Below are 57,671 nucleotides of genomic sequence, written 5' to 3' on the forward strand. Positions count from 1 at the left end.
GAGCTCTTTGAAGGGTCGTTCGAGACCAGGACGTTGATAGGTCAGGTGTGGAAGTGCAGTAATGCATTAAGCTAACTGATACTAATTGCCCGTACGGCTTGTCCCTATAACCTTGCCGGTTATACGCATTTACTAAGATGGTGAGTGCTACCCCAAAACTTTACTTCTCCCAGATTCGCTGTGCAGCCCACCACGTGGCTGCAGAGCATACAAGTCAAAGCTTGATGACCATAGCAAGTCAGTCCCACCCCTTCCCATCCCGAACAGGACCGTGAAATGACTCTGCGCCGATGATAGTGCTGCAACCAGTGTGAAAGTAGGTTATCGTCAAGCTAGTTATATAGAAAAAGCCCCTTCCGGTTAAAAACTGGTTGGGGCTTTTTTGCGTTTACGCGATAGTTTTTATGTTCAAAGAATTGCATTAAATATATAATTATTTTATTTTTAATTTCTATTTGGCATGAAAATTACCCTGAATACCGTGGCAGTAGCTCTGCTCCCTTTATTGCTGGCCTCCTGTGGCGGCGAAAACAGTAGTGCGCCATCGGCACAGAGGATGGCAATGCATGCGCCAGTTCCCGCGCAACATGATGCAAGCGAGTATCGCCCTCTGATTGAACAGATTTTCCTCGTTTATTCCGGTCTCCCGCCTGCGGTGGCGGACATGGAAAGATTGTCGCAGGCATTTCAGAAACAAGGTTTGCCCGTGTCTGCACTGGAGTGGCTGACCGCCTATCCCCACAATGACGCGGTCAAGCAAGCGCTGGATGAGATATTCAACCGGCAAGACGTGCAACTGAACTTCCTGGGTAATGACAATACTTTTGTTAACTCCGTCTACCGCCGTGTTTTTGGCCGTAACGCTGAGGCCGCAGGCGCTGCCTACTGGGCCGGCTTTCTGAAGAGTGGCCAGCTAACCCGGCCTCAACTTGCATTATTGCTGAGTTTGTGTGGTCAGAACGATGATGCGCTGGCTGCTACCAACAAGCTGGCGGTACTTCACAAACTGTATACTTTGCTGGATGAAGGCGGTCTGATTCTGCAGTCCTCATACTGGGGCAACGACGAGCGGGCGGTACAGCTTATCGATGCAGTTGACGCCCACACCGATATCGCCAGTTACCAGGACAAGGTGCGCAATTATGTAGATTCTCTCGGTTTGATTGGCGGCGCTGTCACTGCTGTTCGTCGCTACTATGGATACAGCAATCAGGAAGATTCAATTGCCTATGGCGCCAAGTATCTCTACTCGGAACGTGCGGTGCCGATCACGCCGTCTGCAGGCACCGTGGTTTTTGGTGCTACGCCTCAGAGCGTTAGCTGGACTCGCAATCTCAGCACGGATATCTGGAACTACACGGCGCCGGTGAGCAACAGTGTGGCGATGATCATCATGGCGGCGCGTTTTCATGACTCACCTAAATTTGTCGGTTATGCGATACCGGACATTGCAATGTTGTGTCAAGGCACGGCAGACAAGCCGGCCAGCGATGTGCTGATACCTAGCCAGGCGACGCCGGTCATCAGTGCAATAGATCTGGCCGGTATTGTCACCGGTTCCCACTTTGAAAATTGCACGCAGCAAGGATCGCAGCAGCGTCTGGAGTTTGACGGTGCCGGCAACCTGTTCCTGTATGGAGCCGATGGCAGAACCAGCTACACCGCTGCTCAGGTCAGCGCCGCGTTGGCGGGCAAAAACCTTACCGACCCAAGTGATGGGAAAGGGCTGATGCTGCGCGCATACCGGCTGCCAAAAGTGAATACCAGCACGATGGTTTATGTGTTTGTCACACAGCATGCGGGAACGCTTGGACTATGGTCTTCCGAACCTGCTGAATAAGCCAGGGGCGAACGGGTTTGTTGCCGTTCTGAGTGCCGTTCGCGCGACGCCGAGTCGGGCGAGCGGACTTTTTTTGGTCAATTGCAAAAATGGGTTGTATTATTAGTGCTCGAAGTGACCAACTCCTAGAGGTGCATTCATGTCGGAAGAGAAGAAATATCGCCTGGTGACCCGTAGCGACTTTGATGGCCTGGTTTGCGCAGTACTGTTAAAACATCTGGATCTCATCGACGAAATCCTGTTCGTTCATCCCAAGGACATGCAGGATGGGAAAATTACGATTACCGGCCGTGATATCACGACCAATCTGCCTTATGTCGCGGGGGCGCATATCGCTTTCGACCATCACCTCTCCGAGACCATCCGTAACACGGGTGAGCGCCAGAATCACATTATTCACCCTGAGGCGCCGTCCGCAGCGCGCGTGGTGTATGACTACTATGGTGGCCTGAAAGCCTTCCCGGCGTCGTGGGATGACATGATGGCTGCGGTGGACAAGGGCGATGCGGCCCGCTTCAACGAGCAGGAAGTGCTGCATCCGGAGGGCTGGGATTTGCTGAACTTCCTGATGGACGCGCGCACCGGCCTGGGGCGCTTCCGCGAGTTCCGCATCTCGAACTACAACCTCATGATGGACCTGATCGATTACTGCAAGAACCACACGATCGCACAGATCATGGAGCTGCCGGACGTACGTGAACGCAAGGACCTGTACTTCGAGCACGCCGAGAAATGCAAGGACCAGATCCGGCGCTGCGCCACGGTGCACCAGAACCTGCTGGTGCTGGACTTGCGCAATGAAGAGATCATCTTTGCCGGCAACCGTTTCGTGGTCTATGCGCTGTTCCCGCAGACGAATATCTCGATCCACGTGCTGTGGGGGCTGAAGAACCAGAACACGGTGTTCGCGACCGGCAAGTCGATTCTGAACCGGACCTCGAAGACCAATATCGGCGCATTGATGCTGGAGTATGGCGGCGGCGGCCACGAGAATGCGGGCACCTGCCAGGTGGAGAACGAGATGGCGGAAGATGTGCTTGGCGCCTTGATCCACCGGATCAACAAAGACGGATAAATGAACAACGGCGCCCAGGGCGCCGTTTTTTTTATGCTGTCAAGACTGATTAGAACTCTTTTTCAGGCATAGCTATCTGATTGTCCGTGCTGAACTGGTAGTCCTTGAACACGTGTTCCGCGCTCAGCAGCTGGTACTCGCCGTCTGGTTTCCTGAACGTGGTGTCCTTGAGCTTGTAGGTGTAGTGGCCGCAGGTCCAGCAGTTGAAGTTGCGCATGTGGGTGCACAGGCAGGTCTTGTCCATCACCGAGATGTTCTTGTCATTCGGATGGGCCGCCACTTCACGGTTGTACGAGTTGATGTAGGCGCAGTTGCCGGTTGCATCCAGCAGATAGCCGTACGATTCGCAGCCTGGACGGATGCCGGCGCCGATCGCCGGCGTGTTCTTCAGCATACGCATCGGGTAGCCGGTCGGCGACACGCCATTGACGATGATGTCGTCTTCCTGTGCCTTGAAGTATTCCTGCTTGACCTTGTCCGGCAGGCCGCATTCCTTGGTGACGGTAAAGCGTGTCGCCACCTGCACGCCAGCCGCGCCCGCTTCCAGGAAGTTCACGGCGTCGGAACCGGTGAAGATGCCGCCCGCAGCGATGAGTGGAATCTCCAGCTTCTCTTGCTTCAGATACGCCAGCAGTTCCTTGGTAATCGTCATCAGGTCGTAGTCTTTCCAGTCCTCGAGGCCAAAGCCCAGGTGGCCGCCGGCCAGCGGACCTTCGACAATGATGTAGTCCGGCAGACGGTTCAGCTTGGCGTTCTTGCGCAGGAAGATCTGCAGCGCGCGCACCGACGACACGATGATGCCCAGCTTGGCTTCGCGGAAGCGTGGATGGTCGGCCATCAGCGCGAACGAACCAAAGTGCAGGCCGGCCGACAGCGTGATGCCGTCAATGCCGGCATCCAGCGCCGCGTTCAGGCGCGTGCGCAGGGTTTCACGCGGGCCGTTCATGGTCAGCTTTTCCATGCAGTTCACGAAGATCAGGCCCGGGCCCTGCTTCTGCTCCATGGTCTTGCCGATGTGCAGGCGCTGCGCCTGTGCCAGGCGCTCCAGGTCGAACTGCACCATGGACTTGTCCATGTTGTTGATGTTGTGCTTGTAGAGCTTGGTTTTGTCTTTCACGAAGCTGGTGTCGAACTTGCGGTCGGACACGTCTTCCACCATGGCATCGGAAATGTGGCCGATACCGCCCAGGCGGGCTGCTTCCAGCGCCAGTTCAGAGGTCGAAATATCGACACCCATTCCGCCGATCATGATGGGCACGTACTCTTCATTGCCAAATCGCAGGCGGAAATCATCAACACGTTTCATTGCTATCCTTAGACTACCGAGGTTAAATGCGGTCGCGCGGTAGTACGCATACACGGAGGCTCCGATTCATTCTACTCCATGTGTACTACAGCTTTGTGACGGCGCGACAGCGCGTGGCCTGCCGCGCGCGCAGGCGGGGGATCAGTCGCGGAAGTTATTGAATTCCAGCGGCAGGTCGGTCACATCCTTGCGCAGCAGCGCCATGGCGGCCTGCAGATCGTCGCGCTTGGCGCCGGTGACGCGCACCGATTCGCCCTGGATGGCTGCCTGCACCTTCATCTTGCTGTCCTTGATGACGCGCACGATCTTCTTGGCGTCTTCGGACTCGATGCCGTTCTTGACCTTGATGACCTGGCGCACCTTGTCGCCGCCGATTTTCTTGATGTCGCCATCTTCGAGGAAGCGCACGTCCACTTTGCGCTTGGCCAGTTTGTTGGTCAGCACGTCACGCACCTGCTGCAACTGGAAGTCGGAATCAGCGGTGACAGTCAGCTCGCGGTCCTTTTGTTCGACGGCGGCGCCGGTACCCTTGAAGTCAAAGCGCGTGGCGATCTCTTTTTGAGATTGCTCAACGGCATTCTTTACTTCGATCATATCGGCTTCCAAAACTACATCAAACGACGGCATAACTATTTCCTTTATCTTGCTGCATCAAAGACTGCCATTTTAACGGACAACCTGCATTTCGCGCCCATATCGGCACTGGTTTTTTGCTTGTTTCGCTCTATAATCGACTAAATTTATTGGTTATTTCCCATATGTCCGCATCATCTTCCATTCAATATCAGTTTCCCCTGCAATTTCTGAATACCTTTGGCATTGCCGCCGCTGCCCACGCCTATTTGCGTGTCACAAAAAAAGAGCAACTGCTCGGCGTTTATGCTGATGGCGCCTGGGTTTCTTTGCCGAAGCTGATTTTAGGCGGCGGCAGCAATGTACTATTGACGCGTGATTTTGATGGCCTGGTGTTGCACATTGCGCTGGAAGGGAAAGAGATTATTGGCGGCGATGCGCAATATCATTTTGTGCGCGCAGCGGCCGGTGAAAACTGGCACCAGTTTGTGCAATGGACATTGGCGCAAGGCATGGGTGGATTAGAAAATCTGTCGCTGATTCCCGGCACGGTGGGCGCGGCGCCGATTCAAAATATCGGCGCGTATGGACTGGAAATTAAAGACGTATTCCACAGCGTGACCGTATTCGATCCAGCCACGGCGGAAACGCGTGTGATGGACGCGGCCACATGCCGCTTCGGCTACCGCGACAGCGTGTTCAAGCACGAAGGCCGCACGCTGATTATCCTGGATGTGACGTTTGCGTTACCCAGGCAGTGGCAGCCGAATCTGCGCTATGCGGAACTGGCCAACGAGCCGGGCCTGGGCGCTGCGCCGACGCCGCAGCAGGTGGCCGATGCGGTGATCGCGATACGCCGCCGCAAGCTGCCCGATCCGGCCGTGATCGGCAACGCCGGCAGCTTCTTCAAGAATCCCGTGGTGCCGGGCGCGCAGTGCGCCGCGCTGCTGGAGCGCTTCCCGAACCTGGTGCACCACGCGCAAGCGGATGGCACGGAGAAGCTGGCCGCCGGCTGGCTTATCGATCAATGCGGTTGGAAGGGCAAGCACCTCGGTGCGGCAGGCGTCTATCCAAAGCAGGCGCTGGTGCTGGTGAATAACGGCGGCGCCACCGGCGCCGAGGTGGTGGCGCTGGCCAGGGCGATTCAGGCCGACGTGCAGGCCCGCTACGGCGTGCTGCTGGAGCCGGAGCCGGTGTTTATTTAAGGCCGCGCCGCCTGTACCAGCTCAATCGCAGTGCGGGCATCTTCCGGATACAGCGAACTGCCGGTGTGGCAGGCCTGGCGCAGTGCGGCGTCGCTGAGGCCGGGCAGGGACTCGCCTGTCACCGAAAGACTGATGCGATGCAGCTGGCTGGTGACGATCGAGCGGCGCGAAGCCATGTTGAGGATCACGCCGAATTCATCGTGGCCGATGCGCGCCACCAGATCGCCCGGACGGCATTCGCGCTCGATGCGGCGCGAGATATCGGCCAGTGCATCCGGCAGTTTCTCGATGCCGTCGATGCGGACCACCGCCACGCCCAGATGGGCATGGCCGTTTTGCGCACTGGTCAGCTTGGCCTGCAGCTGCTCGTAGAAGAAGGAGCGGTTGGCGGTGCCGGTGGCTTCGTCCAGCGTCATCCGCTGCTTGAGCACATTCGGGCCTTCGCGGGTGGCGCGCTGCATCAGCATGGCCGTCATATTCGCCAGCAGCTGGGCGATCTCCGCCTCGTTCTGATTGAATTCGCGCGGCTCCTTCCACACCAGCTTCATGACGGCGACCGCTTCATCATCGGCGATCAGGGGCACGATGACCATGGCGCGCAGGCCGACCTTGCGGCAGGCGTCGCGGTTGACGCGGTCATCGATTTCGCTGTCGGTGCACAGCGCGGCCGTGCGGCTGGTGAGCACGCGGCCGGACAGGCTGTTCGCCACCGGCATGCGCAACCCCAGCTGCGCTTCGGCGAGGCCGCTGGCGGAACGGTAGACGATGGAATCCTCTTCCAGCAGCTCCACCACGGCGCCATCGGCATCGGTCAGCTCAACCGCCTTGGCGGACGCCGTGTCCATGACCGCGCTGAGGTCATTCCCCAGGCCGACCAGGTGCACCTGGGCTTCGATGATGGCCAACAGTTTGTTTGCAGGTATGGTAGTCATAGTCGTAAAAAAAGCAGACCCTGGTCTGCTTTTAGTGTAGTCCTTGTTCAGCCGAAGTGGCAAACGTAATCGAGGGTTTCCACCGTTTCGATATCGAATTTGCTGTTGCCCGCTACCTTGAACTCCTGTCCCGCGGAATAAGTGTGCCAGTCGCTGGCGCCATCCAGGCGCACCTTGCAGACGCCGCCCACCACTTCCATGATTTCCGGCGCGCCGGTATTGAAGGTCAGGCTGGAGGGGAAGATGACGCCGACGGTTTTCTTGCTGCCATCGGCGAGGATGACCGTGTGCGACACGCACTTGCCGTCAAAGTAGATATTGGATTTTTTGACGACGCTGACTTGATCGATTTGAGTACTCATGCTGCTGCGTTTCCTTGGTTCGATGGAGTGGGGCCGGGCGGCTCGTCCGCGTGCACGACGCGGTTACGGCCGGCGTTCTTGGCCGCATACAAGGCCCGGTCGGCTTGCTGGATCAGCTCGTCGATGCTGGACGCAGGCGAGGGCACCACGCTGGCCACGCCGATCGACATGGTCACGCATGAAAACTCGGTGCTTGCCTGCGGATTTTCAATCGCGAGCTGCTCCAGGTGGCGGCGGCACGACTCGGCCACGATCATGGCCCCAGTCAGTGGTGTCTCCGGCAGGATAATGGCGAATTCCTCGCCGCCGTAGCGCGCGGCCAGGTCGGCCGGGCGCTTCAGGTGTTCAGTGAGGACAGCGGCGACCTTCTTCAGGCACAAGTCACCTGCCAGATGGCCAAAGCTGTCGTTATACAGTTTGAAGAAATCGACGTCGCACAGCAGCAGCGTCAACGGCTTCTTGTCGCGCTGGCCGCGCTGCCATTCGATGTGCATGGTGTCGTCGAAGCGGCGGCGGTTGGCGATGCCGGTCAGGCCATCGAGTGCGGCCAGTTTTTGCAGTTCGATGTTGGCGTCGGCCAGCTGCTTCTGGCTCTCGCGCAGGAAGCGGAAGGCCTGGTCGCGCTGCAGGCGGCTGATGTGCGCGCCCGAGTGATAACGCACGCGCGCCAGCAGTTCCAGCTTGTCCGGCAGCTTGACCATGTAGTCGTTGGCGCCGGTGGAAAAGCTGTGCGCCTTGAGTTTCGGATCTTCCTTGGCCGAGAGGACGATCACCGGCACATGGCGCAGGCCTTCTTCCGCGCGGTATTGAACGATCTGGCCAAAGCCGTCGATGGTCGGCATCACCAGATCCTGCAGGATCACGGTCGGCTGCAATTGCAGCGCCGTCTCCAGCGATTTGGTGGCGTCGGTCACGTAATGGAATTCGATATCCGGCTGGTCGCTTAGCATGCGCCGCACGGCTTCGACGATGATGAGCTGGTCGTCTACCAGCAGCACGCGCACTTTAAAGGTCGTGAGGACCGGTTCTTGATCTGCTGCTGATACTAATGCTTCGGACATCAGGATTCTCTTCGGTTATTGGCTACGACTGCCCAAGGTGCCACGCAAGACCGGGCCTATCTTCGCCAGCGGTAAAACCATCTGCGCCGCATCCAGCTCCGCGGCTGCACGCGGCATGCCATACACTGCGCTGCTGGCCTGGTCCTGGGCGATGGTGGTCTGGCCGGCACGGCGCATGGACAGCAAGCCTTCTGCGCCATCGCGGCCCATGCCGGTCAACAGCACGCCGATCGCCTCGCCCTTCCAGTGTTGCGCTACGCAGTGAAAGAACACGTCCACCGACGGCCGGTAGGCGTAGTCCTTTGGGTGACTATCGTAACGCAAGCGTAGGTTTTGATCCAGCGTGAGATGATCGTTGCTCTTGGCGATAAGCACCGTGCCGGCCACCAGTTCGTCGCCTTCCTCGGCAGCGCGCACCGGCATATCCAGCTGTTCGCCCAGCCAGCGCGCGAAGTTGTCGGCAAAATGTTCGTCGATATGCTGCACCACCACGATGGCGCAACCGCGCGGCGGCTTCCAGCCGGCCAGCATTTTGGAGACCGCCACCGGGCCGCCGGTGGACGCGCCTATCGCCAGCAGCGCCGTGACCTTTTCGGCTTCATGCTCGGCATGCCCGCCATTGCCATTGCCGATCGCGCTGCGCGGCAGCATGGCCTGGCTGCCGCCACTGTGGCGTATCAGCTTGTCCATGGTGCGTATTTTTGCGAGCAGCTCGGCATCACCGCCTGGCTGGCCTTGCAGCACCGGCGTGGCCGTGACGTCCAGCGCGCCGGCGCCCAGTGCGCGGAATACCTGGTTGACGTTATCCTGCGGCCGCCCCGTCACCACCAGGATGGCGCACGGGCTTTGCTCCATGATCTGGCGCGTGGCTTCCACGCCATCCAGCTCCGGCATGTTCAGATCCATCAGGATCAGGTCGGGGCGCTTTTCGGCCGACATGCGTACCGCCTCGGCGCCGGTGCGGGCGATCCATAGCACCTGGTGTTCGGCGGTGCTGGCGACCACGCGCCGCAGCGCTTCGGCTGCCATGGCGACATCGTTGGCGATGGCAATTTTCATCGGTGGGCGTCTCCAATCAGGTCATTGACCGCATCCAGCAGCGTCTCGTCGTGGAAGCTGCCCTTGGTCAGGTAGTAATCGGCGCCGGCCGACAGGCCGCGTGCCCGGTCTTCAGGCCGATCTTTGTAAGAGACTATCATGACTGGCAGCTTGTGCAGGTGTATATCTTTTTTAATTAATGTAACCAATTCGATACCGTCCATGCGTGGCATATCGACGTCGGTGATGACCAAGTCATAGTCGCCGCTGCGCACCACATTCCAGCCGTCGATGCCGTCAATGGCAATGTCGACAAGATAGCCGCGAGCGAGCAGCAGCTTGCGCTCCATCTCGCGCACCGTGAGCGAATCGTCCACCACCAGCACGCGCTTGGTCTTGCGGCGTTCGGCGGCGTCGGACTTGGCCAGTTGATGCAGGCCGCCTTCGTGCAGCAGTTTGTCGATGGACAGCAGCAGGTCCGGCACATCGAGGATCAGCACGGGCTCGCCATCGTCCAGCAGCGCCGCTGCCGAGATGTCGCGCATCTTGCCGAACACCGGATCGATGGCTTGCACCGCCAGGCTTTGTTCCCCGCTGATGGCATCGACCACCAGCGCATAGCGGCGCGCGCCGGTGCCGATGACCACCACGGCCAGTTCGGCGCTGCCTGCTTCGGTGGCGCCCAGCTCCAGCACCTGCGCCGCCGAGACCAGCCCCAGATGCTCGCCGCCGAAATCGAAGAACTGTTTGTTCTCCAGCGTGTGGATGGTCGATTGCGGCACCTTGAGTACGCGCTCCACCTGCACGATAGGCACAGCGTAGGCCTCGCCCTTGACGTCCACCACCAGCGCGCGCACGATGGATTGCGTCAGCGGCAGCGTGATGTAGGTGTGGAAGCCGACGCCCAGTTCCGACTCGATGCGCACCGTGCCGTTTTGCGAGCGGATGGTTTCGTGGACGATGTCCAGGCCGACGCCGCGGCCGGAAATCTCGGTGATGCCTTCCTTCAGGCTGAACGCCGGCAGGAACAGGAACTCCAACAGCTCCGCGCCGGACATGGAACTGGCCATCTGCGCCGGCGCCATCTTGCGCTCGATAACGCGGGCGCGGATTTTTTCAAGATTCACGCCTTTGCCGTCGTCGCTGATTTCGATACTCAGCATGCCGGCGCGGTGCTTGGCTTCGAGCACGATGGTGCCGGTGCCAGGTTTGCCGACGGCGATGCGGTCGGCCGCCGGGTCCATGCCATGGTCGATGGCGTTGCGCAGCATGTGGTTCAGCGGGCTTTCGATCTTGGCCAGGATGTCACGGTCGACCAGCGTGTCCTCGCCGATGATTTGCAGCTGCACGTCCTTGCCGAGACTACGCGCCAGATCGCGCACCATGCGCGGGAAGTGCTGCACGCCGTCGCGGAACTGGCGCATACGCATGGTCAGCACTTCGTCCACCATGCTTTGCGAGACGCCGAGCAGGCGGCGTTCGTAGGCTTCGATATCGGCGATGTGCTCCAGCACGAACTGTTTGAGCGGGTGGGTCTTTTGCAGCGCCAGCAGCGACTTTTCCTTGAGGCTGGCGTCGGTGCTGTTGGAGATGGCTTCGTGCAGTTGTTCGATCACCGCAAACAGGCTGCTTTGATTGCGCTTGAAGCGCTGCAGGTTCTGGATGAACGGATGCATCTGGTGTGCGTTGATGCGCGACTCGCTGGCCAGCGACAGCAGCTTGTCGAAGTTCTGCGCGTGCTTCATCGGCGCGGGATGGCGCGCAGCAGCGGCGGGTGCTTCTTCGGCGGCGCCGGCGGCAGGCGCGGGCGGCGGTGGTGCGATCGGCAGTTCGCCTATCGGGAATTCGGGCGCGGCCTTTGCAGCGGGTGGCTGCGCCACGGCGGGCGGCGGCGGTGGCGGGACCAGCGGCACCGGCTCCGGCAGGAAAGCGATGGTGGTGATTGCATGCATGGTGCGCTTGATCTGCTCCCCGTTGGCGCCCAGCCAGGCGTCGACCTGGCTGTCCTGCAGGCGCGAGAGCTGCAGGATCAGATCCACGCCCGCCAGCAGGACGTCGACGCGGTTTGGCGTCAGCGCCAGCTTGCCGTTTTGCGCGGCGATGAATGCATCTTCCATGCCGTGCGCGAGCTGCACCACCACTTCCAGCCCGACGATGGCGGCGGCGCCCTTGATCGAGTGCGCGGCGCGCATCATCGACTCGACGGCGCTGGCGTCATCCTTCAGGCGCTCCATAGCCAGCAGGCCATCGGTCAGGATTTGCGTCTGGCTGTCGGCCTCCATGCGGAACAGGTCCAGCATGGAGAACTGGCTCAGGTCTCCGTTGTTATCCTGGCTCATCGTAAGGTTCTCGCGAGTTGGTAGCCGATCAGCGTTTCGTCCAGCACGCCGATACGCATGTCGTCATGCGTAATCACGCCAGTCAGGAAGCGCGACAGGCCTTTGTTGATGGTGGCCGCAGGAGCCTGCATTTGGCTGCTGGCGTAGCGCAGCAGGCCATGCAGATCGGCGACCGGCAGCGCGTACGCCTGATCCTCCCATTGCGTCAGCAATAGCCTGGCGAAGGTATGGCGATGGGTTGCCGCTTCGCCCTCGCTGTCATCGATGCCCAGCAGATCGGCCAGCGACATGCAGGGATACAGCGTGCCGCCGACGTTGACGATGCCGCTTAAGCCGCGCGAGCTGCGGTGCGGCAGGCGGTGCGGCTTGGCGATGGGCGCGACCGAGACGAACATGCGGGTCGGCAGCGACAGCCATTCACGGCCAACACGGAACACCAGGCAGGACGCATCCTGCTGCTGGTTGTCCGTCGCCACCTGGCGGAAGTGGGCGGCCCATTCTTTTTTGTAGTCGTCGCTGACGGTGCGTTGCAGGTTTTGCTGCGCGGCGGCCGCATAGACGTCGCAGTTGCGGCAGTGGACGTGCTGCGCCAGCCGTTCGCAACTCTGGTCGCCATTGACGCCGATGCGGTTCCAGCAGTCCTGGACGCCGATGGGAATGGGGGAGATGATGGTGCTCATGTCGGATCGCCTTTAGGATGCCTGCTGGCGTTTGTAGATGCGGGCGGCGCGCGCCTTGAGCGCAGCGGCGCCGCTGGCGTCGTTATTGGCTTCGGCCAGCAAGGCCAGATGGCACAGCGCTTCGTAGTGGTCGGGCTGCAGGTAGATGCAGCGCTTCCAGTAGTCTTCCGCCATCTTGGGCTTGTTGGTCAGCTCATTCAGCAGGCCGAGGATGAAGTAGGCCTCGGCCGATTCCGGATGGAGCGCGAGATGGTCGCGGCAGCGCGTCTCCGCCGCCTTGATGTCGCCCAGGTCGGCCAGACGGCGCGCCTCGGCCAGCAGGTTGGCGGCAACTGCGGGCGGTGCGGTAGCCGGCTTGACCGCCGCAGGCGCGGCAACGCGTGGACGCGGCGCTGGCGCGGACGGCGGCAGTGAGGGCGGCGATGCGATGCTGCGGGTGGCCTTGGGCGCTGGCGGCTTGGCGGGCGTGCGCGTGGTGTGCAGCGATTTGCGTGGTGCGGCGGTTTCCTTTTGCAGGCCAAAAGCCTGATTGTGCGACAGCGGCGAAAAGCCGTGCTGGCAGAAGGAGGGCACCTCGGCGTAGCCGGCAAACAGCTGGCCGTCGTCCATCAGCAGCGCCGACAGTTTTTCGATCGCAGCCTTGGTGGTCGGCTTATCGAAGTAGATCAGCAGGTTGCGGCAGAAGACTACGTCGTAATAGCCGGCGCGCGTACTCAGGTCGAACTCCAGCAGATTGCCCTGCTTGAAGCGCACCTGCTTGCGGATCTCGTCGTTGACGCGGTAGTCGCCGTCGCCGGCGCTGGTGAAGTGCAGGTCGCGGAATGCCAGGTCCTGCGCGCGGAAGGCGTTGCGTCCGTAAATGCCGCTCTTGGCACGCGCCACGCAGGTGGGACTGATGTCGAACGCGTCCACCATGAAGTTCTCCGGCGGGATGCCGGCGTCCGTCAGCACCATGGCGATGGTGTAGGGTTCTTCGCCGCCTGCGCAAGGAATCGACAGGATGCGGACCAGGCGGTCGTTATTGGCGGCCAGGCGCGCGCGCGCGAAGTCCGTCATGGCGACGAAGGCTTGCGGGTCGCGGTAAAACCACGACTCCGGCACCACCACCAGTTCCACCAGCGCGGTCATCTCCTCCGGCGTCATCTGCCTGAGATAGTCGTCGTGGTCCTTGGCGGCAGTCTGCTCCATGCGGTTCTTGATCGCGCGCTCGACGATCGACTTGGACAGATTCAGTCCCGTCGCGGCGCGCAGCATGGTTTGGGCCGGCGTCATGATGCGCTGTCCGCCGTCTGGAACAGCAGGGCGCGCAGTCCGGCTGGCAGCAGCTGTTCCAGTTCGACCAGTTGCAGCATGCCTTGCTGGTCGCTGGCCACCTTGCCGAGGAAGGACGCGGCTTGCACGCCGCTGTCGGCCAGCTGGTCGTCGCGCACGTCCTGTACGCCCAGGACGCGTTCGGCGCGCAGGCCCAGTGGATGGTGCGTACCTTCCGGTGTCACATAGTCCGTGACGATGATGCGCGTGTCGAAGTGGTCTTCGCCGCTGGGCATGCCCGCCGCGCGACACAGGTCGATCACCGGCACCGAGGCGCCGTGCAGGTCCATCAGTCCCGCCACGGGATCGGGCGCCAGCGGCAGCTGCTTGAGTTCCAGCAGCGGCAGCACGCGCACCACATCCCGCAGGCGCAAGCCATAACGATCGGCGCCGATGTGGAAGACGAGTAGTTTCATGGCCGCTCCGCCTTACACCGCCACCGCGAAGTTGGCGACGCTGGTTTGCAGGTCGCCCGCCGCGTATTGCAGCTGGTGCACCGCTTCGCTGGTGGCCTTGAGCGATTCCACCGTCTGCTGGGTGGCGTCGTTCAGTTGCATCATGGTGGCGGTGATCTGCTCCGCACCGACCGCCTGCGACTGCATGCCTTGCAGGACCACGTCGAACTGTGGCGCCAGTTTCTGCACCTGGTCCATCACGCCGGACAGCTGGTCCGTCACCTGGCGTACTTCGCCGACGCTGCGGCGTATCTCTTCGGAGAATTTGTCCATGCCCATCACGCTGGCGGAAACGGCGGACTGCATCTCTTTCAGCATCTGCTCGATGTCCCAGGTGGAGACCGAGGTCTGGTCGGCCAGGCGGCGGATTTCCGTCGCCACCACCGAAAAGCCGCGTCCCGCCTCGCCAGCCTTCTCGGCTTCGATGGCGGCATTCAGCGACAGGATGTTGGTCTGGTCGGCCACCTTGGTGATGGTGGTCAGCACGCTATTGATGTTGGATGCTTTCTCCGACAGCGCCGCCAGCTTGGCGTTGATCGAATCGGTAGCGGACACCATATGCTGCATGGTGCTGTCCATGCGGCGCAGATTGTTCTGGGCGTCGGCCGTGGCGCTGGTGGTGTAGTCGGCGACAGCGGTGGCTTCTTCCATGGTCTTGAGCAGCTGCGAGGTGTTGGCCGAGATTTCCTTGGTGGTGCTGAGGATCTCGACGCTGGTCTGCGCCTGCTCGATGCCGGTGGCTTCCTGCTGCTTGGCGGAGGCGGCGATTTCGGTGGCCGAGGTGGTCACCTGAATCCCGGCCTTCTGCACATTGTTCAGCAGCGCGCGCAGGTTTTCAAACATGCGGTCCAGGCCATTGGCCAGCTTGCCGATGGCGTCGTCGCCTTGCACTTCGATCTTGCCGGTCAAGTCGCCCGACGCCGCCTTGGAGACCACGCCCAGCAAGGAGTCCACCTTGGACTTGAGCAGGTTGGTGGCGGCCAGTTCATTGGCCAGGCTGTCCTGGATCGACTGCGCCATGCGATTGAATTCGGTCGTGACATCCCCCAGCTCATCGCCCGACAGCACTAGCGCGCGCGCCGACTGGTCGCCAGCGGCGATTTTATGCACGGCGTGCGTCAGATTGTTGAGTGGCGCCAGCAGCGAACGCACCAGCAGCCAGGCGATCCCCAGCGACAGCGCCACGCACACCATTCCACCGCCGGTGAGTATCATCCGCATGGTCTCCTGCAGACGCTCAGAAGCCTTGCTGCGGTCGGCCAGCAGGCGCTGTTCTTCGGCCGCCGCGTCGTCCATGTATTTGTAGATGGCGCCGATGACGGATGACGTGGCCCCCGACAGTTGCGGCGTGCGGCCCATGGCGTCAGCGGCGCCGGGCTTGTCGCCCAGTTCCTGGCGCATCTTGATTTGCGTCTCGATGACTTCCGCACTCCAGGTCTGGATCATCTCGTCCAGTTTCTTGAAGCGCGTGACCTGGGCCGGATTATCGGCCGTCAGTTTTTGCAGCGCGCTGATGGAGGCAGGCAGATCGGTCATCTCCTTGCGGGTGCGTTCCAGGCGCGCCGCGTTCCCGGTCAGGTAGTAGCCGCGTGCTTCCACCTGCACTTGTAGCAGATCGTTGCGCAGCACGTCGATGGCCTGGATCACATCCATGGTGTGGCGGTCCCACGCATTCGCCTCCGACAGGCTCATAAAGCGGTTGTAGGCGATCGCTAGTAACACCAGGATGATGGCGAGAATGGCGCTAAAACTCAGGTACAGCTTCTTTTTGATGCTCAAGTCGTTAAACATTTTTTCTCCAGGACTGGCGGGGGCGCGCTTGCACGCGGCATTGTCCCATACCGGCCATTTTTATGGTTTTCAGCTAGCTACCGCAAAGGTGGCAACGCTGCTTTGTAGCCCGCCCGCCGCATACTGCAACTGGTGAACCGCTTCACTGGTCGATTTCAGCGATTCCACGGTTTGCTGGGTGGCGTCGTTCAACTGCATCATGGTTTCATTGATCTGGGCAGCGCCGATGGCTTGGGACTGCATGCCCTGCAGGACGAGATCGAACTGTGGGGCCAGTTTCTGCACCTGGTCCATGACGCCGGACAGTTGATTGGTCACCTGGCGCACTTCGCCGACGCTGCGGCGTATCTCTTCGGAGAATTTGTCCATGCCCATCACGCTGGCGGAGACGGCGGACTGCATTTCCTTGAGCATCTGTTCGATGTCCCAGGTGGAGACGGAGGTTTGGTCTGCCAGCCTGCGGATTTCTGTGGCGACGACGGAGAAGCCGCGTCCCGCCTCGCCAGCCTTCTCGGCTTCGATGGCGGCATTCAGCGACAGGATGTTGGTCTGGTCGGCCACTTTGGTAATTGTAATCAGAACGCTGTTGATGTTGCTAGCTTTTTCCGACAAGGCCGCCAGTTTGGCGTTAATCGAGTCGGTGGCGGTGACCATGGTCTGCATGGTGCCGTCCATGCGTTTGAGGTTGCCCTGGGCATCGGCAGTGGCGTGGGTGGTGTAGTCGGCCACCGAGGTGGCTTCCTCCATGGTCCTGACCAGCTCCGTGATGTTGGCCGAGATTTCCTTGGTGGTGCTGAGGATTTCAACGCTGGTCTGGGCTTGCTCAACGCCGGTGGCCTCCTGCTGCTTGGCCGACGCCGCGATTTCCGTGGCGGAGGTGGTGACCTGGATGCCAGCCTGCTGTACCGCGTTGAGCAGGGTGCGCAGATTGTCGAACATGCGTTCCAGCCCATCGGCCAGCTGGCCAATCGCATCGTCGCCGCGCACTTCGATCTTGCCGGTCAGGTCGCCAGATGCGGCCCTGCTGACCACCCCCAGCAGCGAATCGACCTTGGACTTGAGCAGACCGGAGACGGCCAGTTCCTTCTCCAGGCTGTCCTGGATCGATTGCGCCATCTGATTGAAGGCGATGGACACCTGGCCCAGTTCATCGCGCGAACTGACTTCCACGCGTGCGCCTTGCTCGCCGTGCGCGATGCGCTCGACCACTGCGGCCAGCTGGCTAATTGGTCCGCCCAGCGCCTGCAGCAGGATGGCGCCAATGATGAGCGCCAGCACGATGCAGACGCCGCCGCCCAGCACCAGCAGCAGCAGCATGGCGTCCGACAGGTTGGTGGAGGTACGGCTGCGTTCCGCCAGCAGGCGGTCCTCCTCGTCGGTGATTTCCTTGATTATGCGCCGCGCTTCGCTGATGGTGCGGGTGCCGTTCAGCACATCGGCAGCGGTGGCGCCTTGCGCCGCACCGGCACGGCGTTTTTCCAGCTGCGGATTGACGACCTTGTCGAGCCAGTTGTTGAGGAAGGGCGTCAGGCGCTTGAGGCGCGCTTGCTGGTTGGGGTTGTCCGACGTGAGCCGCGTGACTTCGGCCAGATGGTGGCGCATGGTCTCCTCTTCTGCGGCGATCTGGCTGGCGATGTTTTCATCGCCGGTCAGCAGGAAGCCGCGCGTGGAGCTCTGGATCTGGACGATGGCGGTTTCGATCTGGTTCGCCTCCAGCAGCACTTCCAGCGTATGCCGGTCCCACCCGCTGGCGGTGGAAAGCCTGGTGAAGTTGTTGTAAGCCATGGCCAGCAGGATGACGATGATGGCAACGATGGCGCCAAATCCCGTGGCGAGTTTTTTCTTGATACTGAGGTTCTTAAGCATGGTTGCTCCACTCTCGATCAGGGCGTGGAAGCAATGTATCAAAAAAATGGCCGCTCAGCGAGCGGCCATTGATGCGGTGAAGCGGAGCGTGGATTACTGGCCGCGCTTCAGGCGTGCGTTGGCGGCGATCCGCATGCGCAGCGCATTCAGTTTGATGAAGCCGCCGGCGTCGGCCTGGTTGTAGGCGCCGCCGTCTTCATCGAAGGTGGCGATGTTCATATCAAACAGGGAGTCGGTCTTGGAGTCGCGCGACACCACGATCACATTGCCCTTGTACAGCTTGACGCGCACCCAGCCGTTGACGGTGGCCTGGGTGTGGTCGATCAGGGTTTGCAGCGCGACGCGCTCTGGCGCCCACCAGTAGCCGTTGTAGATCAGCGAAGCGTAGCGTGGCATCAGGTCGTCCTTGAGGTGGGCGACTTCGCGGTCCAGCGTGATCGATTCGATGGCGCGGTGCGCGCGCAGCATGATGGTGCCGCCCGGGGTTTCGTAGCAGCCGCGCGACTTCATGCCGACGTAGCGGTTTTCCACCAGGTCCAGACGGCCGATGCCATGCTTGCCGCCCAGGCGATTCAGTTCGGTCAGCACCGCGGCTGGCGACAGGCGCACGCCGTTCAGCGCAACGATGTCGCCTTTTTCGTATTCGATGTCCAGGTATTCGGCTTCGTTGGGCGCCTGCTCAGGGCTGACGGTCCAGCGCCACATCGATTCTTCGGCTTCGGCGCTTGGGTTTTCCAGGTGACGGCCTTCGAACGAGATGTGCAGCAGGTTGGCGTCCATCGAGTACGGCGCGCCGCCGTTCTTGTGTTTCATGTCGATGGCGATGCCGGCGTCTTCCGCGTACTTGAGCAGTTTTTCACGCGACAGCAGATCCCATTCACGCCATGGCGCGATCACTTTCACGCCCGGTTTCAGCGCGTAGGCGCCCAGTTCGAAACGCACCTGGTCATTGCCCTTGCCGGTGGCGCCGTGCGAGATGGCGTCGGCGCCGGTTTGGTTGGCAATTTCGATCAGGCGCTTGGCGATCAGCGGACGCGCGATCGAGGTGCCCAGCAGGTATTCGCCTTCGTACACGGTGTTGGCGCGGAACATCGGGAAGACGAAGTCGCGGACGAATTCTTCACGCACGTCATCGATGTAGATGTTCTCTGGCTTGATGCCGAACTTCAGCGCCTTGGCGCGTGCAGGTTCCAGCTCTTCACCCTGACCCAGGTCGGCGGTGAAGGTGACGATTTCGCATTGGTAGTTATCCTGCAGCCATTTGAGAATGACCGAGGTATCGAGGCCGCCCGAGTAGGCGAGGACTACTTTTTTAATGTCGCTCATGCTAGTTCCAAAGTGTGTGTGAAGTGTTCTTTATTTGCCGTCCAGACGGCCGAGCAGCAGGTATTCGATCAGCGCCTTCTGGATGTGCAGGCGGTTTTCCGCCTCGTCCCAGACCACCGATTGCGGACCGTCGATGACGTCCGCCGAGACTTCCTCGCCGCGGTGCGCGGGCAGGCAGTGCATGAACAGGGCGTCCGGCGCGGCGCGCGCCATCTTGGTGCTGTCCACGATCCAGCCGTCGAAGGCTTTCAGGCGGGCGGCGTTTTCCTCTTCGTAGCCCATGCTGGTCCAGACGTCGGTGTTGACCAGGTGCGCGCCCTCGCAGGCGTCCGATGGGTTGGCGAACAAGGTGAAACGGTCGGTGGAGACCAGCGACATGTCCATCTCGTAGCCGTGCGGCGTGGAGACGTTGACGTGGAAGCCGAATACCTCGGCCGCCTGCAGCCAGGAGTACAGCATGTTGTTGGCGTCACCTACCCACGCCACCGTCTTGCCGCTGATCGAGCCACGGTGTTCGATGTAGGTGAAGATGTCGGCGAATACCTGGCATGGGTGATGTTCATTGGTCAGGCCATTAATCACCGGCACGCGCGAATTGGCGGCGAAACGCTCGATAATGTCCTGGCCAAAGGTACGCACCATGATGATGTCGCACATGCGCGACATGACCTGGCCGGCGTCTTCGACCGGTTCGCCGCGCCCCAGTTGCGAGTCGCGGGTGTTGAGATAGATAGCAGCGCCGCCCAACTGGTGCATGCCGGCCTCGAAGGACAGGCGGGTACGGGTCGAGTTCTTGTCGAACACCATGACCAGGGTGCGGTCGATCATCGGGTGGTAGATCTCGTAATTCTTGAACTTGCGCTTGATGATATGCGCGCGTTCAATCACGTATTCATACTCTTCCAGCGAGAGGTCGGAAAACTGCAGGTAATGCTTGATCGGTTTTTGCATGGGCATAATGACAACTGACAGATGGCTGAAGCTTAGCCGATCAATTATAAAGGCAATTCGGCGAATAGGGCTAATCGCCGCAGATTATGCTGTCTATACAGGTGCCACGGTGCGCTGCAGGTGCTGCACAAACACGCTGGCGAGACGGTGGCGGTCGCCGGGACAGCGGCCGGGCAGGTAGTTGCCATCCTTGACAATGAAACCATGCTCGGGATGTGCTTCGCTGTCGCGCCTGGAGAGCAGCGGGCCGTCGTCGAAATCCTCAGGGCAGTGCAGGGCGCGGCGCACTTCTGCGCGCACGGTTTCTTGGTAGGTGCGGTACGTAAGGCAGCGGCGCGTTGAAGGCGGGCGAAGCGGCCATGGCGCGATAGCGCGCCAGCGCCGGCTTACGTGTCATCAGAAAGTAATTCAGCAGGCCGAAACCGATGTCGGTCAGGCGGCGGTCGGCGTGGCCGGGCGCACCGGCGGGCAGGATGCACAGTATCTGCATGGGTCAGTGGTAGATCTGCGTGGTGGCGGACTGCTTGTGTTCCGGTGCGGTCAGCGGCAAGTCCAGCGTGAACGTGGTGCCGTCGCGCGAACTGTGCACCGTAATCAGGCCGCCCATCAGCGAGGTGATGATGTTGTAGCTGATCGACAGTCCCAGGCCGCTGCCGCCTTGCCCCAGCTTGGTGGTGAAGAACGGGTCGAAGATGCGCGACATATGTTCCGGCGCGATGCCGCCGCCATTGTCGCGGAAGGTCACGACTACGCGGCCATCCACCGGCGATTGCGCGCGCAGCCACATGCTGCCGCTGCGTTCACGCGTGAACGCATGCAGCAACGCGTTGTTGATGAAGTTGGCGATGACCTGGCCATACGGCCCCGGATAGCTGTCCAGCGAAATCGCTTCCGGCACCTCGATCTCGATGCGGTGATTCGAGCCGCGGATGCGGTTCATCATGGTCGCGATGACTTCATGCGATACCTGCGCCAGATTGAACATGCGGCGCTGCTCCGTGGTGCGGTCGACCGCCACCTGCTTGAAGCTGTTGACCAGGTTGGCGGCGCTGTTCAGGCCACGCATCACCAGCTCGTGGGCCTTGCGCGCGTCTTCCAGATAGGTGGCCAGCGATGAACGTTTCAGGCCGGGACCATTCATCTGCGCTTCCAGCTCCTCGGTCTTTTGCTTGAGCGTGGAGGCGATCAGCAGGCTGTTGCCGATCGGCGTATTGAGTTCGTGCGCCACGCCCGCCATCAGCGCGCCCAGCGCGGCCAGCTTTTCCTGCGAGACCAGCTGGGTTTGCGCGTCTTTCAACTGGCGATAGGCTTCGGCATTATCCAAAGCGATGGCGCCGTAAGCGCACAGTGTACGGAAGATCAAGCGTTCGCGTTCGCCGTAGGCGTTGCGCTGCCTGCTTTGCACGGTCATCACGCCCAGCGTTCGTTCGCCCACCAGCAGCGGCACGTACAGGGCGCTGGTCATGAGCTGCGTGCCCGGTGCGAGGAAGATGTCTTCCGGGCCGGCATCAGCGACGTAAATCTCTTGGCGTTCGCGCAGGCTGCGGGCGGCGTTGGCGCGCGGGTTGGCGATTTCAATGGTGTTGTTGGCCAGCGGCTGGCCGTTCTCCATGCCGAACACGCGGCTGATGGTGTCGCAGCCCGGGTCGCAGATGTAGACCGCCATTGAATTGGCCGGCAACAGCGCCTGCACGTGGCGGTCCAGCGCCTTGAACACGGCGTCGGCATCGAGGTGGGTGGTGATCTCCTGGCCAATCGCCGACAGGCGCTCCAGCGTGGACGTGGTCTGCTGCAGCACCTGCACGCGGCGCGCTTCCGACGCCGCCAGTTCGCGATGATGGTGGCCTTCGGCACGGGCGTTTTCAGTCTGGTGCTGCACCTGCATGGCGATGGCGCGGTTGGTGGCATCCTGGCTGTGGGTCTTCTCGCGTGCCGCTGCCGCCTGCTGCGCCGATGCGTAGGCTTTCTGGTAGTCGCCGATCTGCGCGTACTCGCGCGCCAGCGCTTCATGCAGATCGGCGGGCAAGGTGTAGCCGCTGATGTGGCCCGCCACCGCGAGCGCCTTGTGCAGGAAGTGCAGAGTGGCGTTAGGTTCGGTCATGCCGAGCGGTGTCGGCAACTGGTGGCGCAGATGGATCAGCGACATCACGCGCAGTGCCGCCACCTGGTTGTAGCGGTCGGCCTGCTGCTGCGCGAGGTAGGCCGCCTGTTCGGCCATCGCCATCGCTTCCTGTGGACGGTCGAGGAAGCACAGTGCGTGCGCCTGGCCGCGCCGGGCCACGCTCTGGAAGTCGGCGTGGCGCAGCGCCTCGCCGCGTGCTTCCAGCTTGCGGAAGGCGTCCAGCGCGGCGGTGTAGTCGCCTTTGTCGAGCGACAGGTCGCCGAGATAGTGCAGGGCGGTGGCGTAGCTGCGCGCGCCCGACAACGGCGTCAGTATCTGCAAGGCTTCCTGCAGCAGCTCACCGGTCGCCTCCAGGCGGCCCAGGCGGCGCATGGTGTCGGCCGTGTGCATCAGACAGGCGCCGATGCTGCGCGGCCAACCGGTAGGCCGTGCCAGATCGAGTGCGCTTTCCATCCATTCCAGCGCTGCGTGGTGGTCGTTGAGCAGCGTGAAATCCAGGCCGATATTGATGGCGGCGGTGATGGCCATGCGCAGCTGGCCGGTTTCCAGCGCGGCTTCGTAGCAGCGCAGGTAGTGCGCGGCGGCGCCGCCGAAATCGCTGGCCTGGCTGGCGGCCAGACCGTAGTAATCGTAGACCCAGCTGGCGACAGTCTGCAGCGCTTCGTCGTCCTTGCTGAAGCGTTGCGCCCAGCGCTGCTGCGCGCTGGGCAGGTCATGCAGCACGCTCCAGCGCGCGTTGACGGCATCGGCAATGGCGCAGCGTTGGGTGTCGCCGGCTTCGCGCGAGGCGGCGGCCATGGATTCGAGTTCGGTTTCCGCGCGCAGATGGTTGCCGCCGTCGATGGCGACCCAGGCGCGCAGCCAGTGGGCGTCGGCGCGGCCGATGGCGTTGTTGAGTGTGGTGAAAGTGGCACAGGCATCAGCCGCCTGTTCGTCGGCGGCGTCCAGTTTGCCGGCCAGCCAGTTGCCTTCCGCCTGCACCAGCAGGAAGCGCGCGGCGATCGCCTGCGCATCGGCGTCGGGAAGGCCGGCGGCGGGCAGCATCGCCATGCCTTCGCTGGCCAGCTCCAGCGCGCGCGGCGTGTCGCGCTGGCGCAGATGCCATGCCAGCGGCAGTAGCATCGGCAGCCGCGCAGCACCACGCAAGGGTGGCAGGGCTGCCTCCCAATCGGCCAACGCGTCATCCAGCGCAAACATGTCCATCACATACCTTCCTTGTACCGCGCGCCGCAGCTGGGGCTGGGCTGCTGATGGAAACGCACGGAAATTGCCTCAGGGCATTATAGCCCTAAAACTTATTTTTAATACAGTGTCTGTGATGATTCATGCAAGAGCTGTGCATACAAAGTGTGGCGCATTTTGGCGATCTTGCCTTCCTCGACGGCCGCCAGTACCGCGCACTGCGGTTCGATCAGGTGACGGCAGTTGTAGAACTTGCAATGGCCGAGGTAGGGTTCAAACTCGACAAAGGCGCGTTCCAGCATGCCCTCGCTCAGGTGGTAGAGACCAAACTCCTGGAAGCCCGGCGAATCGATGATGGCCGATTCCGGTCCCAGGTCCGGCAGCGTGTACAGCCGGGTGAAGGTGGTGGTGTGCTTGCCAGTGTCGAGCGCAGCGGAAATTTCGCGCGTGGCGATATCCGCTTCCGGCACCAGCAGGTTGATCAGCGAGGACTTGCCCATGCCCGACTGGCCAATCAGGATCGACGACTGGCCCGCCAGCAGCGGGCGCAGCGTGGCAATCGTGTCTTCCGGCTGGGCGGTGGCCGACACTTCGTGCACCGGATAGCCCAGCGCCGCGTACGGCGCCACGCGTTCGCGCGTGCGTGGCAGCGCGGCGACGACGTCAGTCTTGTTGAGGATCAGGTGGGCCTTGATGCCGGCCGCTTCCGCCGCCACCAGCGCGCGCGACACCAGGTCGTCGGTAAAGCCGGGTTCGGTGGCGACCACGATGAACAGCTGCGTCAAATTGGCGGCCAGCAGCTTGGACTTGTACTGGTCGGAGCGGTACAGCAGGGTTTTGCGCTCTTCGATCTTGTCGATCACGCCCTGGTCGGCCGAGGTCAGTGTGATGTGGACGATGTCGCCCACGGCAACATTGGTCTTTTTGCCACGCGTGACGCATTGCAGCTTGAGACCGTCCGACTCGGCCAGGTAGTGGCGGCCATGGGCGGCGATGATGGTGGCGGTACGTTTCTCGCTCATTGTGCCGCCAGATTCAGTTGACGGATGCGGACGCTGGCCGGCGGGTGCGAGTCATAAAACGCCGAATGCAGCGGGTCGGGCGTCAGCGTCGAGGCATTGTCTTCGTACATTTTGACCAGCGCCGACACCAGGTCGCGCGCGTCGGTGTATTTGGCGGCGAAGGCGTCCGCTTCAAACTCGTGCTTGCGCGAGCCGATCGACGCCAGCGGCGCGAACAGGAAGGTGAATACCGGCAGCACCAGCATGAACAGCAGCAGCGCCATGGCGTCGTTGGCCTGGCCTGGCAGGGTCAGCGGATTGATGCCGAGGCCGTCGTAAAACCAGGGCTGCACCTTGAGGTAGCCCAGCATGGCCATGAACGCCAGCGACAGCGCAAAGATCATCGCCAGACGCTTGATGATGTGCTTGAGCTTGAAGTGGCCCAGCTCGTGCGCCAGCACTGCTTCGATTTCCTGCGGTTGCAGGCGCGCCAGCAGGGTGTCGAAGAACACGATGCGCTTGGTTGCGCCAAAACCGGAGAAGTAGGCATTGCCATGCGCGCTGCGCTTGGAGCCGTCCATCACAAACAGGCCGCGCGAGGCAAAGCCCACGCGCGCCACCAGGCCTTCAATGCGGCTTTTGAGCGCCTCGTCTTCCAGCGGCGTGAATTTGTTAAACAGCGGCAGGATCAGATTGGGCGCCAGCGCCATCATCAGCAGCTGGAAGCCGGTCCAGACCAGCCAGGCGTAGATCCACCACAGGTCGCCCGCTTGCGCCATCAGGGTCAGAATCACCCACGCCAGCGGCAGGCCCAGCGCAGCGCCGATGGCGGTCGAGATCGCCAGGTCCTTGAAGAACAGGCCTTTGCCCATCTTGTTAAAACCGAAATGCTGCTCCAGACCGAACTGCTTGTAATAGTCGAACGGCAGGTCGATCAGGCCCGAGATGGCGGCAAATGCTGCCAGCAGCGCCAACTGGTAGCCCATGCCGGGGCCGGTGAGGTTGAAGATCTGTACCGACAGCCACTGCAGGCCGCCCAGCAGCGTAAAGCCGATCAGCAGCAAGGTGTTGACCATCAGCGTCAGCAGGCCGTACTTGGTGCGCGCGATGGTGTAGTCCGCGGCCTTCTGGTGGGCGGCGAGCGGTATCTTTTCTGCAAATTCCGCGGGGACGGCGCTGCGATGGGCCAGCACATGGCGGATATGGCGCGAGGCCAGCCAAAAGCGGACCAGCAGCGTCAAAATGATGAAAGATACGAACAAAATCGAAAACGCGAGTGAATACATTCTGTGCCTGTGAGAAAATGGCAGATTCGGATTAATTTAGCCAAGAGAAGAGAATTATGTCACAAGCTACTGATTTGCCAGAGGGTTCCGCCGCTGTTCCTGCGACGCCGCGCCAGAACGAGTTCAATCTGGTGTGGGTTGATATGGAAATGACCGGCCTGGAGCCGGACACCGACCGGATTATCGAAGTGGCCATGGTCATCACCGATATGCACCTGAACGTGCTGGCCGAAGGTCCGGTGTTTGCCATTCACCAGTCGGATGAAACCCTGGACAAAATGGATGCCTGGAACAAGGGCACGCACGGCCGCTCGGGCCTGGTAGACCGCGTCAAAGCGTCGACCGTGACCGAAGCCCATGCAGAAGAAGAGCTGATCAAGTTCATGAAGCTGTGGGTGCCAAAAGGCAAAGCGCCAATGTGCGGCAACACCATCGGCCAGGACCGCCGCTTCATGGTGCGCTACATGCCGAAGCTGGAAGCCTTCTTCCACTACCGGAATATCGACGTATCGACGCTCAAGGAGCTGGGCAAGCGCTGGAAGCCGGAGATGGTCAGCGGCTTCAAGAAAGCGCAGAAGCACACCGCGCTGGCCGACATCGTCGAGTCGATCGAAGAACTGAAGTATTACCGCGAGCACTTCATCAAGCTGTGATGAAGGCGCTACTGCTGGCGCTGGGCGCCTTGACCTCTCTTGGCGCGTCGGCGCAGCAGTTTTCCTATGGCGACTGGGCTGTCTCGTGCGACAACACGCGGCACTGCGAGGCGGTCGGCTATCAGCGTGAAGACGCCGAGCTGCCGGTGACCATGTGGCTGGCGCGCGATGCCGGCGGCAATGCACCGGTCACCGTGCGTATCGATGCGCAGTCGGAGCAGGACGGCACTGGCCCGTACAGCATCCGTGTCGGCAAGGTGGCCGTGAGTGGCATCAAGCAGGATGGGACGCTGAGCGCGGAACAGATCGCGCGCCTGCTGCCGGCCATGAAGGAGGCGGACAGCGCTATCGTCACCGATACCAAACATCAGTGGGAACTGTCGCTGGCCGGCATGAAGGCGGCGCTGCTCAAGATCGATGATCTGCAGGGGCGGGTGCTGACCGTGACCGCGCTGGCGCGTCCGGGCCTCAAGCCGGCCAGCGCCGTACCTGCTGCGCTGCCTGCGCCCGTGCTACGTGCGGCGCCTGTGCTGGCGTCGCGCGACAGCGACCAGAAGCTGCTGCCGGCGATCCTGAAAGTGCTGCGCGATGCGGACTGCGATGCCGATGCGCCCAACGCGGACGAACGCCGCAACAGCGAAATCTACCGGCTCTCCGCCAGCGAAGTGCTGGTGTTCCGTGAATGCACACGTGGCGCTTATCAGGCGTCGTATGGCATCTGGCGTGTGAGCGACAAGTCGCCGTACAAGGCGGTGCGCGTCGTGCTGCCGACCGTCAGCGGCGGCCAGCCCGACGACATGCTGATCGAGCCGTCGTTCGACAAAGGCGTATTGAGCTCCTTTGCCAAGGGGCGCGGGCTGGCCGATTGCGGCAGCTTCGATCAATGGCTGTGGACTGCCGACGGCTTCAAACTGCTGGAGTCGTCGGAAGGGCCGATATGCCGTGGCATGCCCGGCGGCGGCTTCATGCTGCGGCGCTGGACTGCGAAACACTGAGGCCGGTAGCGCCCTGGTGGTGCTGTGGCGCACGGTGAAGCGGCAGGTGCAGGTCTACAGTAGGGCATCTTAAACTGCCTCCCTCGCCGCCATGACACGGTCTTCCATCCTGCTGCTGGCTGCAGTGCCGCTGTTGCTGGCGGTACTGGCTGCCTGTTCGCCGCTTACCGCGCTGAATGCCCTCACGCCTGGCACGGCCTCCGAACGCACGGCCAATCTGGCGTACGGCGACGGCCCGCGCCGCAAGCTGGACGTCTACCAGCCCCGTGATGCGCATGGCGCGGCGCCGGTGGTGGTGTTTTTCTACGGCGGTAACTGGGTCGCGGGCGAGCGCGAAGACTATGCGTTTGTCGGCCGTGCGCTGGCTTTGCGTGGCATCGTCACCGTGATTGCCGATTACCGGCTGTATCCCGAAGTGAGCTATCCCGACTTTCTAAAAGATGCGGCGCAAGCGGTGGCATGGGCGTACCGCGAGGCCGGGCACTATGGCGGCGATCCGCAACGCCTGTTCGTCATGGGCCACAGCGCTGGCGCCTACAACGCTGCCATGATCGCACTGGATGGCCGCTGGCTGGCGGAGCAGGGCATGACGCCCTCCGCACTGCGCGGCTGGATCGGCCTGGCCGGGCCGTATGATTTCCTGCCGATCGAAAATCCGACCACCAAACCGGTGTTTCACTTTCCTGCTACGCCGCCTGAGTCGCAGCCCATCCATCACGTCACTGCGGCCAGCCCGTCGGCGTTGCTGATCGCGGCGCGTAGCGACAAGCTGGTCAATCCCACGCGTAACACGGCCCATCTGGCGGCTGCGCTGCGCGCGCAGCACGTACCGGTGCAGGAGCTGTACTACGACAAGGTCAGCCACACCACGCTGATCGCGACCTTTGCCACGCCGCTACGCTGGCTATCGCCGGCCCTGGAGGACGTGGCGGCGTTTGTACAGCGGCCCTGAATCGCGCGCCGCGATTTTCTTTTTGGAATTATCATTTCGCAAATATCAACTTACCAATATTTATTTGCGAAAACCATGTCCGATATCCTGGAACCCTCTCCGCCCGTCCTGCCTACCGAGCCGCCGCCGGTCAAAAAGAAATCTCGCTGGGGACGCTACGTGCTGTACGCGCTGGCAACGCTTGGCGTGCTGGCGATACTGCTGGTCGTGGCGGCCTTCTACAAGGCCAATAAAGGGCCGGTGCTGGTCAAGATTGACGAGACCGCTTCCATCGATGAGTCCATGACCCGCAACTACGGCAAGTACTCGCCCGAGAAAAAAGGCTGGGTGTATGTGGATGAAAACAACCAGCCCTTCCTGGTCCGTGTGATCCAGCAGGCGCGCATTGAAGCGGTGGGCGCCAGCGACGAGCTGTACTTTGCCGTCAGCGGCACCGGCCTCGGCGCCAGCCAGAGCAGTTTTTATGGCGTGTTCCAGATCCGTTCGGACGGCAAGGGCGGCGACGGCCTGGTGGAAATCAGCGATCCGCACCGCTACGACAGTCCGGTGCCGGTGACGCCCGAAAGAGTGCGCTTTGAGGCCTTGTCGGAAAATACCTGGGCCTGGGTGATCAAGACCCAGGATGCGACCAATCCCAAGCAGGACCGGGTGAGCGTCAACAACGTCATGCTGGCGCCGCATGGCGACACGATTGCAGTGCTGGCCAATTTCAAGGCGTCGGCGGAATCTGATCCGGGGGATTGTGCGCAGGCCAATGCCGAGCATGAATCGTGGCAAAAGCAGATGAAGCAATACGAGAACCTGCCCGAGAACGCGTCGGATGAAGACGTCATGAGTGCCGAGGCGCTCTCGGACAACGAGCCGCGCCGCTGTGAGCGCGTGCGCTGGAGCTACACTACCGCGCCCGTGGTGAGTGCGCAACCAGGTCCGCTCACTGTTTCCGTCAAAGGATCGCAGTACGGCGTGCCGGTGGAGGGCAAGACCTGGAAGGTCATGTTCGACAGCAAGGCCTTTGTGTACAACGTGCCGGCGGAGTTGATCCCGGATTAAAGTCCACGCAACACGAAGGGCACGCCTCTGGCCCAGCGGTTGGACGACAGCGAGAACGTCAGCGCGCGCACCTGGTGGTACCAGCCGGCCGGCACGTACAGCATGTCGCCAGGATGCACGATGACTTCGATCATCGTGGCCTGGCGGGCCAGCGGAAACTGAGTGTAGTCCGGCGCCTCCGGATCGAACGGCGAGCCAAACAGGATCGGGTTCGCTTCACGCGGATAGATGAATTCGTCGTGATGCGGCGGCGACAGGAAGATGCGCTTGGTGCCCCAGATCTGGGCGAAGATATTGTCGTCGTAATCGCAGTGCAGCGGCGTCACCGTGCCGGCCGGGCCGATCCAGAAGCGGGGCGGTCCCATCTTGTCGAAATACGTGGGCCAGTGGCACATGCGGTTCAGCTCGCGCAGTTCCAGGTTGCCGAGGTAGGGCGGCAAGCCTTCCGTGGCAGCGGCCAGGTCAAGATATTCGGCCATCGTCATGTCCGCCATCGCGCGGTCGGCGGCAAACGCGGTGCCGATGTAGTCGCCAACGCGGGCGCGCACGTGCAGATGGCTGTACTGCTCGCGCAGAATGCCGGGCGCTTGCGCGGTCAGTGACCAGCGGCCGACGATGCCCTCGATCAGAAACGGCAAACCTTGCGCGGCGCGCTCGCGGAACGCCGCCGCATTCATGGCCCGCACGCGTGGCACTTCCTGGATGGTTGCCAGGCTACGCGAAGCCTGCTTGATCTGCTCGCGCATGGCGTGAATCGACGCCACCCCGCGCACTTGCGCATCGCGCGCCTCCAGCGCCAGCTTCTTGGCCGCCGCTTCCTCCGGCGATAGCACAATACGCGGCGGCAGCTTGTTTGATACTTCTTTCGACATAAGCCCTTCCTTGATGGGGCATCTATTTTACGCGATAGTCCAAGTCATGCCGCTGATCTTTATCGCGAATATCGGCCACCAGTATTGGGAGACTTATTTCTGTTTAACTTGTAGATGACATAGTCTGCGCTAAGAAGTGCTGTTGCTCTGCATATGAGGAAATAGATTTCAAGACCTTGTAAGTATGTGTCGAAGTGCTTGGCATCAAATGTGATCGTACGGCCACCTGCTATCTGGAATGTAATCTGAGGGGGTGTCTGGTTTAGTTTTATTCTGAGGGCTACCTTGTCGGGTATATCTTTCCGCTCCCACTCCTGCTCCTTGTGAGAACCTAGCATGAAGATATACCCCTCTAGCGAATGAATAAATCCACTCGCCAAGTCGAAATACGCGTCGATCTCTGCCAGGTTCGGATCCGCGTACTCATGCTCCATTTTGTTGCGGATTCTGTTTAGTTTTTCGAGGGAGCGGGATGAGAGCAGGCCGGTTTTGGAGAAAAAATCCAGTTTTCTGGGAAAACTTTTAAGAATGTTGGACAGCCCCAGAATATGGATGAAGGTATCCATTTCACACTCCGTGGCGCGTTTCAGGTTCGAAACGCAATTAATGCGAGCAGCAGTTGTCCCATGAGTGAGCTCTTGTTCGGCAAATTCAAGATAATCAAAAGGCATCAAATCAAAATCAGGAAACTCGAGATCCGTCCCGCTACTGCTTGAATGCTGTAGTGCTTCAAAATTTTTTGTTAGATAGTCGCACAGAACTTCGTAGTCCTGCATTTTGATGGCGTCTTTTTCTGTCTTCATATCTTTGAGTAGTTTTACCACGTAAGGGCGGCATGTGACGTCTTTGATTTGCCGAACTCAGTAAGCGGCGCGGATGGTTTCGTTGGTGATGGCGAGGCGTGAGGCCAGCGTGTTGACGACGTAGCGGTGGAATTGCTGGGCGGTGTCGCCGTCTTCCGCTTCCATGCGTTGCAGGGCTGCCAGCGACAGGCTGCGCACCAGGGTCGGCACATCGGCGCGGACGTCGGCGCTGCGGGGATTCTGGGTGTACAGCGCCATCTCGCCAACGATGGTGCCCACGCCGAAGGAACGTAGGCGCAGGGCGTCGCCGTTGGTCATCGGCAGCGAGACGGTGACACGGCCGTATTCGACAATGTAGACGGCATCGCCAGGATCGCCACGCGTGAACAGCAGTTCGCCGGCCGCCAGCTGGCGCGGCACCAGCTGCGCATTGAGCCGCGCCAGCGCAGCGCGCGTGAAGTGGGTCTGCAGTCCGGCCGCCGTGCCTTGCTGATGCGGGAAAGTCGCCAGGATCTGTTCCTCGATCCATTCCATGCCCGCGTCCAGGCTGCCGAAGTCCTGCACGGTCTTGCTGAACATGCCTGCGCGGGCAAGCAACTGACGCGCATCGGCCGGCAGGGCGGTCAGCACCAGCGTGACGCCTGCGGTATCGCAGATCTGCCGCAGCTTCATGAAGCTCACGGAGGTAGAGGCGTCCAGGCCGTCGATGCGGCGGAAGTCCAGCACGACGAAGCGCGGCGCCAGGCCTGCCGTCAGCCGGGCGCGCACATGCTGCAAGATCGAATTGGCGGTGGCGAAGAACAGGAATCCGTGCAGGCTGGCGCCAACGACCTGGTCGCCATGCGCGCGCAGCAGCGCCGTATCCGCCATCGAGCGCTCGACGTTGGAGCTGAATGTGCGGCCGTCAAACTCGCTGCGGATCACGCTGATGCGGCCATACTTGACCACAAACAGCACGCAGGCGGCAATGATGCCCAGTCCGACGCCGGACACCACGCCATACACGGCGATCACCACCACGATCAGCGGAATCAGCAGGTATTCAGCGCGCCCCAGCTTGCGGTAGGAATTGACCAGCCATTCGCGGATCAGGCCGATGCCGATATACAGTTGCAGGCCGACCAGCACGGATTTGGGCATCCAGCCGATCAGGCCGGGAAAGAGGGCGATGACGATGAGACAGCCCGCCGCAGCCGCCAGGCCACTGCTGCGGCCGGAGGCGCCCGCGCGGCGGTTGAGCAGCGTGCGGCTCAGCGACTGGTAGCCGACGATCCCGCCCAGCGCGCCGCACAGCAGATTCGCCAGGCCGGCCGCGCGCATCTCCTGGTTCAGGTCGGGGTCCTGCTGGCAAGCCAGGCCGGCGCCCGTGGCGTTGAGCAGGATGGTCAGCGCGGAGACGGCTGCCACCACAAAAAATTCCGGCAGGTGGTGGGCGATGACGGCCCAGTCGATCTGCCCTGGCGGCAGCGACATCGGCAATTGCAGCGCCGACAGCGGCACGCTTTCAAACAGCAGGCCCAGATGGCGTGCCCGTTCGGGCGTCATGCCGGTCAGGGCCAGTCCCGCAAAGAACACCAGCAAGCCCGAGCCGATGCCGATGGGGACCACCAGCGTGAAGCGCCTGATGTAGCGCGCGCCGGTCAGCAGCACGGCGCACACCACCACAGCGGGCAGCCAGGCCAGCCACGACAGTTCACCCAGCGCGCCCAGGTGCGACCAGTGCAGATTCTCGCCGGTCAGCACACGGAACGAGCCCGCCAGCAGCAGATAGCCCGTACCCGCCAAGTAGCCGCCCATCACCGGATACGGCAGGAACTGAATCAGCGTGCTGCCTCTGGCCGCGCCCAGCCCATACAGCAGCGCGCCGCTGACCAGTGAGCTCAGCGCCAAAGCCGCCAGCAGTGTCATCAGCAGGTCATGCCCGCCGCCCGGCACAGTCATGTCCGCCGCCATGCCGCTGGCCATGCCGGCCAGGATGGCGGCCGAGTTGCCATCCGGTCCGCCGATGGAAAACTTGATCGAGCTGCACAGTGCAATCACCGACGCCGCCACCACGCAGCTCATGAGCGTGACCAGCACACCCGCATGCTGGTACTGCGCCAGGTCGCCGCTGAAGATCAGCGCCGCATAGCTGAGCGCGTAGCACAGCATCACGACCGAGGACAACAGCCCGGCGCCGATATTCGCCGGTAGCGTGCCGGCGCTGGCCGGCGGCGGCTGCAATCTGATGGCCGGGCGCATCAGGCCAACGCCTGCCACACCAGCCAGGCATTGGCGGCGGAGATGATCGCAAACAGGCACCACGACAGCGCCATGGTCCACCAGGCGTTGACGAAGTTGCCCATGATGCGTTGCTGCGAGGTCAGGCTCACCAGCGGATACATGGCAAACGGCAGCTGCATGCTCAACACTACCTGGCTCAGCACCAGCAGCTTGCCGACCGAATGCTCGCCCAGCACCAGCACGCCGATCATGGCCGGCACCAAGGCCAGTCCGCGCGTGATGGCACGCCGCTGCCAGCAGGGGATCTTCATTTTCAGGAAGCCTTCCATGATGACTTGCCCTGCAATGGTGCCGGTGAAGGTGGAGCTTTGGCCCGACGCCAGCAAGGCCAGGCCAAACAGGATGGCGGCCAACGCCGTGCCGGCGACCGGCTCCAGCAGGCGGTAGGCATCGTCGATGTCGAGCATGCGGTCGTTGCCCGGCTGATAGAACGCGGCCGCCGCCAGCACCAGGATGGCGCCGTTGATCAGCAAGGCCAGTAGCAGCGACACAATCGTATCGATGCGCGACAGGTTGATGGCCTGGCGTTTGGCGCTGTCATGTTTTGCGACCACGCGCGTCTGCACCACCGACGAATGCAGGTAGAGGTTATGCGGCATCACGGTGGCGCCCAGGATGCCGATGGCCAGGTACAGCGGCTCGCGCTGCGACAGTGTGGTGAGGGAAGGGACCAGGCCGGCGGCCACCGCGTGCCAGTCCGGCTGCACGAAAACCAGTTCGGCCAACAGGCAGATGGCGACCGTCAGGATCAGGCCCAGCACGATGGCCTCGACCTGGCGGAAGCCTTTGCCTTTGAGGCCGAGCACAATCAGCGTATCCAGCGCGGTCAGCGCCACGCCGACCGGCAGCGACACGCCCAGCAACAGTTTGAACGCGAGCGCACAGCCCAGCACTTCGGCCAGATCGCAGGCAATGATGGAAATTTCAGCGAAGCCCCACAGCGCCTTGCCGACTGCGGGCGGGTACTGCTCGCGGCAATGCACCGCCAGATCCTTGCCGGTGACGATACCCAGCCGCATGCTCAAACACTGCAGCACAATCGCCGCCAGGCTGGACAGCACGACCACAAACAGCAGCTGATAACCGAACTGCGAACCGCCCTGGATCGCCGTGGCCCAGTTGCCCGGGTCCATATAGCCGACCGACACCAGCAGGCCGGGGCCGGCAAAGCGCAGGACTTTCTTCCAGAAGGGATCGCTTTCCGGCACCGCGACGGTGCCCGCGACTTCAGAAGGGCAGAACGGCGCAGTCGCGGTGGTGGGCAGCTTGAACGAGAACATAGGCATCCTGAAAATGATGCCTAAATTCTACTTTAGATGCGAGGCGGCTGCCTCTGTCATTGTGCCGCTTACTCTGCCGATTCGGCGCCGTGGCACTTCTTGTACTTCTTGCCGCTGCCGCATGGGCAATCGTCATTGCGGCCAACCTTTGGTTCTTCGCGCTTGACGGTTTCCACGGCGGCCTTGCGGCGTGGCAGCCAGAACTTGTAGATGTTGGGCAGGTTGGCTTCCAGTTCCAGCGCCAGCTTGTGGGCCTTGACCGGATCTTCTACCAGCGCCAGTTCCTCTTCTTCGATTTCATCCGCGCCCAGCAGATACACAGGACGCATGAGGTCGGCCACTTCCGAATCCCAGATCGGCTGCCACGAGCCTGGACGCAGGTCCATGCCTTCATAGAAGCCCCAGCACCAGGCTTCGGCGTTGATCAGGGTCTGGCCTTCGTGCTCGTGCTCGACGAACAGCGGCTCGAATTCTTTCGGCGCCACTTCAAACGTCACCAGCACTTCGTTCATGAAGCGCATGATGAGGTGGATGATGCGCTGCTCTTCCTTCTCGTGCTTGAAGGACGGGATGTCGGTGTCTTCCTTGCCCCAGACTTTCTTCAGCCATTCGGATGGCATGATGGATTCCGGGCCGATGGCGATGGCCGTCAGATAGCCATGCAGCATGTCCATGGTCATCGCATCTTCTGGCGTGCGGTCGGACAGCAGGAAGCTGTCCAGTTCGTCGAATTCTTTTTCGCTCAAGGGCTGATCGAGTTGCATAGCGTGCTCTTTTTATTTGGTGGAAGCCGACAGTATACACGCCGCGCCCCGTACAATGGCGCTTATGACAGTCCAACACCCCTATTCCGCGTTGAGCCCCGATTGTGTGCTCGACGCCCTCGACAGCATCGGGCTGCGCGGCGATGGCCGCCTGCTGGCGCTGAATAGCTATGAAAACCGTGTCTACCAGGTCGGCATTGAAGACGACAAACCGCTGGTGGTGAAGTTCTATCGTCCCGGCCGCTGGAGCGACGAGGCCATCCTCGAAGAGCATGCGTTCACGCAGGAGCTGGTGGCGGCCGAGATCCCCGTCGTGCCGGCGCTGGCGCTGCATGGCAGCACGCTGCACCAGTTCAACGGCTTCCGGTTTGCCGTATTCACGCGCCATGGCGGCCGGGCGCCGGAATTGAGCGATCCGTCCGTGCTGGAATGGACCGGGCGCTACATCGGCCGCATCCATGCGGTGGGCGCGGCGCGGGCTTTTCAACATCGTCCGGCGCTCGATATCGATACCTTTGGCACCGAGCCGTGCGAATTCCTGCAGGCGAACGACTTTATTCCGCTGGACCTGAAAGCCTCCTATGCCGCCATCGCCCAGCAGGCGCTGGATGGCGTGCGCCGCAGCTATGACCGGGCGGGCGCGTTGCCGCAGCTGCGTCTGCACGGCGATTGCCATGGTGGCAATGTTTTGTGGACCGATGCCGGCCCCCATTTTGTCGACTTTGACGATGCCCGCATGGGGCCGGCCATCCAGGACTTGTGGATGATGCTGTCCGGCGAGCGCGCCGAACAGGTGCGCCAGATGGGCGACATCCTGGCCGGCTACGAGGACTTCTGCGAATTCAATCCGCGCCAGATGCATCTGGTCGAGGCCTTGCGGACGCTGCGGCTGATTCACTATTCGGCCTGGCTGGCGCGCCGCTGGGACGACCCGGCCTTCCCGGCGGCTTTCCCATGGTTTAACACCCAGCGCTACTGGCAGGACCGCATCCTGGAGCTGCGCGAGCAGGTCGCGCTCATGGACGAGCCGCCGCTGCCAATCTAAGAAATAGCGGGTTTTTCCGTGTCTGCTTGCGGCTAGGCTTGTCTGGTTGCTACATGATAATGAGTGCTCAGAAATCCTTTTCTAGCGAGAGTTCTCATGCAAGCACAACTGGACAAACAAGACCGCGCAACCGACCACGACTTGCTGCCGCTGCCCATGCTGTCACTGCATGAGACCGAGGACGCCGGCCCGGCCCAGCTGCCGCGTGCGGCAATGGAAATGAAAGCCATCCAGGAGGCCATCGCGCGCGTTGAAGCGGAAGCCAAGGCCGCCTGCGCTGCCGAAAGCCGGGCGCATGCCGAAGCACGCGCCCGGGCGCTGGCGGATGACCGCGCAGCCATGGATGCGGCAGCGGCGGCGGTCGCGCTGCAAAATGCCCAGGCGTCGGAAGAGGCGATCATTGCCAACAAAGAGCGGCTGGAATCGCTGCGCGCGGCGGCGCAGGCCAGCGTCGCGCGTCTGGATGCCGTCAAACAGGAAACTGCCGAACTGCGCGCCCGCGCCGAGGCGGACAATCAGATCCGCCAGGCTGCCGAAGAACGCGCCAAAGCTGAAGGCGAAAACCGCAAGCGCGCGCAAGAACACATGGCCACCGAAGCCGAGCTGGCACTGCAAGCCTCGCGCGCAGCAGAAGAACTGCAAGTCCAGACTGAGCAAGCGCGCCTGCAGGCCGCGGAGCGCGTCGCTGCCGTCCAGGCCGCCAAGGATGAAGTGGTGGGGATCGCCTCGGCCGATGCGCGTGTCGCCACGCTGGCGCGCGAACGTGAACGTCACGCCCATGCTGCACGCCAGACCGCGCAGCAGCTGGCCGAAGCGGAAGCGGAAGCGCTGGAACTGACCAAGCAGCGCGAACGTGCGGATCAGATCGCGCTGGAATCGGCGTTCAACCGTTCCGCGGCCGAAGTGCGCGCACTGGAAGAAGCGCGTGCGCTGGCGCACCTGGAGCAGGAGCGTGAACAGATCGCGCTGGCCAAGGCCGAATCCGAACACAGCGCCGCGCAATCGCTGCGCCTGCGCCTGCAAACCGAAAAAGAAATCCGCGACGCGGCCATCCACCGCGAACGCCTGGAAGCCGTTGCCGCCGCCAGCGCGCAAGCGCGCCGCGAAGCCGACGCGCGCATCCTGGCCGCGACCGAAGCGCGTATCGAAGTCGACAACCAGCTGCGCGCCGTCGCCCAGGCGCGGGTCCAAGCGGAAGAAGAGGCCGAGATCGCCACCCATGCCAAAGTCGAGGCCGAATCCGCTGCGTTGCAACAGGCCAAGCTGCGCAAGGCCGCCGATGACATCGCCGCCGAAGCTGCACGCGTGGACAGCCTGGAGCAGCAACGCGCTGCCATGCTGGCCAGCGAGCGTGCCGCACTGTCGCAGGCCGCTGCCGAACTGGCCGCCAGCCAGAACGCCGCCGAACAACAAGCCGTCGCCACGCTGGCCCAGCACGTCGAAGCGCAGAACGCCGCCAATACCGTTGCTGCACAGCGTGCAGAACAGGCTGCTGCACTGCTCAAGGCCGAGCAGGAGCGCGCGGCCGCCGAGCAGTCAGCCATCATCTCGCTGAAAGAGAAACTGGACGCCGAACAGCGCGCCACCGAAGCCGCGCAGCAGCGCGTCGCCGCCGAGCGTGCCCAGACTGCGGCGTTCCGTCAGCAACAGGAAGCCGAGCAACGTCTCACCGCAGCGGCCGAGCGTGAAACCGAAGCCGCGCGCGTGATGGCGCAGCAGGTATCGGCGGAAGCCGAACAGAAAGCCATCGCTGCGCAAGCCTTGGCGGTGCAAGCGAGCCTGGCGGTCGAACTGGGCGTGGTGCACGCCGAGCGCGCCCGTACCGAGCAGGAAAAAGCCGCCAAGGCAGCAGAGCTGCTGCAAGCTGAACGTGAATTCGTCGAAGCCGAACGCAAATCGCTGGCGCTGATCGACCAGAAGCTGACCCAGCAGCGCATCACCACGGCGTCGGAAGCGCGCGCATCGCAAGCGATTGCCGGCCGGTTGGAAGCCGAGAAAAACCTCGCCGCCAGCGCCCGCCAGCGCGCCGACGATGAGCAGGCCGAAACCGCACTGATGCAAGAACGCGCGCAAGCAGAGCAGGCCGCCGCCCAAGCCGCCGCCGACAAAGTCGCCGCGCAGAAAGCCTTGCTGGAAGCGGCACAAGCCCACGCCGCGATGCAACGCAAGGTCGCCGACACCACCGCCGCGATGACCGCCACCAAGCAACAGCTGCTGGCACTGGAAACCCGCCGCCTGGCTGCCGCCCAGAAAGTACTGGCCGCCGTCGAAGCCAAAGTCGCCGCCGAAGCCGCCCTGGCCGCCGACAACAGCCCAGTGATCGCCACGCTGGACGACGCCCGCGCCCGCAAAGAAGCCGCCCGCCAATCGCCGGCAGCCGACGCCACCCAAGCCGTCTGGCGCGCCCGCTAACAATCCGGGGTCAGGTCCGTCATTTCTACACGAGCTCTGCCGTAGTCACGTGACTACGGCAGAGCTCGTGTAGAAATGACGGACCTGACCCCGGAGTTTAGAAGCTGTAGCCGAGGCCGATGAGGAGCAGGTCGGCGTCGCGGTGGTAGTCAGTGACCACGCGGTTCCAGGCGGCTTCCGCCACTACGCGCTTGGCCAGGTGGTAGCGGCCGGCGATGCTCACCAGGCCGGCTTTGTGGGAGCGCTGGCCTTCCGCGTCCGGCACCTTGGCCGTGAAGTAGGGACCTGCGCCCATCCCCAGCTCGACTTTCTCATTCAGTGATCGGATCAGCCACAGCTGTGTGGCGATGCCGTTGCGCTTGCTTTGCGCGGTGTTGCCTTCGTTGATGGCGGTGACGGTCCAGTCGATATAGCGGCTCACTGCGCGCCGGTATTCTATCGCCGCGATCGTGGCGCGCTCCGAGTCCAGGCTGTTGTTGATGCCCTGGCCCGCCATGACGGTCACTGCTTCGTCGGTGCTCGCACCTTGCACATGCAGTTTGTCGCCTTTGACGCCGTTGAACTGGTAGCCCACGCCCAGCATCAGCGCGGTGGTCGCGTCTTTGCCGGTCGGTGAGATGCGGTTGAGCTGTACCTGGTTGTACCAGCGGCTGTCGGGATAGTGGTAGGTCGCCTGCAGGCTGTAAATGGCGGCCCAGCCGTGGTCGTTGGTGTACTGGGTGCCGACCGCATTGTGCAGCTCGGTGGTGTCGAAGTAGTAGTACTGGCCGGCCCCTGCGCCGAAGGTCCAGCCGGGCTGGTTGTAGCCGGTGCGCACCCAGATCTGCCCGGCGACACCATCGCGGTGGTGGTCGGTCGGGTGGCCTTCGTTGAGGTAGCTCAGGCTCAGCGCGAAGTGCTGGCCGACCGGGTGGGAGTAGGAGACGCCGGCGCTGAAGCTGTTCTCCTGCGCTTGGTTGACGTGCAGCGCGCCGGCATAGCCAGTCACTTCCTGAGCGGACACGGCGCCCGCTGCCAGCGCCAGCAGGCCGCAAATGATGTGTTTCATATAACTTGATTTCCAGCAAAAGAACAAGTCTACTGGAAATCAATATTTGCTGTTTTTCAGTACGTGTTTTGCGTAGGGGTTACTGCTGGGTCACGACTTTGGTGACGTAGTATTCCGTCTCGCCAAAGCACTGGGTGGGCACGCCTTTGTGCTGGGCGTAGCTCAGGATCACGCGCTTGCCGGTGGCGGCAGTGAGGTCTTTGGCCACCTGTTCGTCGCGCACGCTGAATTCGAATTTCTCGGGAATCGCGCCCGGCATCGAGGTCAGCAGGATTTCGCCTTCCCAGGTTTTGCACACCCAGCCGCGGGTGGAGAACTTTTGCAGGTAGCCGGCGCGCTCGCCTTCGGAATAGGAGACGTGCAGCATGGCCCAGGTGTAGGCCGCCATCAGCAGCACGGCGGCGGCGAGCAGGCCGATGAAGGACAGCAGGATGCGTTTGGAAGTGGTCATAGTGGTTCTGAGTTAGGCAATGTTTTGAATATTATCACGCGGCGTTCCGGCGTTTGTGGCGCACCGATGACCACAGCGAGACGGCAATAAACGCCACGCCGGACAGGCCGGTGAACCATTCGGGAATGTGGTATTTGACGCTGGCCAGCATGATGACGGCCAGAATGCCGATCGCGTAGTGCGCGCCGTGCTCAAGGTAGACGTATTCGTCCAGCGTGCCCTTGTGGACCAGGAATACGGTCAGCGAGCGCACGAACATGGCGCCAATCGCCAGCCCCAGCATGATGACCACGACGTCGGTGGTAATCGCGAAGGCGCCGATCACGCCGTCAAAGCTGAACGAGGCGTCCAGCACTTCCAGGTACAGGAAGCCGCCGATGCTGCCTTTGGCGACGGCGGCCACCACCGGCGCGACGCCGGCTTCGGTGGTGTCGTCGTCCTCGTCCGGCTCGTCTTCTTCCAGCAGGCTGCTGATCCAGCCCACGGCCAGGTAGATGATGACGCCGACCACGCCGGCGGTCAGCACGGTGTATTGCGCTTCGGCCGCAACCAGCGAGACGCAGGCAAACACTGCGGCCAGGGTCAGCAGCACGGCCAGGCTTTCGGTGCCGTGCTGGCCCAGTTTTTCTTCGATCCAGCCCAGCCAGTGCAGTTCTTTCTGGTCGTCGAACAGGAAATTCAGGAACACCAGCAGCAGGAAGGCGCCGCCGAAGGCCGCCACCTGGGCATGGGCGCCAGTCAGGTAGCGCGAGTATTCCTGCGGCGCGTTGGTGGCCATGTGCCACACGTCCAGCAGGCCGAGGCCGGTGGCCAGCGAGACGATCAGCAGCGGGAACAGCAGGCGCATGCCAAATACTGCAACCAGGATGCCGACGGTGAGGAACAGCTTGCGCCAGAATTCGTTCCAGTGGCGCAGCACGGAGGCGTTGACGACCGCGTTGTCAAACGACAGCGACACTTCCATGATGCCAAGGACGGCGGTGATCCACAGCGCTTGCACCATGGCGCTGACGCCACCGTGGTTGTAGCCCCACCAGCCCGCCAGGGCCATGAGGATGAAGGTGACGGCAAAGGAGATTCGGAAGTGCTGCATCGTTGTCTTTATTGAAATTTTGAGGATGGGGTGAATTTTATATTACTTGCTTCCGCCGCTGGGGCACCGTCTGCCATAATGTCGCCACAAAAAATGCAAAGGATTCAATCATGGACATCGCTTACCTCGTTACCCCGCTGCTGACCTGGATCACGGTGGGCCCGATCAAGTTTCTGATTAATAGCGCCAAAGCGCGCAAATGGGCGTTTAATCTGGTCGGTAACGGCGGTTTCCCAAGCAACCACAGTGCGGTGGTGTCCAGCATGGCGACCTTGATCGCGTTGCGCGAAGGCATCGGCCATCCGGCGTTCGGCGTTGCCGTGACGTTGTGCTTTATCGTGATTATCGATGCCAACAGCCTGCGCCAGCACGTCGGCAAGCAGGCCGCCGCCATCAACCGGCTTGCCAAAGAGGATGGCGGCCACCAGTGGCTGCGCGAGCGCATGGGCCATACGCTGGTGGAAATCGCCGGTGGCTTGACCACCGGTATTATCATGGGCCACATCATCCACGCCGTGTTCGGCCGCGGCTAGGCTGCCTGGGCGGGGCGGGCTGTCCGCACCGCTGTCCGGCTGGACGTCCGCGCCAGCCTGCCGGTTTACCGTTTATCCTCCTATTTGGCGTTTCAGCCACAAATTCTACCGTCCGTCGCACTATGATTGACCTGAAAAGGTGGGTCACGGATACTCTGCGCCCTGTAGTCTGGATCATTCTAAAAGCACCCCAGGTGCCACTTTCTCGGAGAACTTTATGTTGCGCAAAACCCTTCTCGCTCTCGCCATTGCCTCCGCCCTGGTTGCATGCGGCAAGTCAGCCAAGGAGCCTGAAAAAGCTGGAGCGTCTGCTTCGGCCTCTGCTTCCGCAGGTAAAGACGACAAGAAAGTCACCTTGCAGATGTCGCCCGAAGATACCTTGACGGTTGAATCCAATGCGCTGGCGTCCGGCCCGGTCATCACCGGTTCGATCCAGCCCGAGCGCCGCGCCGATCTGCGCGCGGAGGTGAGTGCGGTTGTAGTTCAGGTACTCAAAGAAAATGGCGAGCCGGTGAAAAAAGGCGATGTGCTGCTGAAGCTGGACGAAACCTCGATCCGCGACAGCCTGACTTCGGCCGATGAAGCCACCCGCGCCGCCGAGCAGACGCTGGCCCAGACCCAGCGCATGTATGAGCGCCAGAAAACCCTGCTGGCCTCGGGCATGGTCTCGACCACCGCGATGGAAGACGCGGAAGTGCGCCGCAACAATGCCCAGAGCGATCTGGCCGCCGCCCGTTCGCGCTCGGTGGCCGCGCGCCAGCAGCTGACCCGCACCGTGGTGCGCGCGCCGTTTGACGGCATCGTCAGCGACCGCAAGGTGTCCAACGGCGATACCGCTGCGGTCGGCAAGGAACTCGTGAAAGTGATCGATCCCAACAGCATGCGCTTTGAAGGCATGGTCTCGGCCGACAAGATCGGCGTGGTCAAGGTGGGACAGCCGGTGCTGTTCCGCGTGAACGGTTATCCCGGCCAGGGCTTTAACGGCAAGGTCAAGCGGGTTGACCCGGCTGCCAACGCGGTGACGCGCCAGGTGGAAGTGCTGGTGGAGTTTGCCGACGCCAGCCGTCCCGGCGTGGCCGGCCTGTACGCCGAAGGCCGCGTTGAATCGCAGACCGCGTCGTCGCTGATGATCCCGCCGTCGGCGCTGGTGCAGGCGGGCGACAGCAATTATGTGTGGCGCGTCAAGGGCGGCGCGCTGACCAAGGTGCCGCTGACCATTGGCACGCGCGACGAACGCAGCGGCCGCTGGCAGGTGCTGACCGGCCTGCAGGCGGGCGATATGGTGGTGCGTGTGCCGGCTTCCGGTTTCAAGGATGGCCAGAAAGTGGAAATCGCTGCGCCTAAGGCAGTGGCTTCGGCTAAATAAAAGGGATATCAGCCATGTTCTTATCGGATTTTAGTGTTAAACGGCCCATCGCCACGATCGTGCTGATCGTCGCCATGATGTGCCTGGGCTTGATGGCGCTGAACAAGCTGCGCGTCAACCAGAACCCGGACGTGGAAGTGCCGTTCATCGTGGTCAACATTCCATACCCTGGCGCCTCGCCGGAGACGGTGGAGCGCGAGATCATCAACCGCCTGGAAAAGTCGCTCAACTCGATTACCGGCGTGACCGAGATTAATAGTACGGCGTCGGAAAGCTCGGCCAGCATCTTCATCAAGTTCACCTTTACCAAAAACCTGATTGAAGCGTCGGACGAAATCCGCAACGCGATTGCGGCCGTGCGCTACAAGCTGCCCACCGAGATGCGCGAGCCCATCCTGCAGCGCATCGATCCGGCGGCGCAGCCGGTGATGCAGATGGCGCTGTCGTCGAGCACCCAAACCCACGCGGAAATTTCGCGCCTGGCCGAGGACAAGCTGGCCGACCGCTTCCGCAGTATCGACGGCGTGGCTTCGGTCAACATCGACGGTTCGCTCAAGCGTGAGCTGAGCGTGCTGCTCAAAGCCGAGAAGCTGCGCGAGTACAACGTCTCGGTAGGCGATGTGGTCAATGCGCTGCGCAACCAGAACACCAATGCGCCAGTCGGCAAGGTGCGCGGCGACCTGGATGAGAAGAGCATCCGCCTGGTCGGCCGTATCGAGCGTCCGGAAGAGTTCCAGCAAGTGGTGGTCAAGCGCAATGGCGATGAGCTGGTGCGCCTGGCGCAAGTGGCGACGATTGAAGATGGCTTCGCGGAAGTCAATAGCCTCAGCGTGCGCTCCGGCAAACCCAACGTCGGTATCTCCGTGACCCGCTCGCGCGATGCCTCGACCGTGACCGTGGCTGCGAAGATCCGTGACATGGTCAAGGAAATGCAGAAGGAAATGCCGACCGGCACCAAGCTGGAAGTCACGCAGGATGATGGCGAAAACGCCGAGTCCAGCCTCAACAACGTGATCGAGGCGCTGGTGTTTGGCGCCGGCCTGACCATCTTTGTGGTGTACGCCTTCCTGAATTCGTGGCGCTCGACGCTGATTACCGCGCTGTCGCTGCCGACCTCGGTACTGGCGGCCTTCATCGGCGTCTGGCTGTGCGGCTTTACGCTGAACTTCATGACGCTGCTGGGCCTGTCGCTGGCGATCGGCGTGCTGATTGACGATGCCATCGTGGTACGGGAAAACATTGTGCGCCATATGCAGCTTGGCGCCGACCGCCGCACCGCCGCGCTGCGCGGCACGGCCGAGATCGGCATGGCGGTAGCCGCCACCACGTTCTCCATCATGGCGGTGTTTATTCCGGTGGCCTTCATGCCGGGCATCACGGGTGAATGGTTCCGTCCGTTCGCGCTGACGGTGACCTGCTCGGTGGCCGTGTCGCTGCTGATCTCGTTCACGCTGGACCCGATGCTGTCGGCGTTCTGGGGCGATCCGCCGGATCACCATAACGCGCCGCGCAAGGGCATCGAGAAGTATTTCGCCAAGTTCAACCACTGGTTTGACCATCAGGCCAACCGCTACGGCAATGTGATCGAATGGGCGCTGCATCACCGCCGCTCGATGGCCGTGATTGCGATGGCCACCTTTGTGGGCGCGATCATGCTGCAAGCCAAATTCGGCGGCGCCAGCTTTGTGCCGGCCTCCGACTGGGGCACGATTGCAATTGATGTGCGGACGCCATCGTCGTCGTCGCTGGAGTACTCGCGCCTCAAGCTGGAAAAGGCGGCCGTGATTGCCCGCACCATCAAGGAAACCAAGGAAACCAATAGCTACGTCAACCTGAGCGGTGGCCGTATCTACGTCGATATCGGCAAGAAGACCGAGCGCAAGCGCGGTGCGATTGAGGTTGCCAAGGAACTGCGCGAGAAGCTGGCAGGCCTGGTTGGCGCCGAGTACACGGTGCTGGACGACCTCAGCAACGGCGCCCGCAAACCGGTGCAGATTGAATTTACCGGCACCGATTCGCGCAAGCTGATGGAAATTACCAATGCCTTCATGGACCGTCTGCGCAAGGTGCCGGGCGCGGTTGATGTGGGCCTGTCGGAAATGGATCCGAAGGACGAGCTGCAGATTGAGCTGAACCGCGGCCTGGCCAATTCCATGGGGATTGCGGCGGGCGATGCGGCGCAGGCCCTGCGTGTGGCGTTTGCCGGTATCGAAGTGGGCGACTGGGTCGATCCGACCGGCGAGTCGCGCGATGTGGCAGTGCGCCTGGCGCCGGAAGACCGTACCAGCGCCGAGAACATCGAGCGCCTGCCGATCGCGGTGGCGGGCACCAACCAGATGGTGCCGCTGGACCAGATCGCCAGCGTCACCATGGGCAAGGGCCCATCGACCATCAAGCACAAGGATGGCAAACGGGTGATCGCGGTCAGCGCCAACGTCGAAGGCCGTTCGCCAGGCGAGGTGACCACGGACGCCATGAAGCTGGTGAAAGACATCGACTTCCCGCCAGGCTACGGCCTGGCCCTGGGCGGCGCCGGCAAGGACATGCAGGAAGTGTTTGGCGCCATGGGCATCGCGCTGATTGCCGGCATCGGCCTGATGTACCTGATTCTGGTCATGCAGTTCGGCTCGTTCACGGCGCCGATCGGGGTGATGCTGTCGCTGCCACTGTCGCTGATCGGTGTGGTGATCGGTCTGCTGCTGACCAACAGCACGATTAATCTGATGAGCTTGATCGGCGTGATTATGCTGATGGGCCTGGTGGCGAAGAATGCGATCCTGCTGCTGGACGCTGCCCGCAAGCGCCAGGAGGAAGGCTTCAGCCGTGAGGATTCGCTGATGTACGCCGGCCGCATGCGCCTGCGTCCTATCCTGATGACCACTTTCGCGCTGATCGCCGGCATGTTCCCGGTAGCGCTGGGACTGGGCGAGGGCGGTGAGTTCTATCGTCCAATGGCGATCGCGATTATTGGCGGCACCATCACCTCCACGCTGCTGACCTTGCTGATGGTGCCCACCTTCTACGACAGCATCGAGATTGCCAAGGACAGCATGGGCGCCAAGTTCCGCCACCGTGCCGCCCGCCAGCCGGTGGCCCTGGCGGCCGTGGTGACGCTGCTGGAAGCACTGCTGACGCTGCTGCTGGTGCGCTTTGTGTACCGCATGATCGTCAAGGCGGTGCGCAAGCTGACCGGCCGTGGCGGCCCGCAAACGCCTGCCGCCGCCCCGGTGGAAGAAGAGCGAAAAATTGCGTAATAGTATTTTTAATTAAGTACGGGAAAGGGCCTTCGGGCCCTTTTTTTGTGGCTGATGTGCAGAGCATCTGCTCGGTTTCAAGGTCTTAATTAGTATTCCTCCTCTAACGGCTTGCCTTTTGCAATGTTTTACTTGTGTAGTATGCTGCTGGCCTTCCGGTACTAAAAATTGGTTACCGGACCACAAAACCATTTATAAAGCGAGACTGTCATGCAGCACAAATATCTCCCCCTGATTATTGCCGCCGCGTTCAGCGCGATTTCCGTCAGCGCCCAGGCGTCGGGCTACCGTTTTGGTTCGCAAAGCGTGTCCGGCCAGGGCACGGCGGACGCCAACGGCGCTGAAGCCGCTGATGCTTCGACCATCTTCTACAACCCGGCCGGCCTGTCCCGTCTGGACGGCACGCAGATCAGCGCCGGCGCCACCGTCGTGGTGCCGCATTCGACCTTCTCGGATGCCGGTTCGACCCACTTCACCGGCCAGCCAGCTGGCGGCACCGCGGCCAAGGACTACGCACCGGACTCCGTGACCGCGCCATCGCTGTACGTCAGCAAAAAGCTCAACGACCAGTGGGCCGTGGGCCTGGGCCTGTTCGTGCCTTACGGCGCCAAGCTGAACTACGGCGACACCTGGACCGGCCGTTACGCACTGTCCAACATCAAGCTGGAAGCCATCAACCTGAACCCGTCGGTATCGTGGAAGCTCAATGAGCACCACGCGTTCGGTTTCGGTATCGATGCGGAATACATGAAAGCCGAACTGGCCCAGGCCGTGGACGTGCCAGGCTCGGTGGCCGCACTGTCGAGCGGCCCGGGTGCTGCACAAGGCGCGCTGCTGATCAAGCAGATCGCGGCACTGGGCGGCAATCCGGCACTGCTGCGCGCTGTCAACGACGGCCATGCGTCGAACGACGGCAAGGACTGGGGCTGGGGCTTCAACCTGGGCTATATGTTCACGCTGGACCAGAACACCCGCTTCGGCCTGGCATACCGCTCGTCGATCTCGCACCAGCTGAAAGGCAGCACCGTGTGGGACTTCTCGAAAGTGACCACCGATCCGATCGTCAACCAGGTGCTGCAAGCGGCTTCGCATAAAGTGAACTCGGCGGCACTGGTGGCGCTGCGCACGCCGGAAACCCTGTCGGCCAACGTGTTCCACCAGTTCGATTCGAAATGGGCCGGCATGGCGGACGTGACCTTCACCCGCAACAACCGCATGGGCGACCTGGACATCCAGTTCCCGGGCACCACCGAAGGCGCGGAAGTGATCCGTCAACAGTGGAAAAACACCGTGCGCGTTTCGCTGGGCGGCAACTATGCGTACAACGAGAACCTGACCCTGCGCGCCGGTGTCGCTTACGATGAGTCGCCAGTGAAAAACGCCGAGCTGACCCACCCGGCACTGCCGGACAGCGACCGTATGCAGTATTCGGTCGGCGCCAACTGGAAGCTGAGCCCACGTTCGTCGATCGATCTCGCCTACAGCTTCCTGGACTTCAAGGATGCGAAGATCAACTACACCAACAACTGCAACCCGCTGATGACCACCTGCACGGGTAACGGCGAAACCACGCGCGGCACCTACAAGACCCATCTGTCGCTGCTGGGCTTTGCCTACAACTACAAGTTCTGATACGGAACGGCGTAGAAAAAAAGGGCCTGCGGGCCCTTTTTTTTATCGCGTGCACTGCTTGGGTGCCCAGGAAGAGTGAAGGCCGCAGCGGGGTGCAGCCCATTTCGTCAGGCGGCCTTGCGCTCGCTGTCGACGGGTGGTTCAGCGTCGCTGTTGAAGACGGCCATGTCGGTCTCGCCCAGCACGCGGCTGGCGACGGCGCCTGCCGTCACCGAACCGCTGACGTTGAGGGCGGTACGGCCCATGTCGATCAGCGGCTCAATCGAAATCAGCAGGCCGGCCAGCGCCACCGGCAGGTTCATCGACGACAGCACGATCAGCGCGGCAAATGTGGCGCCGCCGCCGACGCCCGCCACGCCTACCGAGCCGATGGTGATGATGGCCAGCAGCGGCGCGATAAATCCCAGCGTGAACGGATCAATGCCGACTGTCGGCGCAATCATCACCGCCAGCATGGCCGGATAGATGCCGGCGCAGCCGTTCTGGCCGATGGTGGCGCCAAACGAGGCGGCAAAGTTGGCGATGCCTTCCGGCGTGCCCAGGCGCGTGGTCTGGGTCTGCACGCTCATGGGGATCGCGCCAGCGCTGCTGCGCGAGGTGAACGCAAAGGTTAGCAGCGGCAGGATTTTTTTGCTCCAGCGTAGCGGATTCAGGCCCAGGCCCGAGACGATGGCCAGGTGCACCACGAACATCAGCAGCAGCGCGCTGTACGAGGCCAGCACGAAATCGATCAGGTGCAGGATGTCGGTATAGCTGGAGCTGGACACCACCTGCGCCATCAACGCAAACACGCCGTACGGTGTCAGGCGCAGCACCAGCGTGACGATACGCATGACGATGGCGTGCGCCACCTGGATAAAACGCTCGAACGAGGCGAAGATGTCCGGCTTCTTGTCATGGATGCCGGTGGCGGCGATGCCGATGAACACCGAGAAGATCACCACTGCAATGGTGGACGTCTTGCGGCCGCCCGTCATGTCCAGGAAGGGATTGGCCGGGATAAAGCTCAGCAGCATGCTTGGCAGCGAAATCGCCTGCGCCGTCTCCACCTTGCCTTGCAGATAAACGCCGCGCGCGATGTCAGCCGCAGACGCGGTCAGGCCCACCGCGCTCAGGCTGAACAGTTTGGCCATCACGATGCCGATGCTGGCAGCCACCAGCGTGGTGACCATCAGCGTTCCGATAGTTAGCGCACTGATTTTGCCTAATGAGTTGATACCCTTGAGCTTGAGGATGGCGGAAATGATGGACACCATAATCAGCGGCATCACGATCATTTGCAGCAATTTGACGTAGCCGCTGCCGACGATGTCCAGGTAGTCACCGGTGATTTTCACTTCGGCCGCACCGGCGCCGTAGAGGGCTTGCAATGCCGCACCCAGCAGCACGCCCAGCCCCATGCCGGTGAATACGCGCACCGAAAACGATGCATGTTTGCGTTGTTGTGCATACAACAGGCCCAGCAACGCCAGCGCCGCCAGCAGGTTGAGGATTACATTTGTCGCCATTTCTTGCCCCTTGCTACTTGTTTTGTCACCGATCGTGCATTTTATATGCGACCAGCGTTGGTTTAAATGCGTTTATGCGAATTTCTGGCTATATGCCTATGAGAAAAACGTATATAGCATCTTGCAATTAATTAATTTATTGAAACTATATGGATGAGCAGGCGTACAATTTCCTGCATCGATTTCTATAGGAGCAGCGCATGGTTATCGCAAACATGAAAGTCGGTACCCGCCTGGGGCTGGGCTTTGGCCTGGTGCTGGTGCTGTTGTTGCTGGTAGCCATGCTTGGCGTATTCAACATGAGCACGATTCATGCCAAGCTCGACCGCATCGTCAATGAAAATGCCGTCAAGACCGAGCTGGTGACTGAGATGTCGGAATCGGTGCATATCGTCGCGCGGGTGACGCGCAGCGTGGTGCTGCTCAGTGATGAAGCGGCCATCCGGGCGGAACTGGACAAGGTCACCAAGGCGCGCGCTGCCTACAACCATGCGGTGGAGTCGCTGGCCAGGCTGCCCGCCACGGCCAAGGGGCTGGCGATCCGCGAGCGCATTGCCGCTCAGGCACAGGTAACCCGGCCGCTCAATGACCAGGTGTTTGCGCTGGCGCTGGCCAACCAGGATGAGGTGGCGACCGAGCTGCTGATGAAGCAGGCTGGTCCCGCCACCCAGCAGTGGCAGGATGCGATGGATGACTATGCCGCGCTGCAAAAGGAAACCAATCAGGCCGATGCAGCCGCAGCCACGGCGGCCTATCACCGCGCCCGGGTGCTGATGCTGACCTTGAGCGGGCTGGCGATCCTGGTTGGCGCGGTGGCCGCAGCGCTGATCGCGCGTGGCCTGCTGCGCCAGCTGGGCGGCGAGCCGGACTATGCGGCAGCGATTGCCGGCCGTATCGCGGCAGGCGACCTGAGCGTCCAGGTTGATACGCGCAGCAATGATGAGCACAGCATGCTGCACGCGATGAAACTGATGCGCGATGCCCTGGCCCAAATTGTGAGCGAGGTGCGGGTGGGTACGCAGACGATTGCTGCGGCATCGACCGAGATCGCCAGTGGCAACCAGGATTTGTCGGCGCGTACCGAGCAGCAGGCCAGCTCGCTGGAAGAGACGGCATCCTCGATGGAGGAGCTGACCAGCGCAGTGCGCGCCAACAACGACAATGCGCGCCAGGCCAACCAGCTGGCGCAGTCGGCATCGGCGGTGGCGCAGCAGGGCGGGGCGGTGGTGTCGCAGGTGGTCGATACCATGGGCGCCATCAACGCATCGTCGCGCCAGATCGTCGACATCATTGCCGTGATCGACAGCATCGCTTTCCAGACCAATATCCTGGCGCTCAACGCCGCAGTGGAGGCGGCGCGCGCGGGCGAGCAGGGCCGCGGCTTTGCCGTGGTGGCGTCCGAAGTGCGTACGCTGGCGCAGCGCTCGGCCACTGCCGCGAAAGAAATCAAGACCTTGATCGGCACCTCGGTGGAAAAGGTCGAGATCGGCAGCAAGCTGGTGCAGCAGGCTGGCCAGACCATGGCGCAGGTGGTGACCAGCGTGCAGCGCGTGACGGACATCATGGCCGACATTTCCAGTGCCGGCGACGAACAGAGCGCCGGTATCGAGCAGATCAACCAGGCCGTCAGCGAGATGGATGTGGTGACGCAGCAGAATGCGGCGTTGGTGGAAGAGGCTGCCGCTGCGGCCGAAGCCATGCAGAACCAGGCTGCCAACCTCGAGCGTGTGGTCAGCATCTTCCGCATCGACGGCCAGCAGCCCGTCGCGGCACGGCCGGCTGCGCCCAAGCCAGTGCCGTTCAAGCCGGCGGCGAAACGGCCGCCGCTGAGCAGCGCGCCCGCCACGCCGCCGCCACAGCTGACACGCGCTGCCAGCGGCGATGGTTGGGAAGAATTCTGAATCTGACTATAATCGCGGCAGTGTTGACCTTTATGGATGAGTCGCGATGAAAGCTTTGTTTGCCCTGATGTTGGTTTCGACGGCCGCTTTGGCCGATGATGCGGCGCTGCTGAAATGCCGCCAGCTGGAAGACGGCCCGGTGCGCCTGGCCTGCTATAACGCTATCCCGGCAAACCCTATGGCGCCGGCCACGCCGGTCGCGGCAGCGGCGACGGCTGCACGGCCTGCCGGCGCGGCCGCCTACACCACCGTCCCACAGCCGACGCCGGCCGAGATGGCGGCCATGTTTGGTGTTGAGCCAGAAATGCTGAAATCGGTCCGCCTGCAAACGCTGGAGACATCGATCGCCGGGCCGTTCGATGGCTGGGTACGCGGCCAACGCATCCGCCTGGCGAACGGCCAGGTGTGGAAAGTGGTGGACGATACGGAAGACGTGGTGGAATTGATGAACCCGAAGGTCACCGTGAAACGCGGCCTGCTGGGGGCGATCTTCCTCGATATTGAGGGCGCACACCGCAATCCTAAGGTGCAGCGGGTACAGTAAGCAGCCAGATATCGAAGCTGGTTGCGCCCTCCGCCGTTGCGGCCAGCCGATAGCGGAAGCCGTGGCGGTTCAACACCTCGCGCACAAATAGCAGGCCGATGCCCTGGCCGCCTTTTTTGGTGGTGAAAAAGGGCGTGAACAGCTGATGCGCGGGGACTTCTCCCAGCAGGTTGCCGCTGTCGATCACGGACAGCCGGACCGCGCCTGTCTCCTGCGCCAGCACCAGGCGGATGTGGCGGTCCGCGCCTGCGCCCATCTCCACCGCCTCCATCGCGTTCTTGACGATATTGAGCAGCGCCTGTTCCATGAGCTGGCGGTCCATGGCGATGGCCGGCACCTCGTCACAGCGCTGCCACGCGATGCTGATGCCCCGGCTGCGGCATTGTTCGCGGTACAGATACAGGATGTCGTCCATGACATCGCGCACGGCATTCGGCCGCAGTTCCGGCGCCGGCATTTTCACCACGCGCGTGAAGCGTTCGATGAATTCGCCCAGGCTGGCGTTGCGGCGCTGGACGGCGTGGATGGCCGTGCTGAAGTCTTCGCTATCGCGCTCGGCCAGCTGGCGGCGGTAGTAGAGCAGCGAGTCCAGCACCGAGCCGGTGGCGGCGACGGTGTTGTTGACCTCGTGGGCCAGCACGCGGATCAGCTTTTCATACGTGGCTTTTTCCGAGCTTTCCAGCTCTTCGGTCAGCTCTTCCACCAGCAGGAAATGGCGGGCGAAGCCGCGGTCATAGAACTGGCCGCGCTGGCCACGGTAGCGGCGGCCATCGGCGCCGGTCAGCAGCTGGGAATCGCCGAGCGGCAGCGCGTCCAGCTGGGCCAGCAGGCTGTGGTCGCCAGCAAAGGCCGAGAGTGGCTGACCATGCGCCTGGGCCAGGCCAGGCAGGGCGAGGGCGCTGGCGTTCAGCAGGCTGATGCACCCATCAAAGTCAAACACGATGACCGCGCTGGGCGTGGCTTCCAGCAGGCGGTCGAGGAAACCTTGCTGCTCGCCGATCTGCAAGCGCTCCTGATACAGCGCGCCCAGCATGGTGTTGAACAGCTGGACCAGTTCATTGAGTTCCTTGTCGTCGCTGTGTTGCAGGCGGGCCGCGTAGTGCTGGTCTTGCAGCAGGTCGTGGAAGTGGCGCGTGTAGCCCAGCGGCTCCAGCGCGCGGCGGATCAGGCGGATGCCCAGCACCAGGCTGAGCAGCACGGCTGCCTCCAGCCCCAGCATCAGCAGCGGCTGGGTGCGGAACAGCAGCACGGTGATCGCCAGGAACAGCAGGTGGGCGGCCATCAGATAGCCATACAGGCGCCACCGCAAGGTCATGGCAGCGCTTCGCTTTCCGGTGCGCTGCCGAGGCCGTGACGTTCCAGACGGCGGTAGAGCGCGGTGCGGCTGAGGCCGAGCGCCTTGGCGACGCGCGAGATATTGCCCTGATGCTGTTCCAGCGCGTGCGCAATCATGTGCCGCTCGACCTGTTCCAGCGTCATGCCATCCACGCCGAGACGGGCGCCGGCCGCGTTGAGCGGGCCGCCGTGTTCATGCTGCTCGGCGGCGACAAAGTCGGCCTGGCGCAGCTCGCTACGGCCGACCAGCAGCAGCGTGCGCTCCAGCGTCTGCTTGAGCTGGCGGATATTGCCGGGCCATGGCTGCGCGCTGAGCCACTCCAGCGCCTGCGGCGCAATGCTTGCCGCCGGCAGGCCATAGCTGGCCGCCACCTCGCCCAGGATGTGGCGCGCCAGCAGCGGAATATCGCTGCGCCGCTCGCGCAAGGGCGGCAGGCGTATCGTAATCAGGTTGAGGCGATAGAACAGGTCTTCGCGAAACTCGCCGCTGGCCACGAGTTCCGCCAGTTCGCGGTTGGTGGCCGACACCACGCGCACGTCGGCGCGCTCGGTGCGGCTGGCGCCGACCGGCTGGTAGGTCTGGTCCTGCAGCACGCGCAGCAGCTTGACCTGGTCCGAACGATTGAGCTCGCCGATTTCATCGAGGAACAGCGTGCCCTCGTGCGCGCTGGCGACGTGGCCCTTGCGGTCCGCCTTGGCATCGGTGAAGGCGCCGCGCACATGGCCAAACATTTCGCTTTCAAACAGCGACGGCGTGATCGCGCCCATGTTGATCTTGACGATGGCCTTGCCCGCCCGCGAACTGTTGCGGTGGAGCGCGTCGGCTATCAGTTCCTTGCCGCAGCCGCTTTCGCCCAGGATCAGTACCGGCGCGCGCGTGTTGGCGACCTGGCCGATGGTGCTCAGCACTTTCAGCAGGCGCGGATGTTCGCCGACGATGCCGCTGAAATCAAACTGCGCGTCCAGCGCCTGGCGCGAGGCGCGGCCGGCCGGCGTGGCGGCCTCCAGCGTGGTGCGGATCAGTTCGGCCAGCTGGGTGTTATCCCAGGGCTTGGTGAAGAAGTTGGCGGCGCCGGCCTGCATGCCGCGCACCGCCAGCGCAATCGAGCCCCAGGCCGTCATCAGCAGCACCGGCAGGGCCGGCTGCGCGGCACGGATGCCGGCCAATAGCTGCAAGCCTTCCTCGCCGCTGGTTTGCAGCGAGAAGTTCATGTCCTGCAAAACCAGGTCGACCGGCTGCAGCGCCAGCACGGCCAGCGCCTGTTGCGGATCGTCGGCGCACACGGCGTCGTAGCCGGACTGCTTGAGCAGCAGGGCCAGCGACACCTGCACCGCGCTGTCGTCATCGACAATTAAGATGCGTTGCTTACGGGTGGATTCCATGTCTTATTCATAGTGCAGCGCTTGCGTCGGACTCAGGCGCGCGGCGCGCCAGCCGGGATAGAGTGAACACAGCAAGGATAGCAGATAGATCACACTGGCCGAAAGCACCACGGCCGCGATAAACACGGTCCAGTTCAGGCTGTCGCCAAACACGCCGGTCAGCGGCAGCTGGATGACCAGCACCAGCGCCACCAGCATGGCGACCGTGCTGAGCAGCATTTGCTCGGAAACGATCTGGCGGTAGATGCTGCCCGCATCGGCGCCCAGCGCGCGGCGCAGGCCGATTTCCGGAATGCGTTGCGTGGTGTTTTGCCACAGCACGCCGAACAGGCCAAACGCCACCATCACCAGCAGGAAGGCGGCAATCACGCCCAGTATCTTGAGCGGCACCAACTGCGTGTTGAGCATCGACGAACGGGCTTCGGTCTGCGGCGTCACCACATAGGACCAGTCGCTGCGGACCTGCTTGAGCTTGGCGTTGAGCCGGGATTCAAAGATGCGCGGCGTGCCGGGCTTCAGCTTGAGCATGATGTTGTTGACCGCATCCTTGCCGGTGCCCGGCACCCAGCGCAGCAGCATGAAGTAGACCGGGTCCATGAACTCGCCATGGGAACGGAAATCCTCCACCACGCCGACGATGCGGCGGCGCGACACCTCCTGCTTGCCATCCACCTTGAGCACGACGATCTGGCCCACTGCCGGCTTGCCGGGGAACCATTGGTCCGCCAGGCGGCGGTTGATGACCACCGGAATGGCGTCGGCGCCATCGTCCGCCCTGGAAAAGAAGCGGCCGGCCGCGGGTGTCATTTCCATCGTGGCGAAGTAGTCGTCGCTGACGTTGAGGCTGTCGACCTGCAGCCGGTTGCTGCCGTCGGGCAGCGCATAGTTCTCGGTCCAGCGCGACATTTCGTAGGTGCCAAACGAGCTGAAGGCGACCGACTCCACCTCTGGCAGCGCGAGCAGGCTGCGCTTGAGGTTGTCGAACAGGGCGCCATCGTTGGGCAGGTCCTGCGCGCTGCGGATGGTGACCGACCACTGGTGCTGATAGGCGTGACCGGTCGGCAGCTGGTACAACTGCCAGTAGCGCAGGCCAAACGCGGCAATCGCAAACACCACCAGGAAGGCCAGCAGGATTTCCAGGCTCAGCATCATGTTGCGGGACTTGCGTTTCCAGATCAGTTTCAGCATATGGCGCAGCATTATGCAGCTCCTTTCAAGGCGTGGACCGGGGCGAGGCGGGACATTTTCCAGGCCGGGATCACGCCCGACAGCACGCCAAACACCAGGGTAATCAGCAGGCCATAGCCGAACACGGCCAGGTTGAGGTGGACTTGCAGGTAGGGGATCAGGCCCGAGCCTTCCAGCCACCACAGCACGCCGGCCGCGCCCACCAGGCCGACCACGCCGCCGGCCAGGCACAGCAGCACGTTCTCCATGACCAGCTGCGCCACCAGTTGGCGGCTGGTGGCGCCAAACGCTTTGCGCACGCCGATTTCGCTGCTGCGTTCCATGATGCGGCCCACGTTCAGGTTAATCAGGTTCAGCGCGGGCAGGGTCATGAACAGCAGCATCAGCAGCACCAGGCCCGCCAGCAGCTTGGGGACGCCGCCGTCTTCCGACTGGTCGACGAGCAGCGTGCGGGAAAACAGTTCCAGCTTGGAGTCGCCCCAGAACATGGTCTTGTTGAAGCTGTTGGGATCATCGTATTGCACGGTGGTGGCGGCGTGGATGATTTCCTGTTTCAAGGCTGGGATCTCTTGCGGCGTGCGCGCCATCATCATTGCGGTGTAGCCGCCAAAGAGGGTGTTCTTGTAGTCGCTCGATGGCTGTGAGGTGATGGGCGCCCAGATGTCCGAGAACGCGTTGAGGTGCAGCTCATCCTTCACTACGCCGATCACGCTAAAGATCTGGCCGCCCGCGCTGAATTTCTGGCCCAGATAGGTCTGGCCGGGGAAGAGTTTGCGCGCAGTTGATTCGTTGATGACGGCTACCATGCGGCCCTGCTCGACATCGTCGGCATTGAGCACGCGGCCCTGCAGCACGGTGAAATCGAGGATCTTCCAGTATTCCGCATCGGTCAGGCGCATGAACAGCTCGCTGACCTGGTTTTGCTGGTACACCGAGACGGTTTGCGGAAAGCTGGTGGCCGACACCAGTTCGGCGTGCTTGAGCGGTTTCAGGTATTGGTCAATGAGCTTGTAGCCAAGCGTGCCGCTGCGCATGCCGGCGCGTTCGGTGTGCACCGACCTCACCATGAGCATTTGCACAAAGCGGTCGCTTTTGCCTTCCACGCCACTGGGCGCGAAGGTGTTTTGCAGCAGCGCCGTGACCACCATCAGCACCACCAGCGTCAGCACGATGCACAGCAGGTTGATGGCGGTGAACAGCTTGCGGCGCATGAAGACTTTCCATGCCGTCAGCAGATAATTTCTGAACATATGCGCTCCCTATGCCACCAGCTGGCCGTCGAACACGCGCACGATGCGGGTCGCCTGCCTGGCCTCCTGCTCGTTGTGGGTGACCATGACGATGGTGGTGCCTTCGTTGTGCAGCCTGAGCAGGATGTCCATGACTTCCTGGCCCATCTTGCTGTCCAGGTTGCCGGTGGGTTCGTCGGCCAGCAGCACCTGCGGCTGGCCGACAATCGCGCGCGCAATGGCGACGCGCTGCTGCTGGCCGCCGGACAGCTGATTCGGGTAGTGGTCCATGCGTGCACCGAGGCCGACTTTTTCCAGCGCCTCGCGCGCCAGGCGCTGGCGCTTCTTGCTGGAGAGATTGCGGTACAGCAGCGGCAGCTCGACGTTGTCGATCA

The 57,671-nt window shown here is 62.2% G+C and carries 48 protein-coding genes and 2 rRNA genes (1 of these 50 running past the window's edge); 17 read left to right on the forward strand and 33 right to left on the reverse strand.

The window, feature by feature from the left end; all coding sequences use genetic code 11:
* The 4 genes from BUA36_RS28115 to BUA36_RS28130 all read left to right on the forward strand — a co-directional run.
* Window positions 1-106, forward strand: a 23S ribosomal RNA gene (locus BUA36_RS28115); the annotation flags it as partial.
* Between the two features lie 114 nt (window positions 107-220).
* Window positions 221-333, forward strand: a 5S ribosomal RNA gene (gene rrf, locus BUA36_RS28120).
* Between the two features lie 127 nt (window positions 334-460).
* Window positions 461-1,840, forward strand: a complete 1,380-nt coding sequence (locus BUA36_RS28125) for a DUF4214 domain-containing protein (protein ID WP_084560390.1) — start codon at window positions 461-463, stop codon at window positions 1,838-1,840.
* 139 nt (window positions 1,841-1,979) lie between these two features.
* On the forward strand, window positions 1,980-2,915 hold the full coding sequence (locus tag BUA36_RS28130; protein ID WP_072790226.1) for an exopolyphosphatase: 936 nt from the start codon (window positions 1,980-1,982) through the stop codon (window positions 2,913-2,915).
* A gap of 49 nt (window positions 2,916-2,964) precedes the next feature.
* Here BUA36_RS28130 and BUA36_RS28135 read toward each other — a convergent pair whose 3' ends face one another.
* Window positions 2,965-4,221, reverse strand: coding sequence for a nitronate monooxygenase (locus tag BUA36_RS28135; RefSeq protein WP_072790229.1), 1,257 nt, complete (start codon window positions 4,219-4,221; stop codon window positions 2,965-2,967).
* 141 nt (window positions 4,222-4,362) lie between these two features.
* Window positions 4,363-4,848, reverse strand: coding sequence for a YajQ family cyclic di-GMP-binding protein (locus tag BUA36_RS28140; RefSeq protein ID WP_072790232.1), 486 nt, complete (start codon window positions 4,846-4,848; stop codon window positions 4,363-4,365).
* 131 nt (window positions 4,849-4,979) lie between these two features.
* Here BUA36_RS28140 and murB point away from each other — a divergent pair, with 131 nt between their 5' ends.
* The gene (gene murB, locus BUA36_RS28145; RefSeq protein ID WP_072790235.1) at window positions 4,980-5,999 is read left to right on the forward strand and encodes a UDP-N-acetylmuramate dehydrogenase; all 1,020 of its coding nucleotides are present in this window, start codon (window positions 4,980-4,982) and stop codon (window positions 5,997-5,999) included.
* Here the strand turns inward: murB and BUA36_RS28150 are convergent.
* From BUA36_RS28150 to BUA36_RS28230, 17 genes are all read right to left on the reverse strand, one after another.
* On the reverse strand, window positions 5,996-6,931 hold the full coding sequence (locus BUA36_RS28150) for a sensor domain-containing diguanylate cyclase (RefSeq protein WP_072790238.1): 936 nt from the start codon (window positions 6,929-6,931) through the stop codon (window positions 5,996-5,998). The genes murB and BUA36_RS28150 overlap by 4 nt on opposite strands.
* Window positions 6,932-6,978: 47 nt before the next feature.
* Complete coding sequence (ppnP, locus tag BUA36_RS28155; RefSeq protein ID WP_072790241.1) at window positions 6,979-7,293, reverse strand: pyrimidine/purine nucleoside phosphorylase; 315 nt, start codon at window positions 7,291-7,293, stop codon at window positions 6,979-6,981.
* Window positions 7,290-8,354: a diguanylate cyclase gene (locus BUA36_RS28160; RefSeq protein WP_072790244.1), complete on the reverse strand. Its 1,065-nt coding sequence runs from the start codon at window positions 8,352-8,354 to the stop codon at window positions 7,290-7,292. The genes ppnP and BUA36_RS28160 overlap by 4 nt, the downstream gene beginning before the upstream one ends.
* A 15-nt stretch (window positions 8,355-8,369) precedes the next feature.
* Window positions 8,370-9,413 (reverse strand): chemotaxis-specific protein-glutamate methyltransferase CheB, encoded by a 1,044-nt coding sequence (cheB, locus tag BUA36_RS28165; RefSeq protein ID WP_072790247.1) that lies wholly within the window; start codon window positions 9,411-9,413, stop codon window positions 8,370-8,372.
* A complete protein-coding gene (locus BUA36_RS28170) occupies window positions 9,410-11,731 on the reverse strand; it encodes a hybrid sensor histidine kinase/response regulator (RefSeq protein ID WP_072790250.1) in 2,322 nt (773 codons plus the stop codon). Before BUA36_RS28170 ends, cheB begins: the two co-directional genes overlap by 4 nt.
* Window positions 11,728-12,411: a chemotaxis protein CheW gene (locus BUA36_RS28175; protein WP_072790253.1), complete on the reverse strand. Its 684-nt coding sequence runs from the start codon at window positions 12,409-12,411 to the stop codon at window positions 11,728-11,730. Before BUA36_RS28175 ends, BUA36_RS28170 begins: the two co-directional genes overlap by 4 nt.
* A 12-nt stretch (window positions 12,412-12,423) precedes the next feature.
* Window positions 12,424-13,683: a CheR family methyltransferase gene (locus BUA36_RS28180; RefSeq protein WP_072790255.1), complete on the reverse strand. Its 1,260-nt coding sequence runs from the start codon at window positions 13,681-13,683 to the stop codon at window positions 12,424-12,426.
* Window positions 13,680-14,138, reverse strand: coding sequence for a chemotaxis protein CheW (locus tag BUA36_RS28185; RefSeq protein ID WP_072790258.1), 459 nt, complete (start codon window positions 14,136-14,138; stop codon window positions 13,680-13,682). Before BUA36_RS28185 ends, BUA36_RS28180 begins: the two co-directional genes overlap by 4 nt.
* A 12-nt stretch (window positions 14,139-14,150) precedes the next feature.
* Window positions 14,151-15,968 (reverse strand): methyl-accepting chemotaxis protein, encoded by a 1,818-nt coding sequence (locus BUA36_RS28190; RefSeq protein ID WP_072790262.1) that lies wholly within the window; start codon window positions 15,966-15,968, stop codon window positions 14,151-14,153.
* A gap of 69 nt (window positions 15,969-16,037) precedes the next feature.
* Window positions 16,038-17,834 (reverse strand): methyl-accepting chemotaxis protein, encoded by a 1,797-nt coding sequence (locus BUA36_RS28195; RefSeq protein ID WP_072790266.1) that lies wholly within the window; start codon window positions 17,832-17,834, stop codon window positions 16,038-16,040.
* A gap of 93 nt (window positions 17,835-17,927) precedes the next feature.
* Window positions 17,928-19,160: an argininosuccinate synthase gene (locus BUA36_RS28200; RefSeq protein WP_072790269.1), complete on the reverse strand. Its 1,233-nt coding sequence runs from the start codon at window positions 19,158-19,160 to the stop codon at window positions 17,928-17,930.
* A gap of 30 nt (window positions 19,161-19,190) precedes the next feature.
* On the reverse strand, window positions 19,191-20,117 hold the full coding sequence (gene argF, locus BUA36_RS28205) for an ornithine carbamoyltransferase (RefSeq protein ID WP_072790273.1): 927 nt from the start codon (window positions 20,115-20,117) through the stop codon (window positions 19,191-19,193).
* Window positions 20,118-20,204: 87 nt separating this feature from the next.
* Complete coding sequence (locus BUA36_RS28210) at window positions 20,205-20,411, reverse strand: hypothetical protein (protein WP_139260721.1); 207 nt, start codon at window positions 20,409-20,411, stop codon at window positions 20,205-20,207.
* Entirely contained in the window at window positions 20,374-20,601 is a 228-nt protein-coding gene (locus BUA36_RS28215; RefSeq protein ID WP_072790279.1) for a hypothetical protein, read from the reverse strand. The genes BUA36_RS28210 and BUA36_RS28215 overlap by 38 nt, the downstream gene beginning before the upstream one ends.
* 3 nt (window positions 20,602-20,604) lie before the next feature.
* Window positions 20,605-23,436 carry an ATP-binding protein gene (locus tag BUA36_RS28220; protein ID WP_072790282.1) on the reverse strand — a complete coding sequence of 944 codons (2,832 nt, stop codon included), beginning with the start codon at window positions 23,434-23,436 and terminating at the stop codon, window positions 20,605-20,607.
* A gap of 98 nt (window positions 23,437-23,534) precedes the next feature.
* Window positions 23,535-24,437: a ribosome small subunit-dependent GTPase A gene (gene rsgA / locus BUA36_RS28225; protein WP_072790292.1), complete on the reverse strand. Its 903-nt coding sequence runs from the start codon at window positions 24,435-24,437 to the stop codon at window positions 23,535-23,537.
* On the reverse strand, window positions 24,434-25,702 hold the full coding sequence (locus BUA36_RS28230) for a M48 family metallopeptidase (protein WP_072790295.1): 1,269 nt from the start codon (window positions 25,700-25,702) through the stop codon (window positions 24,434-24,436). The genes rsgA and BUA36_RS28230 overlap by 4 nt, the downstream gene beginning before the upstream one ends.
* A 56-nt stretch (window positions 25,703-25,758) precedes the next feature.
* Here BUA36_RS28230 and orn point away from each other — a divergent pair, with 56 nt between their 5' ends.
* The 4 genes from orn (at window position 25,759) to BUA36_RS28250 (ending at window position 29,352) form a co-directional block, all read left to right on the forward strand.
* Window positions 25,759-26,355, forward strand: coding sequence for an oligoribonuclease (gene orn / locus BUA36_RS28235; RefSeq protein WP_202413857.1), 597 nt, complete (start codon window positions 25,759-25,761; stop codon window positions 26,353-26,355).
* Window positions 26,355-27,350, forward strand: a complete 996-nt coding sequence (locus BUA36_RS28240) for a DUF1176 domain-containing protein (RefSeq protein WP_072790298.1) — start codon at window positions 26,355-26,357, stop codon at window positions 27,348-27,350. Before orn ends, BUA36_RS28240 begins: the two co-directional genes overlap by 1 nt.
* A 91-nt stretch (window positions 27,351-27,441) precedes the next feature.
* Window positions 27,442-28,302 carry an alpha/beta hydrolase gene (locus tag BUA36_RS28245; protein ID WP_072790300.1) on the forward strand — a complete coding sequence of 287 codons (861 nt, stop codon included), beginning with the start codon at window positions 27,442-27,444 and terminating at the stop codon, window positions 28,300-28,302.
* 75 nt (window positions 28,303-28,377) lie between these two features.
* On the forward strand, window positions 28,378-29,352 hold the full coding sequence (locus BUA36_RS28250) for a hypothetical protein (RefSeq protein ID WP_072790305.1): 975 nt from the start codon (window positions 28,378-28,380) through the stop codon (window positions 29,350-29,352).
* On the opposite strand, the gene BUA36_RS28255 is transcribed toward BUA36_RS28250, so the two are convergent.
* The 5 genes from BUA36_RS28255 to BUA36_RS28275 all read right to left on the reverse strand — a co-directional run bounded on the left by BUA36_RS28255 (window position 29,349) and on the right by BUA36_RS28275 (window position 35,354).
* Window positions 29,349-30,224, reverse strand: coding sequence for a cupin-like domain-containing protein (locus BUA36_RS28255; RefSeq protein WP_072790308.1), 876 nt, complete (start codon window positions 30,222-30,224; stop codon window positions 29,349-29,351). The two genes, BUA36_RS28250 and BUA36_RS28255, sit on opposite strands and share 4 nt — an antisense overlap.
* Window positions 30,225-30,283: 59 nt before the next feature.
* Entirely contained in the window at window positions 30,284-31,027 is a 744-nt protein-coding gene (locus BUA36_RS28260; protein ID WP_072790311.1) for a hypothetical protein, read from the reverse strand.
* Window positions 31,028-31,084: 57 nt separating this feature from the next.
* Window positions 31,085-33,268 carry a SulP family inorganic anion transporter gene (locus BUA36_RS28265; RefSeq protein WP_072790315.1) on the reverse strand — a complete coding sequence of 728 codons (2,184 nt, stop codon included), beginning with the start codon at window positions 33,266-33,268 and terminating at the stop codon, window positions 31,085-31,087.
* Entirely contained in the window at window positions 33,268-34,590 is a 1,323-nt protein-coding gene (locus BUA36_RS28270) for an Nramp family divalent metal transporter (protein ID WP_084560391.1), read from the reverse strand. Before BUA36_RS28270 ends, BUA36_RS28265 begins: the two co-directional genes overlap by 1 nt.
* Before the next feature lie 68 nt (window positions 34,591-34,658).
* Complete coding sequence (locus tag BUA36_RS28275; RefSeq protein ID WP_072790322.1) at window positions 34,659-35,354, reverse strand: UPF0149 family protein; 696 nt, start codon at window positions 35,352-35,354, stop codon at window positions 34,659-34,661.
* Between the two features lie 64 nt (window positions 35,355-35,418).
* On the opposite strand from BUA36_RS28275, the gene BUA36_RS28280 reads away from it, so the two are divergent.
* Entirely contained in the window at window positions 35,419-36,399 is a 981-nt protein-coding gene (locus tag BUA36_RS28280; protein WP_229215743.1) for a serine/threonine protein kinase, read from the forward strand.
* Window positions 36,400-36,495: 96 nt separating this feature from the next.
* Entirely contained in the window at window positions 36,496-38,811 is a 2,316-nt protein-coding gene (locus BUA36_RS28285; RefSeq protein WP_072790327.1) for a coiled-coil domain-containing protein, read from the forward strand.
* A gap of 97 nt (window positions 38,812-38,908) precedes the next feature.
* On the opposite strand, the gene BUA36_RS28290 is transcribed toward BUA36_RS28285, so the two are convergent.
* The 3 genes from BUA36_RS28290 to BUA36_RS28300 form a co-directional block, all read right to left on the reverse strand.
* Window positions 38,909-39,859 carry a hypothetical protein gene (locus BUA36_RS28290; RefSeq protein WP_072790330.1) on the reverse strand — a complete coding sequence of 317 codons (951 nt, stop codon included), beginning with the start codon at window positions 39,857-39,859 and terminating at the stop codon, window positions 38,909-38,911.
* 79 nt (window positions 39,860-39,938) lie between these two features.
* Window positions 39,939-40,310, reverse strand: a complete 372-nt coding sequence (locus BUA36_RS28295; protein ID WP_072790333.1) for a DUF8785 domain-containing protein — start codon at window positions 40,308-40,310, stop codon at window positions 39,939-39,941.
* A 34-nt stretch (window positions 40,311-40,344) separates the two neighbouring features.
* Window positions 40,345-41,403: a DUF475 domain-containing protein gene (locus BUA36_RS28300; RefSeq protein WP_072790336.1), complete on the reverse strand. Its 1,059-nt coding sequence runs from the start codon at window positions 41,401-41,403 to the stop codon at window positions 40,345-40,347.
* A gap of 110 nt (window positions 41,404-41,513) precedes the next feature.
* On the opposite strand from BUA36_RS28300, the gene BUA36_RS28305 reads away from it, so the two are divergent.
* The 4 genes from BUA36_RS28305 (at window position 41,514) to BUA36_RS28320 (ending at window position 48,188) form a co-directional block, all read left to right on the forward strand.
* Window positions 41,514-41,936: a divergent PAP2 family protein gene (locus BUA36_RS28305; protein WP_072790339.1), complete on the forward strand. Its 423-nt coding sequence runs from the start codon at window positions 41,514-41,516 to the stop codon at window positions 41,934-41,936.
* 217 nt (window positions 41,937-42,153) lie between these two features.
* Window positions 42,154-43,302: an efflux RND transporter periplasmic adaptor subunit gene (locus BUA36_RS28310; protein WP_072790342.1), complete on the forward strand. Its 1,149-nt coding sequence runs from the start codon at window positions 42,154-42,156 to the stop codon at window positions 43,300-43,302.
* Window positions 43,303-43,316: 14 nt separating this feature from the next.
* Window positions 43,317-46,556 (forward strand): efflux RND transporter permease subunit, encoded by a 3,240-nt coding sequence (locus tag BUA36_RS28315; protein ID WP_072790346.1) that lies wholly within the window; start codon window positions 43,317-43,319, stop codon window positions 46,554-46,556.
* Between the two features lie 210 nt (window positions 46,557-46,766).
* Window positions 46,767-48,188: an OmpP1/FadL family transporter gene (locus tag BUA36_RS28320; protein ID WP_072790349.1), complete on the forward strand. Its 1,422-nt coding sequence runs from the start codon at window positions 46,767-46,769 to the stop codon at window positions 48,186-48,188.
* A 107-nt stretch (window positions 48,189-48,295) separates the two neighbouring features.
* Here BUA36_RS28320 and BUA36_RS28325 read toward each other — a convergent pair whose 3' ends face one another.
* Window positions 48,296-49,696 carry an L-cystine transporter gene (locus BUA36_RS28325; RefSeq protein ID WP_072790352.1) on the reverse strand — a complete coding sequence of 467 codons (1,401 nt, stop codon included), beginning with the start codon at window positions 49,694-49,696 and terminating at the stop codon, window positions 48,296-48,298.
* A 200-nt stretch (window positions 49,697-49,896) separates the two neighbouring features.
* Here BUA36_RS28325 and BUA36_RS28330 point away from each other — a divergent pair, with 200 nt between their 5' ends.
* Both BUA36_RS28330 and BUA36_RS28335 read left to right on the forward strand, forming a co-directional pair.
* On the forward strand, window positions 49,897-51,597 hold the full coding sequence (locus BUA36_RS28330; protein WP_072790355.1) for a methyl-accepting chemotaxis protein: 1,701 nt from the start codon (window positions 49,897-49,899) through the stop codon (window positions 51,595-51,597).
* A 46-nt stretch (window positions 51,598-51,643) separates the two neighbouring features.
* On the forward strand, window positions 51,644-52,141 hold the full coding sequence (locus BUA36_RS28335; RefSeq protein ID WP_072790358.1) for a hypothetical protein: 498 nt from the start codon (window positions 51,644-51,646) through the stop codon (window positions 52,139-52,141).
* On the opposite strand, the gene BUA36_RS28340 is transcribed toward BUA36_RS28335, so the two are convergent.
* The 5 genes in view from BUA36_RS28340 to BUA36_RS28360 are tightly spaced (at most 9 nt apart) and all read right to left on the reverse strand, a layout consistent with a single transcriptional unit that may run on beyond the window.
* Window positions 52,119-53,456, reverse strand: coding sequence for a sensor histidine kinase (locus BUA36_RS28340; protein ID WP_072790361.1), 1,338 nt, complete (start codon window positions 53,454-53,456; stop codon window positions 52,119-52,121). The genes BUA36_RS28335 and BUA36_RS28340 overlap by 23 nt on opposite strands.
* The gene (locus BUA36_RS28345; RefSeq protein WP_072790364.1) at window positions 53,453-54,859 is read right to left on the reverse strand and encodes a sigma-54-dependent transcriptional regulator; all 1,407 of its coding nucleotides are present in this window, start codon (window positions 54,857-54,859) and stop codon (window positions 53,453-53,455) included. The genes BUA36_RS28340 and BUA36_RS28345 overlap by 4 nt, the downstream gene beginning before the upstream one ends.
* A gap of 3 nt (window positions 54,860-54,862) precedes the next feature.
* Complete coding sequence (locus BUA36_RS28350; protein ID WP_072790367.1) at window positions 54,863-56,059, reverse strand: ABC transporter permease; 1,197 nt, start codon at window positions 56,057-56,059, stop codon at window positions 54,863-54,865.
* A complete protein-coding gene (locus tag BUA36_RS28355; protein WP_072790371.1) occupies window positions 56,059-57,297 on the reverse strand; it encodes an ABC transporter permease in 1,239 nt (412 codons plus the stop codon). The genes BUA36_RS28350 and BUA36_RS28355 overlap by 1 nt, the downstream gene beginning before the upstream one ends.
* Before the next feature lie 9 nt (window positions 57,298-57,306).
* On the reverse strand, window positions 57,307-57,671 hold the 3' portion of the coding sequence (locus BUA36_RS28360; RefSeq protein WP_072790374.1) for an ABC transporter ATP-binding protein. Its footprint extends 298 nt past the window's final position; 365 of the gene's 663 nt are visible here — the last part of the coding sequence; its start codon lies off the right edge, out of view; its stop codon occupies window positions 57,307-57,309.

It is taken from the genome of Duganella sacchari (genome assembly GCF_900143065.1).
Taxonomy (GTDB): Bacteria; Pseudomonadota; Gammaproteobacteria; order Burkholderiales; family Burkholderiaceae_D; genus Rugamonas; species Rugamonas sacchari.

Coding starts and splice junctions, on each gene's coding strand:
- BUA36_RS28125 (WP_084560390.1), top strand. CDS start 461: ATGAAAATTACCCTGAATACCGTGGCAGTAGCTCTGCTCCCTTTATTG.
- BUA36_RS28130 (WP_072790226.1), top strand. CDS start 1,980: ATGTCGGAAGAGAAGAAATATCGCCTGGTGACCCGTAGCGACTTTGAT.
- BUA36_RS28135 (WP_072790229.1), bottom strand. CDS start 4,221: ATGAAACGTGTTGATGATTTCCGCCTGCGATTTGGCAATGAAGAGTAC.
- BUA36_RS28140 (WP_072790232.1), bottom strand. CDS start 4,848: ATGCCGTCGTTTGATGTAGTTTTGGAAGCCGATATGATCGAAGTAAAG.
- murB (WP_072790235.1), top strand. CDS start 4,980: ATGTCCGCATCATCTTCCATTCAATATCAGTTTCCCCTGCAATTTCTG.
- BUA36_RS28150 (WP_072790238.1), bottom strand. CDS start 6,931: ATGACTACCATACCTGCAAACAAACTGTTGGCCATCATCGAAGCCCAG.
- ppnP (WP_072790241.1), bottom strand. CDS start 7,293: ATGAGTACTCAAATCGATCAAGTCAGCGTCGTCAAAAAATCCAATATC.
- BUA36_RS28160 (WP_072790244.1), bottom strand. CDS start 8,354: ATGTCCGAAGCATTAGTATCAGCAGCAGATCAAGAACCGGTCCTCACG.
- cheB (WP_072790247.1), bottom strand. CDS start 9,413: ATGAAAATTGCCATCGCCAACGATGTCGCCATGGCAGCCGAAGCGCTG.
- BUA36_RS28170 (WP_072790250.1), bottom strand. CDS start 11,731: ATGAGCCAGGATAACAACGGAGACCTGAGCCAGTTCTCCATGCTGGAC.
- BUA36_RS28175 (WP_072790253.1), bottom strand. CDS start 12,411: ATGAGCACCATCATCTCCCCCATTCCCATCGGCGTCCAGGACTGCTGG.
- BUA36_RS28180 (WP_072790255.1), bottom strand. CDS start 13,683: ATGACGCCGGCCCAAACCATGCTGCGCGCCGCGACGGGACTGAATCTG.
- BUA36_RS28185 (WP_072790258.1), bottom strand. CDS start 14,138: ATGAAACTACTCGTCTTCCACATCGGCGCCGATCGTTATGGCTTGCGC.
- BUA36_RS28190 (WP_072790262.1), bottom strand. CDS start 15,968: ATGTTTAACGACTTGAGCATCAAAAAGAAGCTGTACCTGAGTTTTAGC.
- BUA36_RS28195 (WP_072790266.1), bottom strand. CDS start 17,834: ATGCTTAAGAACCTCAGTATCAAGAAAAAACTCGCCACGGGATTTGGC.
- BUA36_RS28200 (WP_072790269.1), bottom strand. CDS start 19,160: ATGAGCGACATTAAAAAAGTAGTCCTCGCCTACTCGGGCGGCCTCGAT.
- argF (WP_072790273.1), bottom strand. CDS start 20,117: ATGCCCATGCAAAAACCGATCAAGCATTACCTGCAGTTTTCCGACCTC.
- BUA36_RS28215 (WP_072790279.1), bottom strand. CDS start 20,601: ATGCAGATACTGTGCATCCTGCCCGCCGGTGCGCCCGGCCACGCCGAC.
- BUA36_RS28220 (WP_072790282.1), bottom strand. CDS start 23,436: ATGGACATGTTTGCGCTGGATGACGCGTTGGCCGATTGGGAGGCAGCC.
- rsgA (WP_072790292.1), bottom strand. CDS start 24,437: ATGAGCGAGAAACGTACCGCCACCATCATCGCCGCCCATGGCCGCCAC.
- BUA36_RS28230 (WP_072790295.1), bottom strand. CDS start 25,702: ATGTATTCACTCGCGTTTTCGATTTTGTTCGTATCTTTCATCATTTTG.
- orn (WP_202413857.1), top strand. CDS start 25,759: ATGTCACAAGCTACTGATTTGCCAGAGGGTTCCGCCGCTGTTCCTGCG.
- BUA36_RS28240 (WP_072790298.1), top strand. CDS start 26,355: ATGAAGGCGCTACTGCTGGCGCTGGGCGCCTTGACCTCTCTTGGCGCG.
- BUA36_RS28245 (WP_072790300.1), top strand. CDS start 27,442: ATGACACGGTCTTCCATCCTGCTGCTGGCTGCAGTGCCGCTGTTGCTG.
- BUA36_RS28250 (WP_072790305.1), top strand. CDS start 28,378: ATGTCCGATATCCTGGAACCCTCTCCGCCCGTCCTGCCTACCGAGCCG.
- BUA36_RS28255 (WP_072790308.1), bottom strand. CDS start 30,224: ATGTCGAAAGAAGTATCAAACAAGCTGCCGCCGCGTATTGTGCTATCG.
- BUA36_RS28260 (WP_072790311.1), bottom strand. CDS start 31,027: ATGAAGACAGAAAAAGACGCCATCAAAATGCAGGACTACGAAGTTCTG.
- BUA36_RS28265 (WP_072790315.1), bottom strand. CDS start 33,268: ATGCGCCCGGCCATCAGATTGCAGCCGCCGCCGGCCAGCGCCGGCACG.
- BUA36_RS28270 (WP_084560391.1), bottom strand. CDS start 34,590: ATGTTCTCGTTCAAGCTGCCCACCACCGCGACTGCGCCGTTCTGCCCT.
- BUA36_RS28275 (WP_072790322.1), bottom strand. CDS start 35,354: ATGCAACTCGATCAGCCCTTGAGCGAAAAAGAATTCGACGAACTGGAC.
- BUA36_RS28280 (WP_229215743.1), top strand. CDS start 35,419: ATGACAGTCCAACACCCCTATTCCGCGTTGAGCCCCGATTGTGTGCTC.
- BUA36_RS28285 (WP_072790327.1), top strand. CDS start 36,496: ATGCAAGCACAACTGGACAAACAAGACCGCGCAACCGACCACGACTTG.
- BUA36_RS28290 (WP_072790330.1), bottom strand. CDS start 39,859: ATGAAACACATCATTTGCGGCCTGCTGGCGCTGGCAGCGGGCGCCGTG.
- BUA36_RS28295 (WP_072790333.1), bottom strand. CDS start 40,310: ATGACCACTTCCAAACGCATCCTGCTGTCCTTCATCGGCCTGCTCGCC.
- BUA36_RS28300 (WP_072790336.1), bottom strand. CDS start 41,403: ATGCAGCACTTCCGAATCTCCTTTGCCGTCACCTTCATCCTCATGGCC.
- BUA36_RS28305 (WP_072790339.1), top strand. CDS start 41,514: ATGGACATCGCTTACCTCGTTACCCCGCTGCTGACCTGGATCACGGTG.
- BUA36_RS28310 (WP_072790342.1), top strand. CDS start 42,154: ATGTTGCGCAAAACCCTTCTCGCTCTCGCCATTGCCTCCGCCCTGGTT.
- BUA36_RS28315 (WP_072790346.1), top strand. CDS start 43,317: ATGTTCTTATCGGATTTTAGTGTTAAACGGCCCATCGCCACGATCGTG.
- BUA36_RS28320 (WP_072790349.1), top strand. CDS start 46,767: ATGCAGCACAAATATCTCCCCCTGATTATTGCCGCCGCGTTCAGCGCG.
- BUA36_RS28325 (WP_072790352.1), bottom strand. CDS start 49,696: ATGGCGACAAATGTAATCCTCAACCTGCTGGCGGCGCTGGCGTTGCTG.
- BUA36_RS28330 (WP_072790355.1), top strand. CDS start 49,897: ATGGTTATCGCAAACATGAAAGTCGGTACCCGCCTGGGGCTGGGCTTT.
- BUA36_RS28335 (WP_072790358.1), top strand. CDS start 51,644: ATGAAAGCTTTGTTTGCCCTGATGTTGGTTTCGACGGCCGCTTTGGCC.
- BUA36_RS28340 (WP_072790361.1), bottom strand. CDS start 53,456: ATGACCTTGCGGTGGCGCCTGTATGGCTATCTGATGGCCGCCCACCTG.
- BUA36_RS28345 (WP_072790364.1), bottom strand. CDS start 54,859: ATGGAATCCACCCGTAAGCAACGCATCTTAATTGTCGATGACGACAGC.
- BUA36_RS28350 (WP_072790367.1), bottom strand. CDS start 56,059: ATGCTGCGCCATATGCTGAAACTGATCTGGAAACGCAAGTCCCGCAAC.
- BUA36_RS28355 (WP_072790371.1), bottom strand. CDS start 57,297: ATGTTCAGAAATTATCTGCTGACGGCATGGAAAGTCTTCATGCGCCGC.